Raw genomic sequence first — 43,389 nt, 5'->3', positions numbered from 1 at the left:
AAGCTCGCCGCGCAGAGCACCGTCCGTGACCTGCTCGACAACATCTCCAACATCCGGTCCTCGACCGATCTGGCCCGCTTCACCCACCTCACCCGCCGGCTCCAGGTCCTGACCAGTGAGCAGGACCCCGAATTGTCGGAAGCCTTCTCGGCCGAAGACTACGAATCGGTGCTCAAGCTACTGTCGAAGTACTTCGAGGTGATCATCACCGACTCCGGCACCGGGCTGATGCACTCGGCGCTGCAGGCCACGCTCACCCACGCCGACTCGCTGGTGATCGTCGGCGCCCCGACTCATGACGGCGCCTCGCGGGCACGCAAGACGATGCACTGGCTGGCCACACACGGCCACGAGGCGCTGCTCGAGCATGTGATCGTGGTGCTCTCGCGTGACCGGCAGTCGGCCCAGATCGACGAGTCGGTCATCCGTGGCTACTTCGACGCCCGGTGCCGTGCCGTGGTCGAGCTCCCGCCGGACCCGCACCTGCAGGCCGGCAGCCAGATCGACTTCGATGCGCTTGGCCCCGGGACCCGCGACGCCGTCCTCGAACTGGCCGCCACCGTCGCCGACAACTTCAACCACCCCCGCCACGGGGGGTTGGCCACGCACGGGTTCCGTCCCGAGGCGAGTCGAGAGTGAGGCAGAAGCTGGTCGGTGTGGCGCTCGCGCTGACCACCTCGTTGACCGGGAGCGTCCTGGCCGCCCCGGACGACGGGGTGGACTGCGAGTGGCGGATCACCGCCTCGCACGTGCTCGCCGAGCTGGAGGGCGACAACTCCAAGCGCGCCAAGCGCATCCGCGAAGCGCTGGTCAGCGAGGGCGCCGACAAGGCGGACTTCGTCCCGGAGTCCTGCACCGAGACCGGTTCCGGGGGCAGCGGGGACGACGACCAGGACGGGGACAGCTCCGGATCCGGCTCGGGGTCCGGTAGCGGCTCGGGCAGCGGATCCGGTGGGGGCTCGGGCAGCAGCTCGGGGTCCGGGGAGCAGGGCGCGACCGCGGCCGAGGCCTTCGACTGGGGCGAGCCCGACGTGGTCGACGACTTCGAGGACCTCGACGGCGGCTGGAACTTCTACGACGGCCCCGGCCACGCCGGCAACGGGATCCGCAGCCCGGATGCGGCGTCGGTCTCGGACGGGATCCTCACCATCGAGGGCACCGGCGACGGCACGACCGGGGGCATGGCCTGGTCGGGCAACTCTCAGAAGTACGGCCGCTGGGAGGGCCGGGTGAAGGCCCCGAAGGGGTCTGAGTCCTACAACGCGCTGCTGCTGTTGTGGCCCACGGCCGAGGACTTCCCGGTCGGCGGCGAGATCGACTTCATGGAAATCATGAGTCATGACCGCGACGAGGTGAACATCTTCCTGCACTACGGCGCCGACAACTCCCAGGTCCAGGGGAAGGTCGAGGTCGACGCCACCCAGTGGCACAACTGGGCGGTCGAGTGGACCCCGGACGGTGTCACCACGTTCCTCGACGGTGAGCAGTGGTGGAAGACCACCGACACCTCGATCCTGCCGCCCGGCCCGATGCACCTGTGCATCCAGCTCGACTGGTTCCCCAAGGGCGACAGCGACCCCGGGGAGATGCACGTGGACTGGGTCAAGCAGTGGTCTGTGGACGAGGGCGAGGGTTCCTCGACCGACTCCGAAGGCAGCGAGGGATCCACCGATTCCGACTCGAGCACATCGCTGACCGAAGAACAGAACAGCAAGGGCTGATCGATGGCCGCACCTCGTTGACGCGCTCGGCGCGTATCCGAGCCCGATTTCCGGTGAGCACCCCCGATCACATCACGGAGTCCGTGAGATGCGTATTTCTCGCAACCGCTACGGAGTGATCCCACTCCAGACCGATCCCGCCCAGACCACCGCGCCGCGGCCGCGGCGGACCCCGATCGCCATCCTCACCGCGACCGCGCTGCTGGGCATGGCGTTCGTGGCCGGCCCGTTGTCGGCCGAGGTCGGCCTGACCGCCGATGGCTGCAACGCCGGGAAGACGGTGCGCCAGCTCGCGGCCGCCCGCGATACCCGTACTCAGACTCGGGCGCTGATGACCGACCTGGCCGTGAGCGGCGACCCGCGCAAACAGGCCCTGGCCCGCGAGTTGGCCGGGCTGGGGTTCACCCCGGCGACGCAGCCGCCCGGGTGGCGGCAGAAGGCCGTTGATGTCTCCGACCAGCTCAACGGCACCACCGATCCGCAGCTGCACCAGATCGCGGTGGTGCTTGCCAAGGAGGGGCTCGGGCCGACCCCGGCCGACCTGCTGCCCAAGCAACCGCCCCCGTCCGGTGACGAGGGCGGCACGTTGGAAGGCATCGGTCAGTCCCTCGGTGGTGCTGCCGACAACGCGCTCGGTGCGGTCGAGTCCGCCGGCGAGGCCGCGCAGGAGGCGGTCGCGCCGCCTCCTGCGGTGAGCAGTTCGGGCTCCGGGAAGGGGCCCGCTGCGGTGAACCCGAACCGTCAGGCCGAACCGCCGTTGCCGGAGACCACCTGCACCGACCAGGCCGAAGCCACCGCCGCGCCGGCCGCGGTGAACGCACCCGCCCCCGCCGCTCCGGCAGCTCCGGCGGCCCCGGCAGCTCCGGCTGAGGAGGGTCCGGAGGACGGCGGGGAGTCCGAGTCCTCCGGCGGCGCGCCCTCCGGTGAGGACTCGGAATCCGACGAGGGCTCCGGCGGCCAGGAGAGCTCCGGCGGCGCCGACGGCGCGGATCCGGGCAGCTCCGGCAGTGAGGATTCGAGCAGGTCTGGCGGTGCGGACTCGGCCGACGATTCGAGCCGCGACAGCGGCGGTTCCGGGTCGGCGGCGGAGGCGATCGGCGCGGGCGACGAGGGTGAGGACTCCTCCCGCGATTCCGATGCCAGCTCCTCGGCCGACGACACCGCCGCAGGCGACGAGGACGAGGACGATTCCGGCTCCGCCGGGTCGGGCTCGGTTGGTTCCGGCTCCGCGGACCGCGACGCGGACAGCAGCGACTCGGGGTCGGACAGCGGGTCCGGCTCGACGTCCTCGGGTTCGTCGGACTCGTCGGGCGATAGTGGCTCACCGGAGGACCTGCAGAAGGCCCAGGCCGCGATCGAGCTGGTCGGCGAGCTCATGCAGACCCTCGGGGCCAGCACGGACGCCGAGGCCGGCAGCGTGCGGGACTCGGTGCTGCAGGTGGTCGACCGCGACCAGCTCGAGGAGCTTGGCGCCGAGCCTGCCGATCTGGACAAGCTCGACGAGCTCAAGAACCTCGGCGACGCCGGGGCGGGCAGCTCTTCGACCTCGTCGCAGACCAGCAGTTCCGACACCGGGTCCGGGTCGACCGGTTCCGGTGGCGGGGACTCGAGCAGCCGTGATTCCACCAGCAGCGACTCGGACAGCTCGGGAAACAGCGACTCCGCCGACTCGTCGGGCTCGGGGACCGACCGGTCCGATACCAGTACCTCCATCAGCCGCGACTCCGGCTCGGGCTCGTCGCCGGGTGGTTCCTCGGACGGCCAGGGGTTGAAGCCCGCCGTCGAGGAGCTCACCGAGAAGGCCGAGGCAGCGGCCGATATCGACCCGACCGCCGAGAGCGTGCTGGAGAAGCTCGAAGCGATCGACCTCGACGACGAGCAGGCGGACTCGGGCTCCTCCCCCGACAGCACCGGCTCCGAATCGGGCTCGTCTTCGGAGGAGTCGACCGAACGCTCCAGCGACGACGAGGGGTCGGAGGCCGGCCAGGGCTCCGAGGGCGACGACCGGTCCGGTCCGGGCAGCAGCTCCGACAGCAGCCGCGAGGACGACCCGCAGGACGACAGCGGTGAGACCGGTGACCAGGACTCCACCGGTGGTGAGTCGCCGGGCGGTGCGGACGACGGCGCGGGCGACAAGCCCGACGAGGAGGCCGCTGGGGGCGAGGACGAGCAGGAATCGGGCACCCCGCCCGAGGACGATCCGGCACCGGAGGAGCCGGCCGACGACGGTGGAGGCGAGCAGCCCCGCGACCCCGAGGGGGCGCAGGCGACCCCGGCCGCCACGGGCGGCGAGACCGGCGGAACCGACACCTCGACCTGGGATAAGCTCGCCGAGTGCGAAGCCAGCGGTGACTGGTCGACTAACACCGGTAACGGCTACTCCGGCGGCCTGCAGTTCTCATCCTCCACCTGGCAGGCCTTCGGTGGTGAAGGTCAGGCACACGAGGCGAGCAAGGAAGAGCAGATCGCCGTCGCCGAGAAGGTCCAGGCCGAACAGGGCTGGAATGCCTGGCCGTCCTGCTCCTCGCAACTTGGTCTCCGATAATCACCTCCGCCCGGACGTTCCTGATGAAGATCCGCAGGATGAGCACGCTGCCGGTGGCCGCGGTGGTGGCCGTGACGCTGGCGTGCGTGCTCCCCGCCGCCGACTCCCCGCCTGGGCCGCGGGTGGCGGCCCTCGAGGCGACCGTCCCGCGCCCGGCCGGTGACGGTCCAGGTGAGGGGCCGCCGGTACGGGGGCAGGCGGGCCCGATCGTCGGGGGGCTCTCGGCGTCCTCGGTCGGGGTCCTGGTCGTCGACGGCGGCCGTCACCAGTGTTCGGCCGCGGTGGTCGCCTCGCAGTCGCGACGGCTGCTGGCCACTGCGGCGCACTGTGTGTGGCTCGATGGAGCCTGGCGGCTCGACGGCGCGCACTTCATTCCCGGCTGGGCCGGCGGGGAGGAGCCCTACGGGCGGTGGGCGGTCGACACCGCCTACCTGCCGCCGGCGTGGCAGCAGGCCAACTCCCCGATCGAGGACGTCGCCGCCGACACGGACTTCGCGTTCGTGTCCCTGCTGCCGCGCGAGGGCCGCCTACCCGAGCAGGTCCTCGGCGCCCAGGGGATCCGCTGGACGGTCGGCGAGCAGGTCGAGGTCGCCGCGCTCGGCTATCCCGCGCTGGGCAGCTATGACGGCCAGTCGCTGCGCGGCTGCATCGGCTCGGCCGCGGTCGAGGACTTCGCCCGCGAACCCGGCCAGCCCGCCGGGCGGGTGCTCGCGCTGGACTGCGACATGACCGAGGGAGCCTCCGGGGGGCCGTGGCTGGCCGGCCCGGACGCGGCCGACGGACGCGGTCAGCTCGTCGGCGTGGTCTCCGGTGGCGACGACACGTCCCTGGTCTCCCCGCTGTTCGACGATGCCGCCCGCACCATCTACAACGCCGCGGACTCGGCTTCGTTGACCGGCGGCGCCGGAACACAGTGAGCTCGCCCGGTCGTCGCTGGTGAGGCGGTGCGCTCAGTACAGCCGTTCGCTGACGCGCCACAGGCCATCGGGCTCAAGGGTGAGCGCCACGGTGGCGGCGGTGTGTTCCGGGGGCGCTACCAGCCCGTCGGCGACCTCGCACCCGGTCCGCACGGTCCCGGTCACCTGGACATAGACCTGGCGGTCGCTGCGCGGGGCCTCGGGAGGAATCACCGCGCCGATGTCGCCGACCGTGGTGCTGCACCGGTCGGTGACCAGCTGCTCCCACCCTGCCCCGGTCGCGGGGTTCTGCGCCGTGGCGGTGTTGCCCGCCGCGGCGGCACCGGTCAGCACCGGCGCGACCCGCTCGGTCCAGGTGACCGGACGCGGGTCGGTGAAGCTCACCGTCCGGGAGGCTTCCAACCAGCGGCGCGCGGTCGTCAACGGGTCGCGGTCCGGGGCTGCGTGGGGCCCGGCGGTCGGTGCGGCGCCCGCCCCCTCATCGGGCGTTGCTGGATCGTGCTGGCCGGGGACACATGCCGCGTACATGCCGCCGACGAGCAGACCGACGGCGATGCCGACACCTGCCCAGCGTCCGAGGTTGCGCAGCCGCCCCCGCGGTGTGCCCTCCGGGCCGGACTCAATCAGAGACACGTCGGACCCCCCACAAGATTCGTATCATCTTGCCTTCCAAGAAGATACGAAGTGTAGTCTATCCGCGGCCTGAAAATCGTCAGTCTGAGGACGGTGACAGACGTGCTCGAACCTCCGATCGTGGCGGGTGTTCTGGGTGGAGTCGGTACAACTCTGCTCGCTGTAGCACTCCATGGTTACGACGCCGGGATCTACCGCGCCCAGCGTCCCGTGCACGTGCTCGTGTGCCGTTCGACGTCGAACTCGTTGCACTCCGCTCAGCGCGCGCTGCAGTACACCCCGGCCACTGCTCCACCGCCGGTTCTCGCGATCGTCGACGACGTGCCGAACGCGGCCTGGGGGCCGAACACGCAGAACAAGGTGCACATCACCGAGCCGTACGTGAGCTCGGTCGTCCGGATCCCACTGGTCGCCGACTGGCGCGACGTCGAGTCGCCCCACGACAGGGCCGCGACCGTGCTCACCGAGGCCGAGCAGGACCTCCCGAAGGGGGTCCGCACCTTCGCCAAGGCCCTTCGGGCGCTGGTCGGTGAAGTCATCAAACAGAACAGCGGCCACCGATCCCGCACCGCCTGAGCAGCAGCCACCTTCACTTCCGGAGCGCCTTGCCGTGTCTCAACTCCTCAGCGTCCTCGACGTCTACTCCCTGCCGCAGAGCCCGCCCCCGCTTATCCCGAATCCGGACCCTGGCCAGCTGCCCGGCAAACTCGGGGAGAATGCCAACACCATCATCGCCACGATGAAGGGCGTACTGCTCGTCCTCGCCGTAGGCGCCGGCCTCATTGGCGTCGGGCTGATCATGGCCGGGGCGAAGAACCGCAGCGGCTACGCGGTCAGCGGCATCGAAAAGATCGGAATGGTACTTCTCGGGATCGCGGTCATGGGGGCGCTCCCGTCAATTTTCGAGCTCGTCGTATAACCTCCTTCATCTGATTGACGAGGATCGCGCACACGCATGTTCGTAATCGAGTCCTTGGCCGACGACTTCGGGGGTGCGGCCGGCGAGCTTCTGGGCATGTTGATGACCTGGTGGCTGCTGGTGCCGTCTCCGCTGGAGCAGGTCACACAGGTGCGTGCGGTGAGCGATTTCGTCGGCCCCATCGCCATGCTGATTCTGGCGGTGTCGATGCTGACACAGCTCGGCCGCCTAATGATCTCGGGTCGGCGGGAACCACTGGTTGAGGTCGGCCTCGGCCTGTTGAAGTTCGCCGTCGTGAACGCCACTGCCCTACTGGCGCTCAATCTTGCTCTCGACATGGCGGACGAGCTGTCACGCACGCTGCTCGAAAACACGCTCCCGGCGTTCGGCGAACAGGTCAACAACACATTCACTCACGCACCGATCGTTCCTAGCCTGAAATTGGTTGTGGCGCTGGCCATGGTGGGCCTGGGGCTGATCCAGTGGCTCATCCTGCTGTTCCGGCAGGCCGCGATCCTGGTTCTCGTCGCGTTGCTGCCGCTGGCAGCGGCGGGAGTGCTGACCAACGCCACGCGCCGCTGGCTGCCCACGATGGTGGCCTGGCTGATCGGCCTGGTGGTCTACAAGCCGTTGGCGGCGCTGATCTACGCGATCGGGCTGGGGCTGGTCGCTGAGGGCGAGGACTTCGTCGCCGTGCTGACCGGGATCGTGGTCCTGCTCATCGCAGTGATCGCGCTGCCCGCAGCGATGAAGTTCTTCAGCTGGGCCCAGGCAGGGGTCGGCGGCGGCGGCTCGGTCGGCGGCGTGATCGCCGGTGCTGCGACCGGCGCGGTGTCGATGGGCGCGCTCGGTTCCTCGCGCCGCCAGGAGATGACCGGTCCCGGTAGCTCTCCGGGGTGGGCCCAGGGCGCCGCCTCCACCCAGAAGGCGCTTCCCCCCGGTGGGTCCGGCGGTGCGAGCGGACAGGGCTCCGGTGGTTCCCCCGGGGGCGGCGGCGGATCGGCTGGCCGCCCACCTCCTTCCTGGGCGTGGAAGGGCGATTCCTCGTCCTCCTCGAAGCAGAACGGGGGCACACCGGGTGGTGGATCGTCCAGCGCTGCGGCGGCGCGAGGAGGAACCCCCGCAGGAGGAACGGCAGCAGGGACCGCAGCAGGCCAAGCCGCCGGTGGCGCCACCGGTGGCGCGGCCGGGGCCGGTGCCGCCGGCGGCGCGGCAGCCGGTGGCGCCGCCGCAGCAGCCGGCCCCGCGGGCGCCGCAGCTGCGGCGGCCGGGAACGCGGCGCAGAAGGGCCGGGCTGCCGCCGACAACTTCGCCTCGCCGCCACAGGACCTCGGCGGCGCAGCACCGAGCAAGGGACCGGACGGTGCCGGACCGGCCGGACAGGGAGGTAACCAGTGACGGCGCCCCGCACCTACGGGAACTGGCGCCCGCCCCGCGGGTTCGGTATCGGACAGCTCAGCACCGGCCAGACGGTGACCGTCTTCCTCGCGATCTCCATCCCCGTCACGGTGCTGAACTTCTCCGGCCGGGCAGGCGCGGTCGCCCTGGTCCTCGGCGCCCTCGTGATCGGCGCCGTGGTCATCAAAATCGGTGGTAGCTCACTTTCGGATGTGGTTATGCGACGTCTGCGTTTCACCCGCAGCAAGGCGGCCGGCTGGACCGAACGCACCGGTGGGATGGTCACCGACCACCTGCGCCGCCACGATCTACCCGGCCCGATGGGGCCGATCGTGCCGTTGTCCACCGATGACGGGCGCGGCGGCAAGCAGGGCCTGCTCTGGGACCGCCGGACCGGATGGCTGACCGCGGTGCTGCGGGTCTCGCCGGTCGGGCTGGACCTGGCCGACCAGGGCCAGGCCGACGCCTGGGTCGCGAACTGGGGCGCGTTCCTGGCCGACCTGGGATACCAGCCGATGATCCGCCACGTCGCGGTCACCGTCGACACGTCCCCGACCGGGGGCACCACCCTGCGCGACTACGTCAACGATCGCATCGACCCGCGCGCCCCGGCCTCCGCGCAAGCGGTCATGGCCGAGCTCGCCGCCACCGCCCCGTCCTCGTCCGCCGAGGTCGACTGCCGGGTGTCGGTGACCTTCGACCCGGCCCTGGCCACCCCCCGACCGCCGGATCTGGCCGCCGGTGTCGCCGAGGTGACCCGCTGGCTGCCCGGACTGGAGTCCCACCTGTCCATGGCGGGCGTCGCGGTGCGCGGCCGCGCGACGGCGGCCTGGCTGACCGGGCGGCTGCGGGTCGCCTACGACCCGGCCAGTCGCTCGGACCTGACCGACTACGACGAGCACTCCGACGAGCTGCTGCGCTGGTCCGAGGCGGGCCCGGTCAGCTTCCAGGAGAGCTGGGACCACTGGCAGCACGACTCGGGGTTGTCCGTGTCGTGGGCGATGGTCGAGGCACCTCGCCAGTCGGTGATGGACCGCGTGCTGGTGCCGCTGCTGGCCGCGGGCCCGTTCGCGCGGCGGGTGACCCTGCTCTACGAGCCGCTCTCGGCCGGCGCCGCCGCCGACGAGGTCGAGCGCGAGATCACCAACACCCAGGTCCGTCGGATGTGGGCGCACAAGACCAAGCGCGACGAAACCCAACGTGACCGCGACGATCTCTCACGCGCGGTGCAGAGCGCCCGCGAAGAGGCCGAAGGCGCCGGCGTCGGCCGGTTCACCCTCTACGTGACCACCACCGTCTTCGACGCCGAGCAGATGCCCGCCGCGACCGCCGACGTCGAACAGCGCGCCGGGCAGGCCAAGGTGCGGCTGCGGCGCCTGCGCGGCGCGCAGATCACCGGCTTCGCCGCCTCCCTCGGTCTCGGGATCAACCCTGCCGAGCTGGCCCGCCGCCCCCGCAAATGACCCACCGGTGCGCCTCGTCCACCTGCCTGACCAGGAGCCTTCCGTGACCACGATTTCCCTGCCCCCGCAGCAGCAGCAGCAGCAGTTCGACCCCGGTGCCCCGTACCGCGGTCGCCCGGTGCCCCGGGCCCTGGGGTGGGCGCTGCCCGGCGCCGGGCGGGCGGCGAGCGCCGAGCCCGGGGTGATGTGGCAGGGCACCACCACCCAGGTGTGCGGGATGTTCCCGTTCGCGGTCAGCTCGGGTGCGGCACCGCCCGGGGTGCCCATCGGCCACCACATGCACACCGCCGAGCCCGTGGGACTCGACCCGGCGGAGTGGCTGCGCCAGGGGCTGGTGTCCAACACCGGCATGTGGATCCAGGGCCAGCCCGGCATCGGCAAGTCGACGATCGTGAAACGCCTGATGACCGGGCTGGTCGCGTTCGGGTTCACCGCCGTGGTCCCCGGTGATGTCAAGGGCGAGTACACCCGCCTGGTCGAGCACCTCGACGGACGCGTGTGGCGGATCGGGCGGGGCCTGCACTCGCTCAACCCGCTCGACGCCGGCCCCCTGCGGGCCGCGCTCGCCCAGACCAGCGGCGACGAACACGCCCGGCTGGCGGAAACCATCCGTGCCCGACGGCTGTCGCTGCTCGAAGCGCTCGTGGTCATTGTGCGCCGCGCCGAGATCAACGTGACCGAACGGCGTCTGCTCGGTGCCGCACTCGACCTGTGCGTCGATGGCGCCGCCGACGGCGAGGAGCCGATCATCCCCGACGTCGTGCGGATCCTGGTCAGCCCGCCCGCGCTGCTGCTCGACATCGCTGCCTGCGACTCCAAGCTGGCCTTCCGCCGCGACGCCCGGGACCTGGTCAACACCTTGGAGCTGCTCTGCGCCGGCGCGATCCGGGGCCTGTTCGACCGCCAGTCCTCGATCACGGCCGACCTCGACACCCCGGCGTTGTCGCTGGACATCTCCGCCCTCGACGACGACGAGGACGAAGTCGTGGCCGCAGCGATGCTCTCGTCCTGGGCGTGGGCGGCCGCGGTCATCGACGGCTCGGCGGCGACGGGCCGGCACCGCAACATCTTCCGCATCCAGGACGAGCTCTGGCGCGCGCTGCGCGTCGCCCCCGGGCTGGTGGAACGCTCCGACCGGGTCACCCGCCTGGGCCGCCACCGCGGCGAGATCTCCGCGCAGGTCACCCACTCCCTCGACGACCTCGAGGCGCTGCCCACCGAGGCCGACCGAGCCAAGGCCCGCGGCATGGCCCAACGCAACGGCGTCATGGTGCTCGGCGGCATGGCCGACAAGGAACTCGCCGCGATCAACGAGATCAGCCCGCTCACCGCATCCGAGGCCGCGATGGTGCGGGCCTGGGCCGCGCCGCCGACCTGGATGACCGGCAGCACCCACCCCGGCCGCGGCCGGTACCTGATCAAGTCCGGTGAACGGATGGGGCTGCCCGTCGCCCTGTCGCTGATGCCCAGCGAACGCGACCTCTACAACACCGACACCGCCTGGCAGCCCCGCACAGGACACGCCTGATGAGTACGCCTGCGGCGCCGATCCCGTGGCAGCAGCTGGCCGTCCCCCTGATCGGGCTCGGGGTCCTCGGTACGAGGTTCGCGGCGATGACGTGCTGCTGGACAGCAGCCACCGCCGCGGCCGAGGCCGTCCCGAGCTTCGGGGGACCGACGCTGCGGGCGATGGTCTCCGCCGCCGGGACGGGCACCGTCGACCCCCTGATCGGAGTCGAGGGCTCGCGCCCGGTGTTCTGGTCCGTGCTGGCCGTGGGGCTGGCCCTCCTGCTCGGCCTCATCGTCGGCGGCGGGGTCTGGATCGGTTCCCGCGCGGGCAGGCGGGGCGAACCGCGCTCGGCGATGGCCGGTCACCGCGACACCCGCGACATGCGCGGTCGTGCAGCGCAGAAGCGGGCAGTGCAGCTGCGCCCGTCCCTGGCCGGCCACGACCGCATCGACAACCGGGACCTGGGGCTGTGCCTGGGGCGCCGGCTCGGCGGCGTCGGCGAGTCACGGCTGCTGTATGCCTCCGAGGAAGACGTGATGCTCCAGATCGCCGGGCCGCGGTCGAACAAGACCTCTGCCCAGGTGGTGCCCGCGATCCTCTCCGCGCCCGGCCCGGTCATCGCGACCAGCAACAAGGTCGACGTCTACACCTTGACCATTGGGCTGCGCGCCGAGCTGGGCCGCACCTTCGTCGCCGACCCGCAAGGCATCGCCGGGGTCGAGCAGAGCTGGTGGTGGAACCCGCTCGCCGACATCAAGGACCTGGCCGACGCCGGGTATCTGGTCGCTCACTTCTCCCGCACCGTCGGTGCCGGCAACTCCAACGACGCCAACCCCTTCTTCACCAGAGGCGCCGAGCGGCTGCTCACCCAGCTCGTCCTGGCGGCATCGTGCAGCCCCGACAAGAGCCTGCGCGACGTCCGCACATGGCTGGCCACCCAAGCCAATGAACCGGTCGAGCTGCTGGAGAACAGCGGCTTTGAGGAGATCGCCGAGGGCCTTCGGGGGCTGCAGGACGCCCCTGCCGAGACGCGCGGTGGCCTGTTCGAGACCGCGCTGACGGCCCTCGGGTCCCTGGAGTCCGAGGCTGTCGCCCGCCTGGTCACCCCGCCCTCGACGTGGCGGGACCCGCCCCGGGTTCCGGTGGAGGAGTTCGACCCGTGGCGGTTCCTGGTCGGCTACCGGACCGACAGCTCCGGCAACCCGGTCCCCCGCGACACCGTCTATCTGCTCACCCGCGAAGGCGCCGGCAGCGGCGCTCCGGTCGTCGCCGCCTTGGTCGATCACCTGCTGCGCATCGCCGCCCAGGCCGCGACCGCCCAGGGCGGGCGACTCGATCCCCCGCTGCGCCCGGTGCTCGACGAGGCCGCCAACGTGTGCCCGATCGCGAACCTGCCCGACCTGTACTCCTACTTCGGGTCGATGAGCATCCAGGTTCTGTCGTTTCTGCAGTCCTACCAGCAGGGTGTCGCGGTCTGGGGCAAGTCCGGGATGGACAAGATGTGGTCGGCGGCCACGATCAAGCTGGTCGGCGCCGGAGTGCAGGACCCCGAGTTCGCGCGCTGGATCAGCGACCTCATCGGGCCGCTGGAGGTGCCGACCTACTCCCACCAGTACGGCCGTGGCGGGGGCTCCACGTCGACGTCGATGCGCGAGAAGCCGGTGATGACCGTCGCCGACGTGGGCTCGCTCGACAAGCGCCACGCCATCCTGCTCTCCGCCGGACGCCGCCCGGTGCTGCTGGAGCTGATGCCCTGGTACCGCGAAGGCGACGCCGAGACGATCAGCGCTCACGCCGCCGAGGCCACCGCCCAGGTCCGCCAGTCGGCGGTGTCCGCGCTCGGGCCCCGCAACCCGCTCGCGCAGCGCCTCGCCGCCCGCGAGCGAGACCCCCGCGGTGGGGCGACATGACCGACCCGGAGCCCAGCGGCGACCTCGCACCCGGTGACTGGGCGGCGGTACTCGCCGCACTCACTCAGCTGCGCGCGGAGCACGCGACCCTCACCGCTCGGCTGGGAGGACTCGATCACCGGGTCGAGGACATCGAGGGTGCCTTCGATGCGATCGAGGACGCCACGCCGGAGGCTGCCGACCTGCTGCGGTCCGGTGACGCCGCCGCGTCCGACGACACCGCCGCCCCAGCCCCACCGGAGCCGGAGGAGCCGGACACCGGTCTGGACATGCGTGAGCTCGTCCCGTGGGTGCGCGACCACATCGCGCAGCTGCTCGAACGCCGGCTGCCGCAGAACAAGGGCCGGCTGCGCTGGTGTCGTAGCTGGTGGCTGCACCCGGAGGCGATCGCACGTTTCGATGCGCTGCGCCGGTCCTGGACCGAAGCGATCGCCGCTGGTGAGGGCAACGCCCTGGCCACCTACTACGACCACCTCGACCGCCAGCTCGCGACGCTGATGGACGAGCACGGCCCGTTCAGTGCCTGCGAGGGCGGACACCACGGCACCGAGCGTTTCGTGACCAAGCTCGGGCAGGTCGACCCGCCGCCGGAGTACTTCTTCGTCCTCGACGAGCAGCTCGACCACCTATAGCCAGCCCGATATCGGGCGGCTCAGACCCCGTGTCGCCGGATGCGCCAGCGTGAGCAGGGAGGACAATCAGTGCCCCGACCAAGCCGTCGCCGCTCCACGAACCAGGAGCCGCTGCCGCTGGAGGCCCTGTTCGGCGGACCCGACCCCACCGAGCCCCCCGTGTCCGCAGCCGAGGTGCCGTCGACCGACCAGGAGGACACCGATGAACCGCTACGGACGCCAGGCGATGCAGCACTGGCAGACCTACCTGCCCAACCGGTACGCCCAGATCACGAACCCGCAGCAGCACTTCACGACGCTGGGCAACGAGGTACAGGACGAGATCGAGACCCTGGCAGCGGACCGGGCCAACCAGGAGGGCCCGGCCGGGACCTACCTGGACCAGGTGGGCCGGCTCAACCGAATCCAGGCCCAGGCCGAGGAGCAGGTCCTCGCCGAGCGGGTTCTGCTGCCCCCGGAGGCGGACGACCCGACTCCGGCCGAGCCGCACCGGTAGAACCCGCCCCAGCCCAGGCACCGGGCCCGGCGGGCGAGTCGCCGGTGCGCCCGGACCCTGAGCAGGCCGAGCGCATCTCGGTCCAAGCACGCGCCCGATTCGACGCCGGTGAGTTCGTGACCGCCCGCTCGCTGATGGACCAGGCGGCACGTCTCGACCCGGGCCGCCACGAGTACTGGGATCGGGTCCGGTCGCTGATCGACGGCCACATCGCCGCGCAGGCCGCGACCACGGCCCCCGCCGCGCCACGGCCGGAGGCGACACCGCCGGCACCGGCCGAGCAGCCGACACCCACGCCCGCCGCCCCGGACCCCGTCACAGCCTCGGCTGCACGCGGGCCGGAGTCCGACGACCCGGCGCGCTTCCCCGACGCCGCCGAGGTCGCACTGACCGAGGTGACGGCGAACCTGCTGCGGATCCGCATCACCGACGTGCTCGACGACGCCCCCGAGCAGGACGACCTCTACGGCGGCTACCCCACCGCCGACGGCACCACGCTGCGCGTTCACGACAAGCGCGCGATGCTCGCCACGCTCGACAACGAACTCGACATCACCGCCACGAACCTGCGCGGCCCCGGCCGCGTGCCCGATGCGGGCGACCGACGCCGTTACGCCGCCGAGGAACAGGGCCTGTTCGCGCTGCGTCGCCGGGTCGCGGCGCTGCCGGACCCGGCGACCAGCGACGGTCCGAGCCAGACCGCGCAGGCCACGATCACCCCTGCCGAGCCACAGACGGCGAGCCCACCCGAGCACGAGGCCGACAGCGCCCCGGCCGCCGAGCCCTCCGGGCCCCGCCCCGAGGCCCCGGCCACCCCGCCCACGCCGCCGGCCGCGCCCGCGGGGGTCGAGGCGAGTGCCACGCCCGGTGTCGAGGACCGCGTCGTAGCCCGTGAGTCCGGCGATGTCCGAATGCGCCGGACCGCGGACGGCAGGGTGTGGGTGCGCACCAGCGACGCTCACACCTGGCGGGTCGCCGGCCCCGGGGAGACGGCCGCGTTCGACATCGAGACCCCCGAGTGGCGGGAGACCCGCCGCCGCGAAGAAGCCGAGCACAGACAGCGCCGGGAGGCCTCCCGGCGCGAAGCCCGCGAGCGCTATGAGAAAGCGCAGCAGGACAAGGCTGCCGCCCAGGCCACCACACCCGCCCCCTCCCCCGCTCCCGACGACCGGGAAGAGTCCGATGAGCTCGCGACCCTGACCCGCAGCCCGCAGGAGCGGGCCGCTGAGCTGGCTACGACCACGGTGTTGCGGCTCTACGCCCGCGACGAGGGGATGCAGACCCCCACGCAGTGGTCGGCGACCATTGCCGCGCTCCCGGCACCGGCACGGCAGGCCGTGCTGGACCAGCTCGGCTTCGACCAACTCGACGCGATGCTCGAACCGGCCATCGTCGCCGACGAGCGCGCCTGGCGCGACGAGCTGATCGCCCGCATCGGCCAGCTCAACCCCGACATCGGCCGTCGGGCGGGCGAGGCAGCGGCCGAACGCGACGCCCGCAACAGCGAGACCGCCGCCCGGCAGCTCGACCCGGGATCGCCGGGCACCGCCGAGACCGCCGCCGAGCCGCCCGCGCCGACGGTCCCGGCCACGCCGTCGGAGCCTGCCGTGACCGAGCAGGAACAACAGCCTGCCGCGGCGGGCCAGTTCCGGCCGGGCTCGGTGCGCCCGCCCACCGGTGCCAAGGCGCGGGTACAGGCCAACCTCGCCGCCCTGTCCACCCTGCGCTCCCTCGGCGACCAGCCGGCCACCGAAGCCCAACAGACAGAGCTGGCGCGCTGGTCCGGGTGGGGCGCGGTCCCCGAGGTCTTCGACGACCTGCGCCCCGAGATGTCCTGGGCCCGCGACCAGCTCGCCGAGATGCTCGACGCCACCGAGCTCGCTCGCGCCCGCTCCAGCATGCTCAACGCCCACTACACCGACCCCGACCTGGTCGAACAGGTCTGGACGGCGGTCACCGAGCTGGGCTTTCAGCGCGGACGGGTGCTCGAACCCGGCTGCGGGACCGGCAACTACATCGGGCTGGCCCCGGCCGGCGCGCAGGTGGTCGGGGTCGAGGTGGAGCCGACCACCGCGGCGATCGCGTCCGCGCTGCAGCCTCAGGCCCAGGTCCGCAGCGAGTCCTTCGCCGCGAGCCGCTTCCCCAACGGTAGCTTCGACCTCGTCGTGGGCAACGTCCCGTTCGCCCGCACCGTGCTCAGCGACAAGGTGCACAACACCGGCCGCCACTCGATCCACAACCATTTCTTGATCAAGAGCCTGCACCTGACCGCCCCGGGCGGCCTGGTCGCAGCGATCACCTCCCGTTACACCCTCGACGCCCGCAACCCGTCTGCGCGCCGCGAGATGGCCGAGCTCGCCGACCTCGTCGGCGCCATCCGGCTGCCCCAGGCCGCCCACCAGCGCACCGCCGGCACCGACGTCATCACCGACCTGCTGGTGTTCCGCCGCCGCGAACCCGACCGCGCGCCCCAGCCGTTCGACTGGGAGCTGACCGACCTCGTCGACATCGGCGACGAACAAGTGCGGATGAACTCCTGGTTCGTCCAGCACCCCGAGATGCTGTGCGGCACTCTGACCAGCGGGTCCGGGCAGTACAGCTCCGCTGAACCACGAGTGGTCTCCGACCGGCCCGCGGCCGAGTTGCTCGCCGAGCGCCTGGCCCAGGTCGTCGACCGCGCCCGCCGCGACGAGCTGCTCCACGCCCCGACCCTGCCCGAGGTTCCTCAACGCGCCGCCCTGCCCGGCCCGGAGCTGGACCTGGAGGACGGGCACCTGCTCATCGACGCGGACGGGCAGTTCCAGCAGGTCACCGACGGCGCTGCGGCACCGTTCGAGGTCCCCAAGAGCCGCCAGGCCGAGCTGCGGGCGCTGCTCGAGCTGCGTGACACCACCGTCACGCTGCTCGAAGCCGAAGCGGCGACCTTCGAGCACTCCGAGAGCATCGAGGAGCTGCGCGAGGACCTGAACCGCCAGTACGACGCCTACGCCGCCCGCTACGGCCCGATCAACCGGTTCAAGTGGCGTCGCACCGGCCGCGTCGACGAGGACGGCAACGACATCCAGGCCCGCATCGTCGACAAGCTCGGCGGCTTCCGGGCCGACCCGCGGGCACCGATCGTGCTGGCGCTGGAAGTGTTCGACGCCAGCACCGGCACCGCGACCAAGGCCGACATCTTCAGCGACCGGGTCATCGCCCCGCGGACCCCGGCCCGCGGCGCCGACACCCCGTCCGAAGCGCTGGCCATCTGCATGGACACCCACGGGCAGGTGGAGCTGTCCGAGATCGCGCGGCTGCTCGGCGTCGACGAGACCGAGGCCCGTACCTCGCTCGGCGCGCTGGTCTTCGCCGACCCCGCCCGCGCCGGCCAGCTCGTCCCCGCCGCGGAGTACCTGTCCGGCCACGTGCGTCAGAAACTCGATCAGGCGCTCGCCGCCGCCGAGGACGAGCCTGCCTACGCCGCCAACGCCACCGCGCTGCGCGAGGTCCTCCCACCCGACATCGCTCCCGAGGACATCGTGGCCCGCCTCGGGGTGCCGTGGATCGAGGCCGGCTACGTGCAGACCTTCCTGCGCGAGACCCTCGACGAACCGCGGCTGAGCGTCGAGCACACCTACGGCACCAACTGGGAGGTCAAGGGCAACGAGTTCTCCGTCGCGGCCACCAGCACCTGGGGTACCGAGCGCTACCCGGCCCCGAAACTCGCCGCCGCGCTGCTGGCACAGAAGTCGATCGTGGTGCGCGACGAGATCGAGACCGTCACCGCCGACGGAGCTTCGACGACCCGCCATGTGCTCAACCCGGCCGCCACCACCGCCGCGCAGGCCAAGGCCGACGAACTCGCGCAGCGGTTCTCCGAGTGGGTCTGGGAGGACCCGCAGCGCGCCACGGAGCTCGCGCGCGTCTACAACGACCGCTTCAACTCCATGGTGCTGCGCAACTACGACGACGTCATGCTGTCGCTGCCCGGCCTGACCCGCACCTTCGAGCCGAACCCGCATCAGTACGCCGCGGTCGCCCGGATGATCTCCGAGCCCGCCGTCGGGCTCTACCACGAGGTCGGCGCCGGTAAGACCGCCGAGATGGCGATCGGGGTCATGGAGCTGCGCCGCCTGCAGATGGTCCGCAAGCCCTGCATCGTCATCCCGAACCACATGATCGAGCAGTGGTCGCGGGAGTTCCAGCAGCTCTACCCACGGGCCCGGATCCTCGCTGCCTCCTCGGCCGACCTGCGTAAGGACGCCCGCCGCGCCTTCGTCGCCCGGGTGGCCACCGGTGACTGGGACGCGGTCATCATCACCCGCGGGGCGTTCGAGCGGATCCCGATGCGCCCCGAGGCGCAGGAGGCCTACCTCGACGCCGAGCTCGAGACGCTGCGCGAAGCACTGGAACGAGGCCGCGCCGAAGGCAGCAGCAACCGTGCCGTCAAGCGGATGCAGCAGCGGCTCGACAACGCCCAGGAGCGCATCAAGGACAAGATCGCCCGCGACTACGACCCCGCGGTCACGTTCGAGGCCACCGGCATCGACTACGTGGTCGTCGACGAGGCCCACGACTACAAGAACCTGCGCACCGCGAGCAACATCGCCGGCGCGGCGATCGACGGCTCCAACCGGGCCCAGGACCTCGACATGAAGCTGCACTACCTGCGCAACCAGCACGGGCACCGGGTGGTCACCCTGGCCACCGCGACCCCGATCGCGAACTCGATCACCGAGGCGCACGTCATGCAGCGCTACCTGCGTCCCGACCTGCTCGAACAGGCAGGCGTGCTGAACTTCGACGCCTGGGCTGCGACGTTCGCGGCGACCGTGTCGGACATCGAGCTGTCTCCCGACGGCAGCAGCTTCCGGATGAAGGGCCGCTTCGCCCGCTTCCACAACGTCCCCGAGCTACTGCGCATGTGGTGGGTCTCCGGTGACGTCAAGACCGCCGAGGACCTCAAGCTGCCCCGCCCGGACCTGCTGCCGCGGCCCGAGGACGGCCAGCGCGCTCCCCGGACCTTCCTGATCCCGGCCACCGAAGGGCAGCAGGAGCTCATCACCGAGCTGGGCGACCGTGCTGAGCGGGTCCAGGCCCGTGCGGTGCTCCCTGACGTCGACAACATGCTCAAGATCTCCAGCGAGGGCCGCGCCGGCGCGCTCGACCTGCGGCTCCTGGGCCGGGACATGCCGTTCGGGGAGTCCAAGATCGAAATCGCCGCGGACGAGATCGCGCGGATCCACCACGCCCACAGCGATGATGAGTTCCTCGACGCCGACGGCGATCCTCATCCGCGCCGCGGTGGCTTCCAGCTGGTCTTCTGCGACCTCGGTACCCCCGGCGACGGCGCGAAGCGGCCCGGCTGGAACGTGTACGCCGAGCTGCGCGACCAGCTCGTCGAACGAGGCCTGCCCCGGGGGCAGGTCCGGTTCATCCACGAGGCCGCCAACGACCAGAAGAAGGCCGAGCTGTTCGAGTCATGCCGCGCAGGCGAGGTCTCCGTGCTCATCGGCAGCACCTCCAAGATGGGAGTGGGCACCAACGTCCAGAACCGGGCGGTGGCGCTGCACCACCTGGACTGCCCGTGGCGCCCGGCCGACCTGGCCCAGCGTGACGGCCGGGCGCTGCGTCGGGGCAACCAGTACAGCGAGATCGCCTTGAACCGCTACGTCGTCGAAGGCACCTTCGACGCCTACATGTGGCAGGCCCTGGCACGCAAGGCCGCGTTCATCTCGCAGCTGATGAACGGCCGCCTCGACGTCCGCGAGATCGAGGGCGACATCGGCGATACCGCACTCAACTACAACGAGGTCAAGGCACTCGCCGCCGGGAACCCGCTGCTGCTGGACAAGGCCAAGGCCGACGCCGAACTGACCAAGCTGGAACGCCTCGAACGCTCGCATGTGCAGACCCGCTCCCGGCTGCGCTACACGATCGAGGTCCACGAGGGTCGCGTCCCCGGCCTGGAGGCCGAGATCGAGGCGCTGCGCGCGGCGGTCGAGCGCCGCACCGACACTCGAGGCGAGCAGTTCGCCATCGACACCGGGGGACGACGCCTCACCGATCGCAACGAAGCGGGCACCGTCCTGATCGGCCAGCTCATGGCGGCGGCTACCGGACCGGAGAGCACCCGGCCCACCGAGATCCCCGGGATCGCCCGCCTCGGCGGCCAGAGTTTCGACGCGTTCGTGTGGTCCGCCGGGCCGCGCGCGGGCTACGAGCTACGGGTCTCCGGGACCAGCAACGGCGGCGTCGTGGAGGGCTCCAAGTCCCAACTGCTTGAGCTGTCCACCAGCGAGAAGCCCGGCTCACTGGTCGTGCGCATGGAGAACCGGGTCGCCGGCCTCGACGAGAAGCTCACCCGCGTCCAGGAGGACCTCCAACGCACCGGCGAGGAGACTCAACGCGCCGCAGAACAGCTCGAGCGTCCGTTCGCCCACGCCGCGGAGCTCGAACAGGCGCGCGCCCGCGTGCGGGAGATCGACGCGGAGATGGCTGGGCTCGCCGCCCCGCCCGAGCCGAGCAGCCCCGACGCCGCAGAACCCGCGGACGCTGCGGCGGCCGATCCCGGGCCCCCCGCGCCCGAGCCGGTCCCCTCCGGGGACTCCTCGCAGTCCGCCGCCGAGGCCGAGCAGTCCGCTGCGGCGGTGGCTGCCGCTCTCGCCGCGCACCGACCGCCGGCCGGACCGCCCCGAGCGGCACCGAACTCGGGCTCGACACCTACTTCCACGGGCCCGCCCGCCCCGGGCCCGGCTCCGCAGCCAGACCGGCACCAGGCAGCCCGGCGGCGCCTATGAACGCACACGCACACACCGGACAGCGTTCGGTCACTCGTTTCGGCTCGTCGATCCGTGCAGTTCTCGCTACGCTGACGCACAATCCCGGCCAGGAATCGGCGATAGCATCCCCGGTGCAGTCGACTACGTTTTCCAGAATGAAGAGAGGTTCATGACGTGGCCCAGGTGTTGACCGTCCGACTCGTCGACGATCTCGACGGCAGCTCCGCCGATGAGACGGTCGAGTTCGCCATCGACGGGAAGCAGTACGAAATCGACCTCACCTCCGCGCACGCGAGCACACTCCGCGGGGTCCTGGCCGATTATGTCTCCGTCGCGCGGAGGAACTCGCCCCAGCTCCGCCGTGGGCAGCGCCGGGCAGATTCCGCCACCGCGCGGCCGACGGCCACGGTCAACCGTGAGCAGAACCAGGCGATCCGCGCCTGGGCGCGCAAGCAGGGCATCTCCGTGTCCGACCGTGGACGCATCCCGCAGAACGTCCTCGACGCATTCCACCAGAACGCCTGACCGCGACCGGATGCGCAGCTGTGCCCGCCACACAGAATGTGGCGGGCACAGCGTCGGGCTCGGGCTACGCTGGCGCAATGAACGAGCCGGAGGACTACTACAACGGTGATTACCTCCAAGATGTCGCCGAAAGCCGCCTGCTCGAACTCGGCGGTCGTGAACTGCTCGCCCACGCACAGCGCTATGCAGGCGAGAACGCCGACGTCATGCACCCGTGGGACGGCACTGGTCCGGAGCCCGAAGCGCGGGTGTCCGAGTACATCGGCTCACTGTGGCGCTACATCGAGTTGATCGAGTCACGCCAACGACCAGCGTCGTCGTAGGCAGCCCCGATCGTGCGTCGCCGCTGCTCGACAGCAAGCGACGACGCGATCACAATGTGTATCAACTCTACACGCGCAAATGATACGTTTTGCTGGTGCGTGCAGCTGCGGCCAGCGGGGCCATCGCGCTCGGCCTGGTCCTGTTCCTCGGGTTCCTCCTGATCGTGGCCGTGGCAGGAAGCGGCGCCGGCCGACCCACCCCTGGCCTACCCGGTGTCGTGTGCGCCCCACCGGGAGCCGATCCGGCGCAGCTGGTCGAGGGGATCGGCCCCGAGCAGGTCAGCAACGCCGGCCTGATCGTGGCCACCGGCGTCGAGATGGGCGTCCCCCAGCACGGGTGGGTCGTCGCCTTGGCGACCGCGATGCAGGAGTCGAACCTGCAGAACCTGGCCAACTCCAACGTCCCCGAGTCGCTCGAACTGCCCAACCAAGGCGTCGGCAGCGACCACGACTCGGTCGGGCTGTTCCAGCAGCGCGAGGCCGGATGGGGCGACGTCGCCACCCGCATGGACCCGCGCCAGTCCGCCCGCCTGTTCTACGACGCGCTCCTGCAGGTCCCCGGATGGGAATCGCTGCCCGTCACCCGGGCCGCCCAGCTGGTCCAGGTCAGCGCGTTCCCCGACGCCTACGCCAAGTGGGAGCAGTCGGCCGCCACCCTCGCCGGCGCGCTGGAAGGGGTCGAGTGCGGACCGCAGACCGGCCCCACTCCGGCCGCCGATCCGCAGATCCAGCGCGTCGTCGACCGCGCCATGTCCCAACAGGGCCAGCCCTACGTGTGGGGCGGCGGTGACGCCAACGGGCCGACCGGCGGCGGATTCGACTGCTCCGGGCTGATGGTCTACGCCTTCGCCGAGATCGGCATCGGCGTGCCCCACCAGACCCAGGCCATCTGGAACTCCTTCCAGCCCGCGATCACCGACCAAGCCGCGATCCAGCCCGGCGACATGGTGCTGTTCTCCTCCAACGGCCAACCCGGCGGCATCCACCACGTCGGCCTCTACCTGGGCAACGGGCAGATGCTGCACGCACCCGAAACCGGAGACGTGGTCAAGGTCGAGCCCGACATCTGGTCCAACACCTACTACTCGCAGGAGTTCATCGGAGCCGTCCGCGCCACGAACCCCACCGCGGCGTAACGCACACCGCGATCGGCGCCCCTCCCGTGCGCAGCCGGGAACTTCCCAACGTGCAGCCCTACGAGAAAGTGAGTACCTCCGTGGCGAACATCAAGAACCCCCCGTTCTGGCTCGTGCTGGGGCTTCCCTGGCCGGACGGCTCCCGCAACGACACCGAGGAATGCGCCCAGGCGATCGCGCCTACGTTCATCCCGCGTGAGGCGCAGTCACGGCCCGTTCAGGCCATCCTCGACTTCGGCGTAGGCCTTCACCGCAAACACGGCATGCGCGTCCTCTTCCTGTCCGAGCTGACGGGGTTCCTGCGCCGGGCTCAGGCAAGCTGGGCCGAGATCGGTGTCCCGGACTTCGACACGGCACTGAACGAACTGCTCGAGGTCCCGACCCCGGCCCTGTTCATGAGCCTCACGCAGCACGCGCACATGCTGCTCTGCACCGCCGGAAACGCTCAGACGATCTCCCACTCGCCGGAGAACCCGGCCGGCCGCACCGTCGACCCCTCCGAGTACGCCGAGCTCAAGAAGAACCTGCAAGGCGCGCTCGAACGCGACTGGCCCGCCTACATCGACGACCTCACGCGGTCAGGCCACCTTCGGGGGCAGTAGCGCCGGTGTGGTTGAGAGCTGGAAGCCGCTTCAGCAGCCGCATTCGGTCAGGGGCCGGCGGCGATAGGCGAGCCCCACGGAGAGAAGCCCCTCGGCCGCCGCGGCGATCTCGTCGAAAGTGCATCGTCGGCTGAGCGAGTTGTAGTGGTGCACGGGGCCGGGCCACCCGGGCAGGTCCAGAGCCAGGCCGGTCTTCGCGTGGAGCCAGTCGCAGAAGTCGTCGAGGTCCCAGGGGGCCCGTTCCTCGCGCAGCACGACCTCCCACCGCGTCTTGTCGCCCTCGAGGGCGCGGAACAGCACAACCCGCCGCCGACGGCGCGGCCCGCTGTCGGGGCCACGGTCGATCACCCAGGCGATCTCCCGGGTCCCGGCGGCATCGACCACACCGCAGGACCCGTAGCGAGCACCGCGGGATTCGAGCCACGGCCCGACGGCCTCCACGACCGGCCGGGCCCAGGGGTTGTGCTTGGCCCGGTGCCAGGTATCCGGCTCGACGGCGATAGGCGGTTCCTCGACGGTCACGTGCTCGACCCGCCGAACAGCGCACTCGCCACGAGCGCGCCGATCTGGAGGACGGCGAGCAGGTTGACGGCTAGTGGCGCTAACACGTCCATGACGAACTCCTTACGAGTAAGAGCAGCGGTGCCGTTCTAGCGGATGGCTACGACAGTCACGTCTAGATCGAGCTGCGTCCAGGCGGTGTCGGCGGTGATCGCGGTGCAGCCAAGGCGGCGGGCCAGGGCTAGGCACGCGCGGTCAGCAAGGGACAGGCCCCGATCGCGGGTCGCAGGCCACAGCGTCGAGGTCGCGATCGCGTCGGCGAGACCGAACGGCTCGACCCGCACGCCGAGAGTGCGTAGCTGGCCGATAGTGCGGTCGGCGTCAATGCCATGCTGGGTGAGCTTCTGATGCACCTCCGACAGGTTGATCGCACCGAGTACCCCGTCGGACAAGTGCGCATCGACGACGTCGGCGCCAGGCTCGTCGCGCAACCAGGCCAGCACCGCCGAGGCGTCGAGCACCGCCGGCCCGGCGCCCGAGGTCACTGGCCCTCCTCCGCAGCGGCCTCAGCGCGGCGCTCAGCGAACAGCTCGTCGACCGGGGACACCCCGGACTCGCCGTGCCAGGCCTCGGCAACCTCCCGACGGATCCGCGCGGCGAGCTGCGCACGACTCTCCATCACCACACGGCCGTCCTCTACTGACAAAACCAGCGCCGCCCCCGGAGTCAAACCGAGTTCCCGGCGCACCTGGGCCGGAATCAGCACCCGACCATCCCGGTTGACGACCACCTCCGGTCGATACACACCCTCGCTACTCTCTGACATATCATCACACTATCACGGCGTGATCCATAATCTGATATAACACTTGGAACTTGTCAGAGAATCTAGAACTCCCACAAACTGGTGAGAGCCACGGGCCCGTCTGCGAGGCAGGCGCGGTCATACTCGTAGAGGCGTCTCGAGTGCCTCGCGCACCTGCTCGGCCAGGTCGTCCTCGTCACCGAGGAGCACCGTGGAGCGCTCGACACCAGGCGGCCTGAGCGTCACCCCGCCGGTGAACTCGTCACCGGCGAGGACAACCGGATCCGCGATCGCCCGGGACAGGTCGACCGCTCCAGCGAACAAGGCCGCACCCGCGGTGCTCTGCAGGCGCAGCCCGCCGCCCCCGACCAGATGGCTCAGGTTGGCGTGCTGAGCGACTTCGCTCCCCGACATGTCCAGCTCACCGAATACCGCGGCGCCCTGCAGGTCGAGTACACCTTCGATCAGCGCGCCACGGAGCGACAGCTGGCGCTCCACCCCGAGGTCGATAGCGAGCAGGTCGCCGCCGAAGTACGCCTCACTGGCGTCGAGCCCGTTCCAGGAACGCAGCGCGATCCGCGTCGTGCCCGTCAGCCGCGCGCGGGCCAGGCTCAGCCCTCCGAGTGCGATTCCGTCGAGGTCCAAGTCGTGGAGCTGGGCATCGCTGAGATCAAGGTGCAGGAAGGCGCGCCGGTTGCGGTCGCGGGCGACGCGCTTGACGTGAGTGCACAGCCGTTGTTGCACCGCCCGGGTAACGCGCTCGTCGCGACCGGCCGGTGCTGCCCGCAGGAGTTCGCACCACACGGCGATCACCGCCGCCGAGCTGGCCCCGTCCCGCTGGGCGAGCACGCCGAGTTCCTCGAGGGCTGCGAACGAAGCGACCAGGTCCTCCCCGGTGAGCCGGGCCGCACAGTGGTCGATCCTGCTCGGCCCCCCGATACCCAGCGCACTGGTGTCACCCCCCTGAGCCGGCGCCCCCAAGGGGGCTTCCGACCGCCCTCGTGGGCGCAGTGCGACGAACCCCGACACCACGATGGCCACCGCGGTGGCCGCGATCGCGGGGAACAGCCACGCACCGGCGCTGTGCAGACCGGCAGCCGCGGCGACCCCACTCACCCTGCTCTCCTTCCCCTGATGTCTGGGTCAGCGCCGTCGACGGCGCCCACCCTGGCTGTGTCGGCTGGGTTCAGCGACGTGGGCGCGGGGCGTGCGTCGCCTGCCGAGTCGGCGCCGGCGGTGCCGGCGAGGCCGGTCGGGTCTCCGAACGCGCCGCCGCGCCGGGCTCGGTCGTCGGGGGCCGGTGGGCGATCTCGGCGCGCAGCGCCGCCGCGGTCGGCACGCCGGACTCCTCGGCATGGGCGATCGCGCTCTCGCGGTCGGCTCGTCGCCGGTCGATGCCGGCCTCGTCCTGCCCGATGAGGTCCTCACGCGGCCGGGTGTCCAGGTCATCCGGCGTCCGTGCGTGCGCGGCGGCCTGCTGCTCAGCATCGACCGCGCGGCCCCGCGCCTCGGCAGCCCGGTTGAACTTGCTCCAGACCTCTCCCGGGTCCGGCGCGGCGAGGATCTCCGCGATGTACGCGTCGTCCTCGACCGTGCCGGCGCCTCGCGACATCTCCAGCGCGGTGCGCTCAACGGCGTTGGTCGGATCGAGCTCGCGGACCTCGAACGGCGACGGGGGCACACCATCCCGGACGGCCTCGGTGACCGGACCCGCCCGGCGCGACTCGTCGACCTCGGTGAGGTCCCTGACCCGCGCCGCGTGCTGGGCATCGCGTTCCCGACCCGACACCTCGCCCGCCTTGCGGGCCTCGTTCTCCCGGAAGTCGACCCCCCGCCGCAGCAACGTCTTCAGATAGCCGGCAGGGGTACCGGCGCTGCGGACCCGGTCCTCCGGCAGCCGCGCAAGCTCCTCTGCGACCGGGGCGCCCTCCTCCTTCCACGCCAGCAGCTGCTTGGCCAGCCCTGGCCAGGCGCGGCACCCGATCACCGAGTCCGCGGTCTCCGGCGCGAGGTAGCGGCGCATCATCCGCTCGGCCGGCCCCAGGTCGGGACCCGTCCGATGTATCCCGGTCTCCGCTTCGGCCGCCGCACGTCCCGCCTCAGCTGTCGCCTCGGTCGGCCGCGACGAGCGCGCCCGCTTCTCCAGCACCGCACGCAGGTACGCGGCGGGGTCACCGGCCTCATTGATCTTCTCCCCAGGAAGGCCCGCCAACAGGGGGGTGAGGTCATGGCCGTCAGACCGCAGATCCGTCAGCTGCGCCTTCACCTGCCCGAAATTGCGGCTGCGATACACCCGGTCCGACTCCACACCAGCCTCGTGCAGTCCCTGCGCGAGCGTCTGGTCGACCTCGCGGGAGACCACCGGATCGACCTGTACGGCATCGACCACCTGTAGCCGGTCGGCAACCTGCGACACCAGACTGCTGGTGTAGCCCGCGAGGTTGCACAGCTCCTGGTCCTGCTGGTCGTACCACGCACGGATCGCACCGGTATCGAGCCGACCGAGGACATCCTCGATCGCGTAGCCGCGGTCCTCCAGACGACTCAGCTTGTGCGCCAGCTGGTCGATCGAGGAGTAGTCGACATCGTTCTCGTCGCGCGCGGGACGAAGTACCCCCGCAACGAGGCCAGGGTCGTGTGCCCACGCTGTGTGCAGGCCATGGGCCAGCCGCTCCCGCAGCTGCACCTCGTCCTCACGCACCTCGGTGCGAGCGTGCTCTGCGCGCAGAAAGCCGTAGGTACCGAGCTCGCCGAGCGACTTGAGCGTGCGCTGCTCGCCGCGGGTCACCTCATCCCGCAGCCGCAGCGCGGACTCCCGGTCCGGGACGACCACGAACACCGACAGCGACTTCTCGTGGTAAGAGCCGTGCGCCCACAGCCCCCACGCTCCGCGCGTACCCGACGGCGAGTTCTCCGGCATGGGCCCAGCCGTGGTGTGCACCGTCCAGCCGAACTGCGGCTCGTCGCTGGTCCTGTGCTCGAACCCCTCCGCCCCGCTCGCACCGGCCTCGCGGAACGCTGCCTCGTCGGCCGCGGCCATCGCGCGGACCCTAGGGTCGAGGTCGTTCGCGTACTGCTGCGCCGTGCGGGCAGCCGCCCGCTGCTGACTCCAGGCCGCCTGACCGAGTTCCATCCGGCGCTGCCGCAGCGCGTTGGCCGTCACCAGCATCAGCTGCGTCCAGGCCTGGATCTGCTCCCGCCCGGGGCTCAGCAGAGGAACGTCCTGGTCGATCTGACCCGTCATCGGCCTCTCCCTCGCGTCTGGTTCTCCTGCCGAGCCTTCGCAGCTCGGGCCGGCCCCGGTGAGGGCTGCTGCGGCCGCTGCCGGCTCGTAGTCGTCGTCTGGCCTCGGCCCGGGCCGTTCGACGTCGTCCGCGCCGAGGTGGCCTGAGCGGAACTGCGCAGCGCGGTGCAGCTGCGCCGCGCGGCCTGCGCCTGGGCAAGGCGCGCCTGTGTCTCCCGCAGTGCGGCGATCTCGGCGACCAGCGCCGCCAGCGCCAGCACCAGCCGGGCCCCGTCGCCCGAACCGTGGCGGCCCACGGTCCGCGTCGCGGCCAGCCGCCACGCCGACTGCCGCAGCGCCTTCGCCACCGGCGACCACCGCGACGGCAGGACCTTGCCCGGCACCCGTGTCGCCCGGTCCAGGTCGTTGCCCGCGGCCCGGCGCACCCGCTCGCCCTGGTCCTGACGGCCGGTCACCGCGCCCACCGCAGCGAGCATGTCCCCGGCCGCGTGTGCGACCCCGTCCGCGTTCGCCCCGGTCTCGCCGGCGGCGAGGGTGGCCGTGGCGTGTTCCATCGTCGACACCGCATCGTCGATCGCGGCCGCGCGTTCCCGCGGGCTCACCGTCGCCCGGTGCGTCTCCTCCGCTGTCCCGGACACCGGCACCGGCGCGGGCGCGGAGTCCCACCGCAGAACCAGGTTCGGCAGCGACAGATCCCGGGCCAGCGTGCGCCCGGAGAACCACACCGGCTGACCAGCCCGGGTGACATCACCCGGCGCCGCCACGGAGTACCCGACCATCGAGGCGTGCTGCTCCCCCGACTCCGGGTCCTGTTCCTGCGGCCCGTAGCGCGGCCGGACCAGCACGCCCAGCTCGCCCAGCGCCGCCACGAACGCTTCCGGATCGCGTGCCTGCACCGCCGCGACCCGTGCCATCCGCCGCAGCCACTCCCGCGGGCACTCGCTCCTCTCCTCCGCCGACGCCTCGCGCCTCTCCCGGGAGGACTCGTTCATCTCCCGTCGGGCCGCCTTCTCCTGCTCGGCCTGCGACGGCCCGGTCACCGAACTGCGGTCGGCGCCCGCCGTTGCCGCGAGTCCCAACTTTGCCTCCGCGGCCTGGCACGTCTCCCGAGCCCGGACGAAGTCCCGGTACGGGTGCACCCGCTTCCCCGACTCCTGACGTACCAGCACCGCCGCGACGTGCACGTGGTCGTCGGCGTGCCGGATCGCGACCCATCGACAGCCGTCCGGGTCCCCGCGCCGTGCGATCCCGGTCCGGTCCAGCAGATCCTCGACCACCCGCGCCCACTGCTCGTCGGTCAGCGCCGGATCCTCCGGCGAGTTGCGCAGCGAGCAGTGCCAGACCGGGCCCTGCGGCATCCGCTTGCCCTGCTCCACCACCGGCTCACGCAGACCGACCCCGGCCGCGACTGCCGGCATGCTGAGATCGTCGACCAGGGCGCGCACATCGAAGGAACCGTCCGCGGCCTGCGCAGGCTGATGCGTCTCGGGCGCTCGGTCCCAGGTGGCCACGATCCGCTGCCCGGTGTGCTCGTTGAACCGCCCCGGCCCCATCAGGTAGCGGATCAGCCCCTCAGCGCGCCATCCGCGGCTGATCTTCGCGATCACCGCCGGCTCCTGCTCCGCCGCGCCTGCGGCATCGCCTCGCTCACCTGCTGGTCGACCTCAGCGACCGTGCGGTCGATCCGCTCGACCGCCCGCGCCACCATCTGCGCGACCTGACCGACCGTCGACTCGAGCGCCCCATCGGTGTTCGCGACCCTCGCGATGTCGTTGAGGTTCCCGCCGATGTTGCGCAGCACCCGGCGGTCCTCCATCAGCTCCGAGCGCAGCCCCATCAGCCTCTGCATCCGCGAGCCGGCCGAACCTGCCGAGACTCGCGCACCGGGCACCACCGGTTCGGGCAGCTCCGCCGCCCGAGCCGCCGAGTCCCCAACCCACGCACCCGGGGCCATCGCTGCTCGGGCCGCCGCAGCTTCGATCGCCGCCCACTCCGACTCGGAGAACGACACGGTCGTGGTGCGCGGCCGTCCCCCCTCGGCGCGAGGGCGTCGAGTCCGAGTCATCGAAGATCCCTCCCCTCGGGCTGGCGCGGCGCCGGCAGGACCGGCCGTGACGGACCGAGATCTCCCGGACCCGACGCCGACGATCTCACATGCCAGCCCCTCACCGGTGTTTTCCTTAGGAAAACACCTAACTTGCTCCGCCGCTTTCGGGGTGACGCGTGCGGCGCCTCGAAAGCGGCGGAGTGCGGGCGGCCCGGTCGCCATGCGGGCGCGCGCCGCGCGAGATGGCACCTCACGGCGCCGCGCTCCGCGCGCGACGATCGACACCCGCGTGTATCAGAGTGCATCGCGGGGTTGATACACATCGCGGTACAGTCCGCCCCATGAACACGCGCGGGGCGACGGCGCAGGCCAAGACGCAGGCTCGTAAGGCGGCCCAGGACCTTCTGCAGGCGCGGATGCGTCCCATCACCAAGCTCGCCGAGCTGGGGGTCGAAGTGGACACGGCGCGCGCGGAGCACGACGCCGCGCGGGAGCGGTGGCGCACCAAGCAGGAGGCCTACGCCGACGGCTACCGCGCCGCACGCGACGCCGGGTGGAGCCCGGCCGAGCTGGAGGAGATCGGGTGCGGCACGCAACCCGCCGGCGCGGCTCTGCGCGTGGCGACCCGCCGCACGGACCACGACGACACCACGAGCAGCGCCGACACCGGTCACAACGAGGACTACGGCGCCCACGACTCCTCCGGCGCTCCCGCCCCGGAACCGACGGACCTCGACGCCGCCCACGCTCAGCCGTCCTGAACCGTCCTCCGCATCGTCCGAACCGAGCGGCCGACCCACGCCGCACAACACGAAGGCGCCGTACGCGGAATGCGTACGGCGCCTTCGGCGTGTGTAGCTCGTTCGGACTGTCGGCTGGGAGCCGTCGCCGACGCCGCCGGGACGCGGCCAGCACCAGCCCTGCCGGGGAGCCGCGTCCGGCTGCCAGCGCGCCCAGCGGGGGTCAGTGGCAAGTGATCACGGAGCGCCAGCGCAGTGATCACGCGGCAGCCGGGGAGCGCAGCGACCCGTGCAGTTCCGAACCACGGGGCGACCCTGGTGCGGCCCGCTCACTCACCGGTTCTGGCGTGACCCGCTCGGCCCGGGCGGCTCCGCCGGTCGGCGAACTCCCACAACGCGCGGCGAGGCCAGAGGGCCCGACCGTCGGCATCGGTCTGCTCAGGTGCCGGGAAGTAGTCGCGGTTGCGCGACAGGAAACTGCGGATCGTCGACTCGTTGCGGTAGCCGAGCACGCGGGTCGCCTCGGTGATGTCGACGAGCTCGTCGGGCTCGCCGGTGTAGTCCACCGGTGTCAGCGAGCGGCGCTTGGCTGCCTCGCGCTCGTCGTTCCACGCGTCGGTCTCCTCGAGGTCGAAGTAGAGGAACCGCTCGAAGCGCCGCACCGGCTCGGGATGCTGGTTGTCGGCTCGCTGGTGGTACAGCACGGCGAGCCATTGCGCGTCCAGGTGGTAGCGCTCGGCCATCCCGGGCCGGTTGATCAGGGTGCGCCCCTCGTGCTCGATCGTCGCGGGTGGCTGCTCGCGCCGCGCGGCAGCGTTCCGGACGGTGTCGACGAACGCGCGCATCGCCTCCAGGTCCCACCACTGGCGGCGGCCTTCCCGATGGATCGGCTCGGGATGGTCGTTCGTGTCCCGACCCCGCCACCAGGTCCGCGCGGTCGAGTCGCCGATCCCGAACTCCTCGCAGAGCGCGGCGCGCGTGACGAACACGCGCCCGTCGCGCTCGAAGCGGTCGGGTGTGCGGGGGCCGGCCTGTCGTGCGGGTGACACCAGCACGATCCTAGGCCGCCTCATCACTCCTCCTCGCCGGCGCAGGCCGCCCCGCACGACACCGGGCCCGACCCGCGCGGCCGGCCCGGACCGGCTCCCACTGCGTCCGGGGCCGCACGCTCCAGCCGGCCGACCGATGCCCACCGGCGTGCGGCCGGGCAGGCATCGGGTCGGCGGGGGTGCTCATCGTCGGTCCTGCAGCTCGGCCTCGGTGACGACACGAGGGCGCTTCATGCCGTAGTCGAGCCCGTTCTCGATGGTGGTCGTGACTTCCTGAGCGGTCGTGATGCTGCGGACCCGACCGGCAGCGTCCGTGGTCGTGCCGACGTGGGTGAGCGCCACCTCGAGCAGTCGGGCGAGAGCGTCGGCCCGTGTGAGGTGTTCGCCGCCCACGAGGTTGCCCACCTTCAGCGCGGCGTCGCGCCGCGCCTTGTGCCGCCTGCCCACGCCCTTCGGCACCGTCTTCAGCTTGTCCAGCTCGTCCTCGACGATCCGGTCGACGTAGGCCTGAACGCGCTTGCCCCGCGTCGCCGACGCGGGAGCTGCGCGCGGCGACGGGATCGGCTCCGGCTGCGGTGCGGGGCGCGCGGCGCGCATGGCGTCGAGCAGCCAGCGCGGCAACGGCGCGATCGGTCGACTGTTCTGCGCCCGGTAGACCCCGTCACTGCGCCGGGAGGTCGCGGCAACGATGTAGCCACCCCCCGCTCGGACGTCGAGCAGCGGCGCGAGGCTGCCCTGCGAGTTACGCAGCTCGACGTCATCCGGCGCACGGAAGTAGAGATGGACCCCATTCGAGGGACTCTGAACCCGGTAGGTGTCCAGCGGGAACTTCTCCCCGGCCGCGTCGGCCATCCGCTGAAACACCTGCAGACCGTGCTTGCACCCCTCATACGGCTCGGCCAGCTCCGGCGCCCCGGGCTTCAGCGGGTCGAGGTCGACGACCACGAGCCGTGAGGGGCGGGTCGCGATGGCCAAGTTGTAGGGCCGCTCGCCCACCACTGCATGATCTTCTCCGGGTCACGGGTGGCCTCGTTCTCCCAGTCCTTCACCGCAGGCATGTTCTTCGTGCCCGGGTGCAGCGGGAACACATACAGCCCTGCCGCCGCGGCCTCCAACGCCCGCTGTCCCCGCTCCCCGAACGTGTCCAGCTCACCGGTCGCCGGTGCGGGCTGCGTCTCGTTCGTCATCTCCGCTCCTTCTGCTGTCGGGCCCGACCCCGGGGCCCGCCGCGCGGCGGGCCCCGGGGCGTGGTCGATCACTCCGGGTCGGCGGCCCAGGAGGGGCACCACGGCTCGCACAGCTGCCCTGCCGGGGCGCCACACAGGTCATCGGCCCCCTCGCAGGGCGTGGACTCCATGGCGTGTACCTGGCTGCTGCCGAGCGGGTCGCGGCCCGGCGCATGCAGGACCCCGCGGATCGCCTCGCTGATCGCGGACAGGCCGCCCGGCTGGGTGAGGTAGGGCGTGCTGGTCATCTCCGGCTCCTTCGGTCGTTCGGTTCGCGGTGTCGTCGCACGCGCCTGCCGTACGCGCCCAACAAATTAGATTTTACAGCGTAATGTCGTACTTCCGCTACCCTTCACCCGCACTGACCTGCGTTTTTTCCGTCTCATGCATGCACGTTCTCGCGTAGGCGATGTCGATGCGGTGATCCACCGGCTGACAGCCGGCGACCGGGTAGCCGCGCTCGTCGTGCTCGACCTGCCGGTAGAACCGGCCGCAGTCCGGGCATCCCATCGTCTGGTGGCCCTGCCAACCCTGGGGCGGGTCATCGAAGCTATAGGCGGAGCCATCGCGGTCGGCGAAGTAGAACCCACTCGAGCACGCCGCGTTGCCGCACGGACAGGTCGCATCAAAGCGGCCACCCCACACCTCATCCCAGCCCTCTTCGAAGTATTCGACCCGTCCTCCAGGCAAGTCGACTGTGGGGGCGAGCTGCTCGACTTGACCTTGCAACCGCGTGAGCATTGCCCGCAGCTCGTCCTTCGTGCCATGCACAGCGATGTCGTTGTTGTCGCCGATCACCACGACCGCCTCGTCGGGGCCAAGTCCGTCTGCCGGACGGAGGGCCTCGATCGCCTCGCCGCGGCCCAGGGTCCGGATCCCGCCGGTAGCCGGGGCCCAGTGCACGTTGTTCATCCATCCTCCTTCGACCTGCCCGGTCGCCGACCGGGCGGGCGCGGTGCAGCCATGACACCGCACCGCGCCGTCCGGGTTAGTTTTTACAGCGTCACGTGCCGCAGGATCGCGATGGCGGCGCTGCGGTTGTCGACATCGTCCAGGTCGCGCATCCGCTCCGACTCCTGCCGGAACCAGGCCACAGCGTGAGCCACGGACGTGGCGCCTATCGGAGCAAGTCGCGGCAGCAGTCGTTCCACCGCGTCGGCCACCTCGATCGCTGAATCGTCGCGAGCGTGCAACAGACGATCTGGCGCACAGCCTGCCTCGTAACTGGGGTGGTCGAGCAGCTCGGCGCGGACCTCGTCGTACCGCGCGACCAGCTGCATCAGGTAGTCCAGGTCGTCACTCATGACAGCACCCTCATCCTTCAACTCCTCGCGTCCGTCATTATTAGTTTATATTTTACAGCGCTCGCGACTGCTGGACAAGGCCCGCTGGGCGACGCCGCGGGTCGGCTCGGGAACCCGGATCTGCTCCATCCGCCATCCGGTCTTGTGCAGCTCCATGCGGGCGGCGAACGCGAGCACCGCTCCCCCGCTGACCTTGACGGTTCCCGCGAGTTCCGCAGCTCCCTCGTGGGGCTGGCTGACGTGACAGCTGAGCAGTCGTGCGGTGGCTCGGCGGGCGCGGCCGTCACGCAGACGCTGTGACAGCACCTGGAGGTAGCGGGCGACGCTGCCTTCGGCCACGCGCATCAGGTGAGTTGCGGGGCGCTCGGCAGCGAGGACCTGGACGGCGATCTCCATCGCGTGGCGGGCGATTCGGGGCAGCTGCGGGTCGAGATGAACATCCTCTGTGGGCGGCTCGTCCGGTTCGATGTGGTGCTCGGGCGGGGTCCCGAGGATCGTCACCTCCGGCGGGAGCCTCAGGTCGCCGCCGCAGTGTTGGCAGGTCTCGGCCTCGGCCACCCCGATCCGGTCGTCCGCCAGCGGGTCGAGCCGCTGCATGAGGCGCACGGTGATCGGCCCTGACGGCAATTCACTGACGAAGGTCCGTGCCAGCGTGTAGTTGCTGCGCTCCGCCTGAGTGACGCGCTCGCTGCTCATTGCTCCCCTTCCGGCGTGGTGGCGTTCAGCGATTGCTGAGGTCGGTGACGGCGTCCAGGACGGTGGCGACGAATCGGCAGCCCTCGGCCCGCGCGGTGGCTCGCGCTCCGGCCTCGCCGAAGGCGCGGTAGCCCGGGGTCAAGGCCTCGGCGGCGGCGAGCTCGGCGCGGTGGCGGTCACCGAACTCGAGGTGCGGGCGGACCGCGCGGAACGCCCCCCGCAGCTCGTCGGCGCTCATGAACATTCCGGCGACGACGCCGTGTCCACCGCGACCGTCGATGCCGCGCATGAGGCGCAGCAGCGCGGCGAGCAGGACAGAGGTGGCAGGGGGCGACTCGATGCGAGCGAAGGTGTCCATGGCGTACTCCCTGGTTCTCGTGGGGTCGTGCGGGTCAGGCCTCCAGGCGGGCCACCTGCAGGGTGATGCGACGCCCCTCGATGGCCAGGGTCGCCACATCCACATTCGGCGGGGTGGGACGACCGAGCCCGTCCACGTAGGCGCGGAACTCGGCGCGCACCTGCGCCGGGTCGACCCCGTCGACGTTCCCGGCACCGGCCAGCTCGACCAGTCGCCGTGCGGTGCGGCGCATCTCGGACCGCAGGTAGGTGGAGGTCTGCTCGTCGGCGTTCTCCTCGGCGCGCATCCACGCCGCGGTGAAGTCCCGCTCGGCCTGCCTGGTCTGCGCCTTGGTCATCGCGTCCGTCATGGTGTTCCCCTTCGCTTTTATCTGCTCTCTGATACTTTAGAGTTTACAGCGGATTCGGGATGCCGGCAAGAGGTTTCGGGGTCGATTATGGGTTTGACCTGCGGGTTTGGGTTCGGGGACTCTCCGCAGCGAGGCCGGGTCCAGGGCAGCGCCCTGGCCCCCCGGGAGGGGGCGGCCCGGCAGGGCCGAAGAGCAGCTCGGGCGTCGGGCAGGCCGGTCCCCGCTGAGGGTGGGGGTCTCTCCTTGCGTCGGCAGGACGGCGACCTGCACGAGGTTCTGTGGAGCGGTCAGGCTCGCGATAGCGACCGCGGAGCTTGCGGAGCGGCCGGAGCGCCAGCGGAGGGCCTGTTGAGCGGAGCAGGTTCTCGTGCACCGTCCTGCTGCCGACGCAAGGAGAGACCCTCACCCGGGACCGACCGGCACGACGCCCACCACGACGCCAAGCCGGGAGGCGCTGCAGGGCTCGGGTGGATTCTCACGTCGCCGCGCGTCTCGGCCCTACAGGAGATGCAGCCAGCTCGCGCAGTGATCGCGCGGCAGCCGGGGAGCGCAGCGGCCCGTGCAGTTTACGAATGGCTGGGCGGCTTGTGCGCTCGTGCCGACGATGGGGTGGGGCGAGGCGGCTCAGTGGGCGGTGGTCCCGAACGCGGCTTGCCGCTCGACCACGAACGCCCGCCATTCCTCGGCGGCCTCGTCGTGCCAGAGGAAGTCCTCGGTCGTCGCGAGCTGGAACAGGTAGAACCGGCGGCCCTGGACGTCGTGACCCGGGTAGCGCGGCTCGAACCCGGCCGCCTGCTCCTGGCGGCCCCGCTCCTCCTCGGCCTGGTACGCCTCGGCCAGGGCAGGGAACGCCGCCCCGACGACCTCCTGACGGCGCTTCACCTCGGCGACCCGCGCCGCGATCCGGGCACCGCGCTCGAGCTGCTTCCACCCGGTCGCCCGGACCGCGCATCGCCGCCCCAGCTCCAGCTCGCCGCACTCGGGGTGGGTGACGTGGAACGCGCGGGCCCGGACCCGGCGGGTACAGCACTGGCATGCGGTGTCGGCCTTGACGATCCCGGTCAACCTCCACTCGCCGGCGGTGGCGGCGAGCAGCTCACGGGTGGTGGCGGTCATGACGGTCCTCCTGGGGTGACGTGTCGATGAGTGAGGGCCTGGTCGTATCCGTCTGCTCGGCGGCGGCCGGCCCCGCCGGGGTTCTAGGCTCGGTGGGTGTCGCGGCGCTTCGGGCGCCTTCGGGCCTTCGGTTCGCGGGCCGTGACGCGGATGGCCGGTGGCCTCATGCCGGGCGCCTGCGGGCGTCGCCCTGCGGGGCAGGCCACCGGCCATCACCTGGACTCGCGGCGCTGACTGCCCCTCGACGTCGCCCGTCGGTCCGACGGGCGACGTCGAGGCTCAAGCGCGTGGCCTGCCTATCAGGGCGCTGGTTCGCTGATGCTGGCGCCGGTCACGGCCTCGACGACACAGGCGATGATGTCGCGGGAGACCGGCGGGGTGACCGCGTTGCCGCACATCTTCACGTTGTCGCGCGAGCTGGTCCCCAGCAGGACGTATCCGGGCGCGAAGGCCATGCCGAGCTTGACCTCGTCGGCCATGAGCATCCGGAATCGGCAGTCCTCGACCCGGATGTCGGTCTGCATCACGGCGTCGCCTTCGACGGCGGTCTGGGTGGGCATCGGCCGGTTCACGCCGCGCAGGGATCCGGTGTCGTAGGCGTAGAGCACGTCCGGGTCCCAGGAGACCAGCGACTGGTGCCCGGCGGTGGTCAGCGTGCGCGCGGGCTCGTCGACCGGCGTGCACATCTCGGCGCCGCCGGTGTTGTTGCGCATCAGCATGGCCAGGCCGTGGTGGTTGCCGTTCGCGGCGAACGTGTCGAGCGGGTCGTGCACGGTCTTGGCGCGGTTGTTGTTGCGCAGCGGGACGACCACCACGGCTTCGGCGTCGCGGGTCGTGCGGGTGCGCATCGGCTCATCGACCGGGCGGGCGTCGGTGTTCCAGGTGCCGCCGCACGGCACGAGCAGCCCGTTCTCGTTGCGCGCGGTCTGCACGCGCATCGGCCGGCTGAGCGGCTGCGCGGCCTTGCCCTCGCGGCCCTCGACCGGGATGACCAGACCGTCGAGCGCGTTAGCGGCCTGGTGCTCGGCGATCTGCTGGAGTCCCGCAGCGCCGTGCGTGCGCATCAGAGGGGCCTGCGCGATCGCCTTCGACGGGGTGGTGTGCATGGTGCGCAGCGGGTCCTCGACCGGCCAGGTCCGCACGCCGGGGCGGCGTTCGAAGGTGTTTCCGGCGGCCTCCAGCACGATGGCCCCGGAGTGGCGGCGCAGGCCTGCCTCGATACGCGCGTAGGTCTTCGGCTTGAGCGGCCGCGCCCGGTCACCGATGCGCTGGCCGGGGTTGGCCAGGTCGATCGCGGCGGCGGCCGGGAGCACGTAGGGCTGGACGATGTCGTTACGGCAGGACACGTGCGGGCAGCGGAACACGTACTGCTGGCTGTAGGCGCCGTGCGGCTTGCTCGGGTTCTTCGGGGCCCGCATCGCGGTCACGACCTCGCCGCAGGTCGGGCACCAAGCGCGGGGGCGGGTCCAGCGCTCGAAATCCGGGCGCCGGTAGCGCTCCTGCCAGAAGACCACGTAGACCCGGTCGCGCAGCTGCGGGGCGGGTGCGCCGAGCTGGTGGGCGAACGCGCTGTTGAGCGTGAGGACCTCGTGGCGGTAGCCCTGCGCCCTCATCCGGGCGATCCACTTCGGGAAGTAGGCCCACTTCAGCAGCGGCAGCACATTCTCCACGACGACCGTTTTGTAGCGGTGGTGTTCGGCGAAGCGGGGCACGTCGTGCATCAGTGCGCGGGACCGTTCGCGTGCCTCGTCGGCCAGCGGGGGCTCGTCCTCGATGTCCTCGGTGGTCGCGAGGTCGAACAGGGTCGGCTCGGTCGTCTCGGCGAAGTCCTGGCGCTCGCCGCGCGCCTGTGACCAGAACGTGCACGACGGCGAGGCCCACAGCCCGTCGGTGGACGGGTACCGGGCGGGGTCGATCTCGGCGATGTCGGCCACGTCGTGGTCGACGTGCGGCATGTTGTGGTTGTGCGTCTCGATCGCCAGAGCCCAGTGGTTGCAGGCCATCTGGACGGTGTTGCCCGGCACGCTCTCGATGCCCGACGACGACCCTCCTGCGCCGCAGAACAGGTCGGTCCAGCTGAACATGTCCGACGCGCGGACACGGTTGATCAAGCGCATGGGTGTCCCCCATTTCCAGGTGTTTCGGCTGCGGTGTCGGGCGGGTTTGCCGTCCCTCCCAACATGTCCTACTTTACAGCGTTTATGGATGGTTGGCAATACAGATTTGCGCATTTTCCCTGGTGAGAAGGGGTGCGCTGCTACGACGGGTGTGCGCGGTGGCGTGAGCGCCGGGACCGGCCGGTTACCGCGTCCCCGGGGCGGGCGGCCCGTGCTGCGAACGCGCGCAGCGTGCTGCGCTTCCAGCGGCGCCGGACGCGCCCGGAGGGCAGGTCCTCGCAGTCGTCGGCTTCGGGGAAGTAGCCGTCGTTGCGGGCGAGGTAGCCCCGGATCGTGGACTGGCTGGCGTAGCCGAGAAACCGGGTGGCGGCGGGGACGTCGAGCAGCTCGTCCGCGTCGCCCGCGTCGTCCTGGGGCGGCCGTCGGTTGGCCTGCTTGTGCTCGGCCCAGGCGGTGTACCACTCGATGACGCGCTGCTCGTCGAAGAAGGCCTCGCGGCCCTGCAGGTGCGCCTCGGGGTGGCCGTTCGTGTCGCGCTCGACGTAGAGGTTGCGCTGGGTCTTGGCGCTGATGCCGGTGCGGTCGGCGATCTCGGCACGGTTGAGGTGCGGGCGGCCGTCGACGTCGATGCGGTTGGGGGTCGGCACGGGCGTCTCCGGAAGCGACGGTCGGATGTGGGCTGCGGCGCGGCGGGGTGGGGTCGGTGGCCGAACCCCGCAGGGTCCACCCTCGGACGTGCCGAGGACGTCGGCAAACAGCCACCGACCCCGCCGACCGGCCGGCAGCCCGGGTCGCCTGGAGCGCCCGTGTTCGGCCGTGTCGGCTCGGTCTCACGGTAGCGGAGCTCGAGGTGCGGGCTCACGCACCGTTCCTCCTGCTGCGGTGCCGCGTCTTCGTTGTGCGGCTCGTCTGTGGTTGTGCTGAGGTGCGGATACAGGCACAAGGGGCGCTCCTGACCTAGGCGTTTCGCCGCCCCGCGGCTCATTCGGCTTGCACTTCCACCGGGCACTGCGACGAAGGGGTTCCCTCAGACCCAAGCTGGGTTATCCACAGCCTGGCGTGGCCCATTGCCTGGCGGTGCCCACCCGGTCAGGCTCGAAGTCATGACCGATCTGGACACGCCGCTGGACGGCGCCCCGTTCACCTCGCGGTCTCTGGGGCATCTGCTGCTGGCCGAGTCTGCGCGCGAGGCATCTGACTGGGCTCGCGACCTGGTCCCGGTCGGCCCTCGGCCGGGGCCGGCCTACCGGGGAGCGCTGCTGGCAGACGCCGCCGAGCTGCTGGCCAAGGCTCAGGAGGTGGTCACGGCGGCGATGCTGGTCGAACGTGACGACGGCGCCAGCTGGTCCGAGCTGGCCGAGGCGATCGGTGCTGATGTCGACGACGTCCGCGAGCGCTGGTGCGCGGCTCACGGCAGCTGGGTGGAGACGACGTCGGGCCACGTGAGTACCGATCGTGCTGCGCGCGACTCCGCCTACGCGGCCCGCCTGGCAGAGCTCGACGAGTGGGTACAGCGCCATCACGACCCGAGCGACCCGAGCATCGGCCCCGCTCCGGTTTCGTCGGTCATGGAACGGACCGCGCCCCTACCTGAGCTGCTCAGCCTGCAGCACGCTCACCAGCGCTCCGCCCTCGAGCACGGGCCCGGCTCGCCCGAGGCGTTGACGCCGCTACGCCGTAGCGCGCAGCTGCATGACGTGCTCGCCGAGCGAGCCGCCGCAGCCAGTGACAGCGACGGCGCGTGCGAACACCGGGCCGACGCGGCGGGGCTACGCACCGAGATCGCACGCTGTGAGGCCCTCACCTCGGCGGCCGGCCGGTGACCGGCGGCCTCGATCCCGACCCGCTGTTGACGATCGACGCCACGCCCGGTGTCTACGCCGCTCATGATCGAGGCGGCGCTACTGCCATCGCCACGCTCACGCTGGTCCCGCGCCTGCAGGTGCTCACCGGTGACGGGCACCCCGGTGCCGAGATCGTCGACGCGGTGCTCGCCGCGCTGCTCGGGGACGGGTTCGCTCTCGTTCCCGCGCTCGCCGTCGACGCGCTGCTCGAGCTTCCCTTCGCCTCCGGTGGGGCGGCGGTGTTCACCGCTGCCAGCGGGACGCTGGAACTCACGGCCGGGATGCTGGGGTATGACGGCGACATCGGCCCGGCGGCGCCCGCTGGCTGGGCCGAGATCGCCACTCAACGCGGGAGGCTGGCCGTACTCGTCGCGACCGGTGTCGACCTGCATGCCGAGGATCGCACCGCGCGGATCGACCACGCCCGTACCGAAGGCCGGCTCGTCGGCGCCCAGGTCACATTCAGCACGAAGTGACGTCCTCAGCGCCTGCGCGCAGCTCGACGCCGTCGGCGGCGGCGCTGGTCACGCCTTCATCCGGTCGAAGCGGTTCGAAGGCACACTGGACGAGTGGCAGATCAGACCGAGCCTGACGACATCGCCCCGGTCCCGACCGTGCGGAGCCGCGCGATGAACGCTGGCATCGACCAAGACCGACTTCGCGGCCACTTGGAGCGCGGCGTGCTCCTCCTCGACGGGGAACCGGTGACAGACCTCGACACGCCGGCCCCAGTCGGGACCCGGATCAACATCGGCGGCCAATAGAAGGCAGCAGGAAACACTGCCCGACCGGGGTTGCTCGCGGAGCATCGACGATAAGAGGCGGGCGACCTTTACCATGGTCGGCGAAGAGCCCCGGAAGCCTCTGACCTCGGAGAGGTCACGCGACCGGGGCTTTGCATTGGCGAGGCTCGTCCCCGATGCCCAGGGACGAGCCTTCGTCGTATCGCGGTCATGGGACGTTACCGGTGGTCCTGGCCGGCGACGCCCTCAGCTGTTAGGTCGACCAGGTCCACCCGCCGATAGTGGGGTGAAGGCCGGTATGCCCGCTGAGCCCGACGATGCAGTCGGAGCCGTAGATCGGTGTCGTAGCTGGGCAGGGCGGGAGCCTCCTGGTCAGACCCGCCAGTCGCTCGGCGAGGCGGTCCCGGTCGGCGGTGCGCTCGGCGAGCTGCCCGGCCCGCTGTGTGGAGATCGCCTCGGTAAGGGCCATGTCGTCATGGAGCTGCTCGTGCTCGGCGAGCAGCCCGCGGACGTCGCGCCTCGCTCAAGGCGTCGACGGCGTCGTTGCCGGCTTGGAAACGAGTAAGGGCTGCGGGAAGTTGGTCTCGTGATACCTCGTCCGCTGCGGTGAGCAGCGTCAGCAGCACCGCGCCGGCGTTGGTCTCTTCGACGAGTGCGGTAACGAGGTCGACGCGTCCGGCTGTCCGCACGGCTTGAGCGATCTGCTCGAGTCGTCGCGTGCAAGCGGCGACCTGAGCGGAGTTCTCGGCAGCGAGCGCGCTGCGGTAAGCCGCTTGCTCGGCGCGGTGCGCGCTGACCAGCGCGGCGAGCCGCACCTCGGCCTCGACGACGTCCACGGCGGTCATCCCTGGCCCTCGGTGAGCCGGTATCCGGCGCGTAGTGCACGTTCGGCGTGCTTGCGTGCTGTGCCCAGCCGACAGATCTGCTCCCAGACCTGGCCGAGGGTGGGGCTCTGCGGGAGCGGCTCGAACGCGAGCGGGTCGAGGATTTGCGCCAACGTCTCGACGAGCGCAGTCGCAGGCTTGTTCTCGCACGATGTCAGCTGGATTGTGGTCACGTCGCTCTGTGCAGATCGATCCATCATTTGCGGGTAGCTCCTGTCCGAGGCCGACGATCACGTACTAGCCAACTAGCTGCGGGTTTCAGTGGGATCTACCAGATTCCCCCGACATCCCGTGTTCTGTGGTGCAGAGCCGGGGCGAGGTCGAGCAATCGTGAACCGCTCCATTCCCCATTGCACGGCAGCGTCGAGGACCTCGTATGCCCCCCAGAGGCCGACGATAAGCAGCAGGCCCCCGGCAAGGCGCTCAGGCGCCATGTCCGCCAGCCCCGACCCGGCGTTGCCGACGACGACGTGGACGCTCATCCCTAGTGTCAGAACGGTGGCCAGGAGTGCACAGAGCCAGTTCGTCTCCGGCCGCTGTATGAGCGGGAGGGCAGCCGGGCTCTCAGAAAGGTAAGACTCGTGCGGGTCGTCGGTGTGAGTGGAATGCGAGCCTGCGTCTGTAGACATGGGTGCCTTTTCGTGCTGGGAGGTATCTGGGCATCGGTCGCCCCGCCGCGTTGATAGCGGCGTGACTGATCGCTGGTGCTGGACCATCCGAAGCTGCCTGATCCACTGGTAGGGCAGATCGGTATCGCCGTACCCCAGGTTCGTGAGGTCGGCAGTGAACCCTTTCCAACCTGGTGATCATGCGGCTGGTCGTGCCCGGCGTGGCGGGCCCGGAAAGTAGAAGAGCCCCTGGTAGACGAGTGATTG

The 43,389-nt window shown here is 71.1% G+C and carries 42 protein-coding genes and 1 pseudogene; 21 read left to right on the top strand and 22 right to left on the bottom strand.

Going from position 1 to position 43,389, the window contains the following annotated elements:
- The 4 genes from BM093_RS36270 to BM093_RS29105 all read left to right on the top strand — a co-directional run.
- Positions 1 to 639: MinD/ParA family ATP-binding protein (locus BM093_RS36270; RefSeq protein ID WP_425439209.1), on the top strand; the 639-nt coding region annotated here is incomplete at its 5' end.
- Positions 636 to 1,721 carry a glycoside hydrolase family 16 protein gene (locus BM093_RS29115; RefSeq protein ID WP_093353804.1) on the top strand — a complete coding sequence of 362 codons (1,086 nt, stop codon included), beginning with the start codon at positions 636 to 638 and terminating at the stop codon, positions 1,719 to 1,721. The genes BM093_RS36270 and BM093_RS29115, both read left to right, overlap by 4 nt.
- An 88-nt stretch (positions 1,722 to 1,809) precedes the next feature.
- Positions 1,810 to 4,266: a transglycosylase family protein gene (locus BM093_RS38055; protein ID WP_093353799.1), complete on the top strand. Its 2,457-nt coding sequence runs from the start codon at positions 1,810 to 1,812 to the stop codon at positions 4,264 to 4,266.
- A 38-nt stretch (positions 4,267 to 4,304) separates the two neighbouring features.
- A complete protein-coding gene (locus BM093_RS29105; RefSeq protein WP_177238770.1) occupies positions 4,305 to 5,183 on the top strand; it encodes a trypsin-like serine peptidase in 879 nt (292 codons plus the stop codon).
- A 33-nt stretch (positions 5,184 to 5,216) separates the two neighbouring features.
- Here BM093_RS29105 and BM093_RS35440 read toward each other — a convergent pair whose 3' ends face one another.
- Positions 5,217 to 5,816, bottom strand: a complete 600-nt coding sequence (locus BM093_RS35440; RefSeq protein ID WP_143105575.1) for a hypothetical protein — start codon at positions 5,814 to 5,816, stop codon at positions 5,217 to 5,219.
- Positions 5,817 to 5,918: 102 nt separating this feature from the next.
- Here BM093_RS35440 and BM093_RS29095 point away from each other — a divergent pair, with 102 nt between their 5' ends.
- From BM093_RS29095 to BM093_RS29035, 13 genes are all read left to right on the top strand, one after another.
- A complete protein-coding gene (locus BM093_RS29095) occupies positions 5,919 to 6,392 on the top strand; it encodes a hypothetical protein (RefSeq protein ID WP_143105574.1) in 474 nt (157 codons plus the stop codon).
- 34 nt (positions 6,393 to 6,426) lie between these two features.
- Positions 6,427 to 6,735 carry a hypothetical protein gene (locus BM093_RS29090; protein WP_093353781.1) on the top strand — a complete coding sequence of 103 codons (309 nt, stop codon included), beginning with the start codon at positions 6,427 to 6,429 and terminating at the stop codon, positions 6,733 to 6,735.
- Positions 6,736 to 6,771: 36 nt separating this feature from the next.
- Entirely contained in the window at positions 6,772 to 8,133 is a 1,362-nt protein-coding gene (locus BM093_RS35435) for a hypothetical protein (protein WP_143105573.1), read from the top strand.
- On the top strand, positions 8,130 to 9,596 hold the full coding sequence (locus BM093_RS29080) for an SCO6880 family protein (protein ID WP_093353776.1): 1,467 nt from the start codon (positions 8,130 to 8,132) through the stop codon (positions 9,594 to 9,596). Before BM093_RS35435 ends, BM093_RS29080 begins: the two co-directional genes overlap by 4 nt.
- Positions 9,597 to 9,639: 43 nt before the next feature.
- Positions 9,640 to 11,124: an ATP-binding protein gene (locus BM093_RS29075; RefSeq protein ID WP_245773866.1), complete on the top strand. Its 1,485-nt coding sequence runs from the start codon at positions 9,640 to 9,642 to the stop codon at positions 11,122 to 11,124.
- Positions 11,124 to 13,016, top strand: a complete 1,893-nt coding sequence (locus tag BM093_RS29070) for a type IV secretory system conjugative DNA transfer family protein (RefSeq protein ID WP_093353766.1) — start codon at positions 11,124 to 11,126, stop codon at positions 13,014 to 13,016. The genes BM093_RS29075 and BM093_RS29070 overlap by 1 nt, the downstream gene beginning before the upstream one ends.
- Entirely contained in the window at positions 13,013 to 13,648 is a 636-nt protein-coding gene (locus tag BM093_RS29065) for a DUF4913 domain-containing protein (protein WP_093353761.1), read from the top strand. The genes BM093_RS29070 and BM093_RS29065 overlap by 4 nt, the downstream gene beginning before the upstream one ends.
- Before the next feature lie 202 nt (positions 13,649 to 13,850).
- Positions 13,851 to 14,144, top strand: coding sequence for a hypothetical protein (locus BM093_RS29060; RefSeq protein ID WP_093353756.1), 294 nt, complete (start codon positions 13,851 to 13,853; stop codon positions 14,142 to 14,144).
- 44 nt (positions 14,145 to 14,188) lie between these two features.
- A complete protein-coding gene (locus BM093_RS29055) occupies positions 14,189 to 20,923 on the top strand; it encodes an SNF2-related protein (RefSeq protein WP_093353753.1) in 6,735 nt (2,244 codons plus the stop codon).
- A gap of 156 nt (positions 20,924 to 21,079) precedes the next feature.
- Positions 21,080 to 21,430: a histone-like nucleoid-structuring protein Lsr2 gene (locus BM093_RS29050; protein ID WP_093353728.1), complete on the top strand. Its 351-nt coding sequence runs from the start codon at positions 21,080 to 21,082 to the stop codon at positions 21,428 to 21,430.
- Positions 21,431 to 21,507: 77 nt separating this feature from the next.
- Entirely contained in the window at positions 21,508 to 21,753 is a 246-nt protein-coding gene (locus BM093_RS29045; protein WP_143105572.1) for a hypothetical protein, read from the top strand.
- A 95-nt stretch (positions 21,754 to 21,848) separates the two neighbouring features.
- Positions 21,849 to 22,889 (top strand): C40 family peptidase, encoded by a 1,041-nt coding sequence (locus BM093_RS29040; RefSeq protein ID WP_143105571.1) that lies wholly within the window; start codon positions 21,849 to 21,851, stop codon positions 22,887 to 22,889.
- Between the two features lie 80 nt (positions 22,890 to 22,969).
- Positions 22,970 to 23,491, top strand: a complete 522-nt coding sequence (locus BM093_RS29035; RefSeq protein ID WP_177238769.1) for a hypothetical protein — start codon at positions 22,970 to 22,972, stop codon at positions 23,489 to 23,491.
- A 30-nt stretch (positions 23,492 to 23,521) separates the two neighbouring features.
- Here BM093_RS29035 and BM093_RS29030 read toward each other — a convergent pair whose 3' ends face one another.
- The 7 genes from BM093_RS29030 to BM093_RS29000 all read right to left on the bottom strand — a co-directional run bounded on the left by BM093_RS29030 (position 23,522) and on the right by BM093_RS29000 (position 29,890).
- Positions 23,522 to 24,013: a hypothetical protein gene (locus BM093_RS29030; RefSeq protein WP_093353710.1), complete on the bottom strand. Its 492-nt coding sequence runs from the start codon at positions 24,011 to 24,013 to the stop codon at positions 23,522 to 23,524.
- A gap of 128 nt (positions 24,014 to 24,141) precedes the next feature.
- On the bottom strand, positions 24,142 to 24,537 hold the full coding sequence (locus BM093_RS29025) for a type II toxin-antitoxin system VapC family toxin (protein WP_218162977.1): 396 nt from the start codon (positions 24,535 to 24,537) through the stop codon (positions 24,142 to 24,144).
- Positions 24,534 to 24,782: an AbrB/MazE/SpoVT family DNA-binding domain-containing protein gene (locus tag BM093_RS29020; RefSeq protein ID WP_093353707.1), complete on the bottom strand. Its 249-nt coding sequence runs from the start codon at positions 24,780 to 24,782 to the stop codon at positions 24,534 to 24,536. Before BM093_RS29020 ends, BM093_RS29025 begins: the two co-directional genes overlap by 4 nt.
- A gap of 153 nt (positions 24,783 to 24,935) precedes the next feature.
- Positions 24,936 to 25,913, bottom strand: coding sequence for a hypothetical protein (locus BM093_RS29015; protein ID WP_093353703.1), 978 nt, complete (start codon positions 25,911 to 25,913; stop codon positions 24,936 to 24,938).
- Between the two features lie 70 nt (positions 25,914 to 25,983).
- On the bottom strand, positions 25,984 to 28,041 hold the full coding sequence (locus BM093_RS29010; protein WP_093353699.1) for a hypothetical protein: 2,058 nt from the start codon (positions 28,039 to 28,041) through the stop codon (positions 25,984 to 25,986).
- Complete coding sequence (locus BM093_RS29005) at positions 28,038 to 29,648, bottom strand: relaxase/mobilization nuclease domain-containing protein (protein WP_093353694.1); 1,611 nt, start codon at positions 29,646 to 29,648, stop codon at positions 28,038 to 28,040. The genes BM093_RS29010 and BM093_RS29005 overlap by 4 nt, the downstream gene beginning before the upstream one ends.
- Positions 29,645 to 29,890, bottom strand: coding sequence for a MobC domain-containing protein (locus tag BM093_RS29000; protein ID WP_143105569.1), 246 nt, complete (start codon positions 29,888 to 29,890; stop codon positions 29,645 to 29,647). Before BM093_RS29000 ends, BM093_RS29005 begins: the two co-directional genes overlap by 4 nt.
- 539 nt (positions 29,891 to 30,429) lie before the next feature.
- On the opposite strand from BM093_RS29000, the gene BM093_RS28995 reads away from it, so the two are divergent.
- Positions 30,430 to 30,849 (top strand): hypothetical protein, encoded by a 420-nt coding sequence (locus tag BM093_RS28995; protein WP_143105568.1) that lies wholly within the window; start codon positions 30,430 to 30,432, stop codon positions 30,847 to 30,849.
- A gap of 308 nt (positions 30,850 to 31,157) precedes the next feature.
- Here the strand turns inward: BM093_RS28995 and BM093_RS28990 are convergent, their stop codons facing one another.
- From BM093_RS28990 to BM093_RS28935, 11 genes and pseudogenes are all read right to left on the bottom strand, one after another.
- Positions 31,158 to 31,877, bottom strand: coding sequence for a hypothetical protein (locus tag BM093_RS28990; protein ID WP_143105567.1), 720 nt, complete (start codon positions 31,875 to 31,877; stop codon positions 31,158 to 31,160).
- A 183-nt stretch (positions 31,878 to 32,060) separates the two neighbouring features.
- Positions 32,061 to 32,935 (bottom strand): annotated as a pseudogene (locus tag BM093_RS28985) (bifunctional DNA primase/polymerase).
- Positions 32,936 to 33,132: 197 nt separating this feature from the next.
- Positions 33,133 to 33,351 carry a hypothetical protein gene (locus BM093_RS28975; RefSeq protein WP_093353665.1) on the bottom strand — a complete coding sequence of 73 codons (219 nt, stop codon included), beginning with the start codon at positions 33,349 to 33,351 and terminating at the stop codon, positions 33,133 to 33,135.
- Between the two features lie 97 nt (positions 33,352 to 33,448).
- On the bottom strand, positions 33,449 to 34,015 hold the full coding sequence (locus tag BM093_RS28970; protein ID WP_093353661.1) for a hypothetical protein: 567 nt from the start codon (positions 34,013 to 34,015) through the stop codon (positions 33,449 to 33,451).
- A gap of 83 nt (positions 34,016 to 34,098) precedes the next feature.
- Complete coding sequence (locus tag BM093_RS28965; protein ID WP_093353656.1) at positions 34,099 to 34,407, bottom strand: hypothetical protein; 309 nt, start codon at positions 34,405 to 34,407, stop codon at positions 34,099 to 34,101.
- Between the two features lie 45 nt (positions 34,408 to 34,452).
- Complete coding sequence (locus BM093_RS28960) at positions 34,453 to 35,103, bottom strand: Rv3235 family protein (RefSeq protein ID WP_093353652.1); 651 nt, start codon at positions 35,101 to 35,103, stop codon at positions 34,453 to 34,455.
- Positions 35,104 to 35,128: 25 nt separating this feature from the next.
- The gene (locus BM093_RS28955) at positions 35,129 to 35,461 is read right to left on the bottom strand and encodes a hypothetical protein (protein WP_093353648.1); all 333 of its coding nucleotides are present in this window, start codon (positions 35,459 to 35,461) and stop codon (positions 35,129 to 35,131) included.
- A gap of 34 nt (positions 35,462 to 35,495) precedes the next feature.
- On the bottom strand, positions 35,496 to 35,810 hold the full coding sequence (locus tag BM093_RS28950; RefSeq protein WP_143105566.1) for a hypothetical protein: 315 nt from the start codon (positions 35,808 to 35,810) through the stop codon (positions 35,496 to 35,498).
- Between the two features lie 624 nt (positions 35,811 to 36,434).
- Positions 36,435 to 36,926: a hypothetical protein gene (locus tag BM093_RS28945; protein WP_093353639.1), complete on the bottom strand. Its 492-nt coding sequence runs from the start codon at positions 36,924 to 36,926 to the stop codon at positions 36,435 to 36,437.
- Between the two features lie 299 nt (positions 36,927 to 37,225).
- The gene (locus tag BM093_RS28940; RefSeq protein ID WP_245773865.1) at positions 37,226 to 39,043 is read right to left on the bottom strand and encodes a DNA cytosine methyltransferase; all 1,818 of its coding nucleotides are present in this window, start codon (positions 39,041 to 39,043) and stop codon (positions 37,226 to 37,228) included.
- 140 nt (positions 39,044 to 39,183) lie between these two features.
- The gene (locus BM093_RS28935; protein WP_093353635.1) at positions 39,184 to 39,690 is read right to left on the bottom strand and encodes a hypothetical protein; all 507 of its coding nucleotides are present in this window, start codon (positions 39,688 to 39,690) and stop codon (positions 39,184 to 39,186) included.
- A gap of 456 nt (positions 39,691 to 40,146) precedes the next feature.
- Between BM093_RS28935 and BM093_RS28930 the strand changes: the two genes are divergently transcribed.
- The 3 genes from BM093_RS28930 (at position 40,147) to BM093_RS28920 (ending at position 41,651) form a co-directional block, all read left to right on the top strand.
- The gene (locus tag BM093_RS28930; RefSeq protein ID WP_093353631.1) at positions 40,147 to 40,866 is read left to right on the top strand and encodes a hypothetical protein; all 720 of its coding nucleotides are present in this window, start codon (positions 40,147 to 40,149) and stop codon (positions 40,864 to 40,866) included.
- The gene (locus tag BM093_RS28925) at positions 40,863 to 41,363 is read left to right on the top strand and encodes a hypothetical protein (RefSeq protein ID WP_093353627.1); all 501 of its coding nucleotides are present in this window, start codon (positions 40,863 to 40,865) and stop codon (positions 41,361 to 41,363) included. Before BM093_RS28930 ends, BM093_RS28925 begins: the two co-directional genes overlap by 4 nt.
- Positions 41,364 to 41,456: 93 nt before the next feature.
- A complete protein-coding gene (locus tag BM093_RS28920; protein ID WP_093353622.1) occupies positions 41,457 to 41,651 on the top strand; it encodes a hypothetical protein in 195 nt (64 codons plus the stop codon).
- Between the two features lie 232 nt (positions 41,652 to 41,883).
- Here BM093_RS28920 and BM093_RS28915 read toward each other — a convergent pair whose 3' ends face one another.
- Genes BM093_RS28915 through BM093_RS28910 form a run of 3 tightly spaced genes read right to left on the bottom strand, consistent with a single transcriptional unit; the run spans position 41,884 to position 42,687 of the window.
- A complete protein-coding gene (locus BM093_RS28915; protein ID WP_093353618.1) occupies positions 41,884 to 42,099 on the bottom strand; it encodes a hypothetical protein in 216 nt (71 codons plus the stop codon).
- Positions 42,100 to 42,103: 4 nt separating this feature from the next.
- Entirely contained in the window at positions 42,104 to 42,466 is a 363-nt protein-coding gene (locus BM093_RS35430) for a hypothetical protein (RefSeq protein WP_143105565.1), read from the bottom strand.
- Positions 42,467 to 42,471: 5 nt separating this feature from the next.
- Complete coding sequence (locus tag BM093_RS28910) at positions 42,472 to 42,687, bottom strand: hypothetical protein (protein ID WP_143105564.1); 216 nt, start codon at positions 42,685 to 42,687, stop codon at positions 42,472 to 42,474.
- Between the last annotated feature and the right edge of the window lie 702 nt (positions 42,688 to 43,389).

The organism is Pseudonocardia ammonioxydans (genome assembly GCF_900115005.1).
GTDB classification, from domain to species: domain Bacteria; phylum Actinomycetota; class Actinomycetes; order Mycobacteriales; family Pseudonocardiaceae; genus Pseudonocardia; species Pseudonocardia ammonioxydans.
The sequence above is the reverse complement of the archived record's forward strand: the minus strand, read 5'-3'. Positions and strand labels throughout refer to the sequence as shown.

Excerpts from the sequence above, each read along its gene's own strand:
- BM093_RS38055 (WP_093353799.1), top strand. The coding sequence starts at position 1,810 with ATGCGTATTTCTCGCAACCGCTACGGAGTGATCCCACTCCAGACCGAT.
- BM093_RS29105 (WP_177238770.1), top strand. The coding sequence starts at position 4,305 with ATGAGCACGCTGCCGGTGGCCGCGGTGGTGGCCGTGACGCTGGCGTGC.
- BM093_RS35435 (WP_143105573.1), top strand. The coding sequence starts at position 6,772 with ATGTTCGTAATCGAGTCCTTGGCCGACGACTTCGGGGGTGCGGCCGGC.
- BM093_RS29070 (WP_093353766.1), top strand. The coding sequence starts at position 11,124 with ATGAGTACGCCTGCGGCGCCGATCCCGTGGCAGCAGCTGGCCGTCCCC.
- BM093_RS29065 (WP_093353761.1), top strand. The coding sequence starts at position 13,013 with ATGACCGACCCGGAGCCCAGCGGCGACCTCGCACCCGGTGACTGGGCG.
- BM093_RS29060 (WP_093353756.1), top strand. The coding sequence starts at position 13,851 with ATGAACCGCTACGGACGCCAGGCGATGCAGCACTGGCAGACCTACCTG.
- BM093_RS29045 (WP_143105572.1), top strand. The coding sequence starts at position 21,508 with ATGAACGAGCCGGAGGACTACTACAACGGTGATTACCTCCAAGATGTC.
- BM093_RS29010 (WP_093353699.1), bottom strand. The coding sequence starts at position 28,041 with ATGACGGGTCAGATCGACCAGGACGTTCCTCTGCTGAGCCCCGGGCGG.
- BM093_RS29000 (WP_143105569.1), bottom strand. The coding sequence starts at position 29,890 with ATGCAGAGGCTGATGGGGCTGCGCTCGGAGCTGATGGAGGACCGCCGG.
- BM093_RS28995 (WP_143105568.1), top strand. The coding sequence starts at position 30,430 with ATGAACACGCGCGGGGCGACGGCGCAGGCCAAGACGCAGGCTCGTAAG.
- BM093_RS28975 (WP_093353665.1), bottom strand. The coding sequence starts at position 33,351 with ATGACCAGCACGCCCTACCTCACCCAGCCGGGCGGCCTGTCCGCGATC.
- BM093_RS28970 (WP_093353661.1), bottom strand. The coding sequence starts at position 34,015 with ATGAACAACGTGCACTGGGCCCCGGCTACCGGCGGGATCCGGACCCTG.
- BM093_RS28965 (WP_093353656.1), bottom strand. The coding sequence starts at position 34,407 with ATGAGTGACGACCTGGACTACCTGATGCAGCTGGTCGCGCGGTACGAC.
- BM093_RS28960 (WP_093353652.1), bottom strand. The coding sequence starts at position 35,103 with ATGAGCAGCGAGCGCGTCACTCAGGCGGAGCGCAGCAACTACACGCTG.
- BM093_RS28955 (WP_093353648.1), bottom strand. The coding sequence starts at position 35,461 with ATGGACACCTTCGCTCGCATCGAGTCGCCCCCTGCCACCTCTGTCCTG.
- BM093_RS28950 (WP_143105566.1), bottom strand. The coding sequence starts at position 35,810 with ATGACGGACGCGATGACCAAGGCGCAGACCAGGCAGGCCGAGCGGGAC.
- BM093_RS28945 (WP_093353639.1), bottom strand. The coding sequence starts at position 36,926 with ATGACCGCCACCACCCGTGAGCTGCTCGCCGCCACCGCCGGCGAGTGG.
- BM093_RS28940 (WP_245773865.1), bottom strand. The coding sequence starts at position 39,043 with ATGCGCTTGATCAACCGTGTCCGCGCGTCGGACATGTTCAGCTGGACC.
- BM093_RS28930 (WP_093353631.1), top strand. The coding sequence starts at position 40,147 with ATGACCGATCTGGACACGCCGCTGGACGGCGCCCCGTTCACCTCGCGG.
- BM093_RS28915 (WP_093353618.1), bottom strand. The coding sequence starts at position 42,099 with ATGGCCCTTACCGAGGCGATCTCCACACAGCGGGCCGGGCAGCTCGCC.